Annotated in this window: 51 protein-coding genes and 1 tRNA gene (2 of these 52 only partly in view); 33 read left to right on the top strand and 19 right to left on the bottom strand. The window is 70.6% G+C overall.

Annotated features, from left to right (window positions below; translation table 11 throughout):
• The 4 genes from DEJ01_RS10840 to DEJ01_RS10825 all read left to right on the top strand — a co-directional run.
• Positions 1-812, top strand: the final stretch of a protein-coding gene (locus DEJ01_RS10840; protein ID WP_111092970.1) for a glycoside hydrolase family 127 protein. The gene continues 1,264 nt to the left of window position 1, outside the view; the window shows 812 of its 2,076 coding nt (coding positions 1,265-2,076); its start codon lies beyond the left edge, outside the window; the stop codon is at positions 810-812.
• Positions 809-2,125 carry a sugar ABC transporter substrate-binding protein gene (locus DEJ01_RS10835; RefSeq protein WP_258375685.1) on the top strand — a complete coding sequence of 439 codons (1,317 nt, stop codon included), beginning with the start codon at positions 809-811 and terminating at the stop codon, positions 2,123-2,125. The genes DEJ01_RS10840 and DEJ01_RS10835 overlap by 4 nt, the downstream gene beginning before the upstream one ends.
• Positions 2,126-2,203: 78 nt before the next feature.
• Entirely contained in the window at positions 2,204-3,172 is a 969-nt protein-coding gene (locus tag DEJ01_RS10830) for a carbohydrate ABC transporter permease (protein WP_071247863.1), read from the top strand.
• Between the two features lie 4 nt (positions 3,173-3,176).
• Positions 3,177-4,130, top strand: a complete 954-nt coding sequence (locus DEJ01_RS10825) for a carbohydrate ABC transporter permease (RefSeq protein WP_052481898.1) — start codon at positions 3,177-3,179, stop codon at positions 4,128-4,130.
• Positions 4,131-4,428: 298 nt separating this feature from the next.
• Here DEJ01_RS10825 and DEJ01_RS10820 read toward each other — a convergent pair whose 3' ends face one another.
• On the bottom strand, positions 4,429-5,478 hold the full coding sequence (locus tag DEJ01_RS10820; protein ID WP_071404246.1) for a substrate-binding domain-containing protein: 1,050 nt from the start codon (positions 5,476-5,478) through the stop codon (positions 4,429-4,431).
• Positions 5,479-5,657: 179 nt separating this feature from the next.
• Here DEJ01_RS10820 and chvE point away from each other — a divergent pair, with 179 nt between their 5' ends.
• The 3 genes from chvE (at position 5,658) to mmsB (ending at position 9,609) form a co-directional block, all read left to right on the top strand.
• The gene (gene chvE / locus DEJ01_RS10815) at positions 5,658-6,785 is read left to right on the top strand and encodes a multiple monosaccharide ABC transporter substrate-binding protein (RefSeq protein WP_111029920.1); all 1,128 of its coding nucleotides are present in this window, start codon (positions 5,658-5,660) and stop codon (positions 6,783-6,785) included.
• Positions 6,786-6,887: 102 nt separating this feature from the next.
• Positions 6,888-8,441, top strand: coding sequence for a multiple monosaccharide ABC transporter ATP-binding protein (gene mmsA, locus DEJ01_RS10810; protein ID WP_111092968.1), 1,554 nt, complete (start codon positions 6,888-6,890; stop codon positions 8,439-8,441).
• Entirely contained in the window at positions 8,428-9,609 is a 1,182-nt protein-coding gene (gene mmsB, locus DEJ01_RS10805) for a multiple monosaccharide ABC transporter permease (protein WP_027466160.1), read from the top strand. The genes mmsA and mmsB overlap by 14 nt, the downstream gene beginning before the upstream one ends.
• A 91-nt stretch (positions 9,610-9,700) precedes the next feature.
• Here the strand turns inward: mmsB and DEJ01_RS10800 are convergent, their stop codons facing one another.
• Positions 9,701-11,041: an alpha-amylase family glycosyl hydrolase gene (locus tag DEJ01_RS10800; RefSeq protein WP_258375684.1), complete on the bottom strand. Its 1,341-nt coding sequence runs from the start codon at positions 11,039-11,041 to the stop codon at positions 9,701-9,703.
• Between the two features lie 168 nt (positions 11,042-11,209).
• Between DEJ01_RS10800 and DEJ01_RS10795 the strand changes: the two genes are divergently transcribed.
• A complete protein-coding gene (locus DEJ01_RS10795; RefSeq protein WP_197068669.1) occupies positions 11,210-11,521 on the top strand; it encodes a DUF3253 domain-containing protein in 312 nt (103 codons plus the stop codon).
• Between the two features lie 140 nt (positions 11,522-11,661).
• On the opposite strand, the gene DEJ01_RS10790 is transcribed toward DEJ01_RS10795, so the two are convergent.
• The gene (locus DEJ01_RS10790) at positions 11,662-12,255 is read right to left on the bottom strand and encodes a nucleotidyltransferase domain-containing protein (RefSeq protein ID WP_111092967.1); all 594 of its coding nucleotides are present in this window, start codon (positions 12,253-12,255) and stop codon (positions 11,662-11,664) included.
• Positions 12,256-12,377: 122 nt separating this feature from the next.
• Between DEJ01_RS10790 and DEJ01_RS10785 the strand changes: the two genes are divergently transcribed.
• Complete coding sequence (locus tag DEJ01_RS10785; RefSeq protein ID WP_111038241.1) at positions 12,378-13,478, top strand: SDR family oxidoreductase; 1,101 nt, start codon at positions 12,378-12,380, stop codon at positions 13,476-13,478.
• A 15-nt stretch (positions 13,479-13,493) separates the two neighbouring features.
• On the opposite strand, the gene DEJ01_RS10780 is transcribed toward DEJ01_RS10785, so the two are convergent.
• A complete protein-coding gene (locus DEJ01_RS10780; RefSeq protein WP_111092966.1) occupies positions 13,494-14,567 on the bottom strand; it encodes a spore photoproduct lyase family protein in 1,074 nt (357 codons plus the stop codon).
• A 44-nt stretch (positions 14,568-14,611) separates the two neighbouring features.
• Between DEJ01_RS10780 and DEJ01_RS10775 the strand changes: the two genes are divergently transcribed.
• Complete coding sequence (locus DEJ01_RS10775; RefSeq protein ID WP_111092965.1) at positions 14,612-14,917, top strand: biopolymer transporter Tol; 306 nt, start codon at positions 14,612-14,614, stop codon at positions 14,915-14,917.
• A gap of 153 nt (positions 14,918-15,070) precedes the next feature.
• Here DEJ01_RS10775 and DEJ01_RS10770 read toward each other — a convergent pair whose 3' ends face one another.
• From DEJ01_RS10770 to DEJ01_RS10755, 4 genes are all read right to left on the bottom strand, one after another.
• The gene (locus tag DEJ01_RS10770; protein WP_111092964.1) at positions 15,071-16,900 is read right to left on the bottom strand and encodes a beta-galactosidase family protein; all 1,830 of its coding nucleotides are present in this window, start codon (positions 16,898-16,900) and stop codon (positions 15,071-15,073) included.
• A 121-nt stretch (positions 16,901-17,021) separates the two neighbouring features.
• Positions 17,022-18,356 carry a sugar ABC transporter substrate-binding protein gene (locus DEJ01_RS10765; RefSeq protein WP_181438428.1) on the bottom strand — a complete coding sequence of 445 codons (1,335 nt, stop codon included), beginning with the start codon at positions 18,354-18,356 and terminating at the stop codon, positions 17,022-17,024.
• A 96-nt stretch (positions 18,357-18,452) separates the two neighbouring features.
• Positions 18,453-19,424, bottom strand: a complete 972-nt coding sequence (locus DEJ01_RS10760; protein ID WP_209049394.1) for a carbohydrate ABC transporter permease — start codon at positions 19,422-19,424, stop codon at positions 18,453-18,455.
• Complete coding sequence (locus tag DEJ01_RS10755; RefSeq protein WP_071404236.1) at positions 19,421-20,365, bottom strand: carbohydrate ABC transporter permease; 945 nt, start codon at positions 20,363-20,365, stop codon at positions 19,421-19,423. Before DEJ01_RS10755 ends, DEJ01_RS10760 begins: the two co-directional genes overlap by 4 nt.
• A 196-nt stretch (positions 20,366-20,561) precedes the next feature.
• On the opposite strand from DEJ01_RS10755, the gene DEJ01_RS10750 reads away from it, so the two are divergent.
• Entirely contained in the window at positions 20,562-21,587 is a 1,026-nt protein-coding gene (locus DEJ01_RS10750; protein WP_181438279.1) for a LacI family DNA-binding transcriptional regulator, read from the top strand.
• A gap of 488 nt (positions 21,588-22,075) precedes the next feature.
• Here the strand turns inward: DEJ01_RS10750 and DEJ01_RS10745 are convergent, their stop codons facing one another.
• Positions 22,076-23,581, bottom strand: a complete 1,506-nt coding sequence (locus DEJ01_RS10745) for an alpha-N-arabinofuranosidase (RefSeq protein WP_110865198.1) — start codon at positions 23,579-23,581, stop codon at positions 22,076-22,078.
• 295 nt (positions 23,582-23,876) lie between these two features.
• Here DEJ01_RS10745 and DEJ01_RS10740 point away from each other — a divergent pair, with 295 nt between their 5' ends.
• The 3 genes from DEJ01_RS10740 (at position 23,877) to DEJ01_RS10730 (ending at position 27,201) form a co-directional block, all read left to right on the top strand.
• Entirely contained in the window at positions 23,877-25,232 is a 1,356-nt protein-coding gene (locus DEJ01_RS10740; protein WP_027466147.1) for an extracellular solute-binding protein, read from the top strand.
• 84 nt (positions 25,233-25,316) lie between these two features.
• Positions 25,317-26,288 carry a carbohydrate ABC transporter permease gene (locus tag DEJ01_RS10735; protein ID WP_027466146.1) on the top strand — a complete coding sequence of 324 codons (972 nt, stop codon included), beginning with the start codon at positions 25,317-25,319 and terminating at the stop codon, positions 26,286-26,288.
• 1 nt (position 26,289) lies between these two features.
• Entirely contained in the window at positions 26,290-27,201 is a 912-nt protein-coding gene (locus tag DEJ01_RS10730) for a carbohydrate ABC transporter permease (RefSeq protein ID WP_027466145.1), read from the top strand.
• Between the two features lie 498 nt (positions 27,202-27,699).
• Here the strand turns inward: DEJ01_RS10730 and DEJ01_RS10725 are convergent, their stop codons facing one another.
• Complete coding sequence (locus DEJ01_RS10725; RefSeq protein WP_111092962.1) at positions 27,700-28,530, bottom strand: siderophore-interacting protein; 831 nt, start codon at positions 28,528-28,530, stop codon at positions 27,700-27,702.
• 28 nt (positions 28,531-28,558) lie between these two features.
• On the opposite strand from DEJ01_RS10725, the gene DEJ01_RS10720 reads away from it, so the two are divergent.
• The 4 genes from DEJ01_RS10720 to DEJ01_RS10705 are packed head-to-tail and all read left to right on the top strand — an operon-like array spanning position 28,559 to position 32,794.
• Positions 28,559-29,662, top strand: coding sequence for an iron ABC transporter permease (locus DEJ01_RS10720; protein WP_241660429.1), 1,104 nt, complete (start codon positions 28,559-28,561; stop codon positions 29,660-29,662).
• Positions 29,659-30,816 (top strand): iron ABC transporter permease, encoded by a 1,158-nt coding sequence (locus DEJ01_RS10715; RefSeq protein WP_258375683.1) that lies wholly within the window; start codon positions 29,659-29,661, stop codon positions 30,814-30,816. The genes DEJ01_RS10720 and DEJ01_RS10715 overlap by 4 nt, the downstream gene beginning before the upstream one ends.
• Complete coding sequence (locus tag DEJ01_RS10710) at positions 30,813-31,763, top strand: ABC transporter ATP-binding protein (RefSeq protein WP_111092961.1); 951 nt, start codon at positions 30,813-30,815, stop codon at positions 31,761-31,763. The genes DEJ01_RS10715 and DEJ01_RS10710 overlap by 4 nt, the downstream gene beginning before the upstream one ends.
• An 11-nt stretch (positions 31,764-31,774) precedes the next feature.
• Positions 31,775-32,794, top strand: a complete 1,020-nt coding sequence (locus DEJ01_RS10705) for an ABC transporter substrate-binding protein (RefSeq protein ID WP_111032867.1) — start codon at positions 31,775-31,777, stop codon at positions 32,792-32,794.
• Between the two features lie 81 nt (positions 32,795-32,875).
• Here DEJ01_RS10705 and DEJ01_RS10700 read toward each other — a convergent pair whose 3' ends face one another.
• A complete protein-coding gene (locus DEJ01_RS10700) occupies positions 32,876-34,930 on the bottom strand; it encodes a transglycosylase domain-containing protein (protein WP_258375682.1) in 2,055 nt (684 codons plus the stop codon).
• Positions 34,931-35,159: 229 nt separating this feature from the next.
• Here DEJ01_RS10700 and DEJ01_RS10695 point away from each other — a divergent pair, with 229 nt between their 5' ends.
• Together DEJ01_RS10695 and DEJ01_RS10690 are read left to right on the top strand one after the other, a co-directional pair.
• Positions 35,160-35,729: a GNAT family N-acetyltransferase gene (locus tag DEJ01_RS10695; RefSeq protein WP_220038681.1), complete on the top strand. Its 570-nt coding sequence runs from the start codon at positions 35,160-35,162 to the stop codon at positions 35,727-35,729.
• 55 nt (positions 35,730-35,784) lie between these two features.
• Entirely contained in the window at positions 35,785-35,976 is a 192-nt protein-coding gene (locus DEJ01_RS10690) for a hypothetical protein (protein ID WP_111023553.1), read from the top strand.
• 30 nt (positions 35,977-36,006) lie between these two features.
• Here DEJ01_RS10690 and DEJ01_RS10685 read toward each other — a convergent pair whose 3' ends face one another.
• Positions 36,007-36,510 (bottom strand): MarR family winged helix-turn-helix transcriptional regulator, encoded by a 504-nt coding sequence (locus DEJ01_RS10685; protein ID WP_220038680.1) that lies wholly within the window; start codon positions 36,508-36,510, stop codon positions 36,007-36,009.
• Between the two features lie 94 nt (positions 36,511-36,604).
• Between DEJ01_RS10685 and DEJ01_RS10680 the strand changes: the two genes are divergently transcribed.
• Together DEJ01_RS10680 and DEJ01_RS10675 are read left to right on the top strand one after the other, a co-directional pair.
• A complete protein-coding gene (locus DEJ01_RS10680) occupies positions 36,605-37,537 on the top strand; it encodes an NADP-dependent oxidoreductase (protein ID WP_111092960.1) in 933 nt (310 codons plus the stop codon).
• A 56-nt stretch (positions 37,538-37,593) separates the two neighbouring features.
• Entirely contained in the window at positions 37,594-38,583 is a 990-nt protein-coding gene (locus DEJ01_RS10675) for an alpha/beta hydrolase (RefSeq protein WP_111092959.1), read from the top strand.
• 32 nt (positions 38,584-38,615) lie between these two features.
• Here DEJ01_RS10675 and bla read toward each other — a convergent pair whose 3' ends face one another.
• A complete protein-coding gene (gene bla / locus DEJ01_RS10670) occupies positions 38,616-39,575 on the bottom strand; it encodes a class A beta-lactamase (RefSeq protein WP_111092958.1) in 960 nt (319 codons plus the stop codon).
• A gap of 42 nt (positions 39,576-39,617) precedes the next feature.
• Between bla and DEJ01_RS10665 the strand changes: the two genes are divergently transcribed.
• A complete protein-coding gene (locus tag DEJ01_RS10665; protein ID WP_111092957.1) occupies positions 39,618-40,175 on the top strand; it encodes a GNAT family N-acetyltransferase in 558 nt (185 codons plus the stop codon).
• Between the two features lie 160 nt (positions 40,176-40,335).
• Here the strand turns inward: DEJ01_RS10665 and DEJ01_RS10660 are convergent, their stop codons facing one another.
• Entirely contained in the window at positions 40,336-41,817 is a 1,482-nt protein-coding gene (locus DEJ01_RS10660; protein ID WP_111092956.1) for a mannitol dehydrogenase family protein, read from the bottom strand.
• Positions 41,818-41,978: 161 nt separating this feature from the next.
• Between DEJ01_RS10660 and DEJ01_RS10655 the strand changes: the two genes are divergently transcribed.
• The 5 genes from DEJ01_RS10655 to DEJ01_RS10635 all read left to right on the top strand — a co-directional run bounded on the left by DEJ01_RS10655 (position 41,979) and on the right by DEJ01_RS10635 (position 47,356).
• A complete protein-coding gene (locus DEJ01_RS10655; protein WP_027466131.1) occupies positions 41,979-42,617 on the top strand; it encodes a TetR/AcrR family transcriptional regulator in 639 nt (212 codons plus the stop codon).
• A gap of 86 nt (positions 42,618-42,703) precedes the next feature.
• The gene (locus DEJ01_RS10650; RefSeq protein ID WP_071406463.1) at positions 42,704-45,355 is read left to right on the top strand and encodes an MMPL family transporter; all 2,652 of its coding nucleotides are present in this window, start codon (positions 42,704-42,706) and stop codon (positions 45,353-45,355) included.
• Positions 45,356-45,489: 134 nt separating this feature from the next.
• A complete protein-coding gene (locus DEJ01_RS10645) occupies positions 45,490-45,933 on the top strand; it encodes a MarR family winged helix-turn-helix transcriptional regulator (protein ID WP_071406464.1) in 444 nt (147 codons plus the stop codon).
• 51 nt (positions 45,934-45,984) lie between these two features.
• Positions 45,985-46,197: a hypothetical protein gene (locus DEJ01_RS10640; RefSeq protein ID WP_027466129.1), complete on the top strand. Its 213-nt coding sequence runs from the start codon at positions 45,985-45,987 to the stop codon at positions 46,195-46,197.
• Between the two features lie 37 nt (positions 46,198-46,234).
• Positions 46,235-47,356: an alkene reductase gene (locus DEJ01_RS10635; protein WP_084741445.1), complete on the top strand. Its 1,122-nt coding sequence runs from the start codon at positions 46,235-46,237 to the stop codon at positions 47,354-47,356.
• Between the two features lie 94 nt (positions 47,357-47,450).
• On the opposite strand, the gene DEJ01_RS10630 is transcribed toward DEJ01_RS10635, so the two are convergent.
• On the bottom strand, positions 47,451-48,533 hold the full coding sequence (locus tag DEJ01_RS10630) for a hypothetical protein (protein WP_111092955.1): 1,083 nt from the start codon (positions 48,531-48,533) through the stop codon (positions 47,451-47,453).
• Positions 48,534-48,614: 81 nt separating this feature from the next.
• On the opposite strand from DEJ01_RS10630, the gene DEJ01_RS10625 reads away from it, so the two are divergent.
• The 5 genes from DEJ01_RS10625 (at position 48,615) to DEJ01_RS10600 (ending at position 54,231) form a co-directional block, all read left to right on the top strand.
• Positions 48,615-50,729, top strand: coding sequence for an acyltransferase family protein (locus DEJ01_RS10625; RefSeq protein WP_181438427.1), 2,115 nt, complete (start codon positions 48,615-48,617; stop codon positions 50,727-50,729).
• A gap of 172 nt (positions 50,730-50,901) precedes the next feature.
• Positions 50,902-52,581 (top strand): glycoside hydrolase domain-containing protein, encoded by a 1,680-nt coding sequence (locus tag DEJ01_RS10615; protein WP_181438426.1) that lies wholly within the window; start codon positions 50,902-50,904, stop codon positions 52,579-52,581.
• A gap of 29 nt (positions 52,582-52,610) precedes the next feature.
• Positions 52,611-52,832, top strand: coding sequence for a hypothetical protein (locus DEJ01_RS10610; protein ID WP_071406470.1), 222 nt, complete (start codon positions 52,611-52,613; stop codon positions 52,830-52,832).
• Complete coding sequence (aroQ, locus tag DEJ01_RS10605) at positions 52,829-53,509, top strand: gamma subclass chorismate mutase AroQ (RefSeq protein ID WP_258375681.1); 681 nt, start codon at positions 52,829-52,831, stop codon at positions 53,507-53,509. The genes DEJ01_RS10610 and aroQ overlap by 4 nt, the downstream gene beginning before the upstream one ends.
• A gap of 92 nt (positions 53,510-53,601) precedes the next feature.
• Positions 53,602-54,231 carry a TetR/AcrR family transcriptional regulator gene (locus DEJ01_RS10600; RefSeq protein ID WP_111092952.1) on the top strand — a complete coding sequence of 210 codons (630 nt, stop codon included), beginning with the start codon at positions 53,602-53,604 and terminating at the stop codon, positions 54,229-54,231.
• 10 nt (positions 54,232-54,241) lie between these two features.
• Here DEJ01_RS10600 and DEJ01_RS10595 read toward each other — a convergent pair whose 3' ends face one another.
• The 4 genes from DEJ01_RS10595 to DEJ01_RS10580 all read right to left on the bottom strand — a co-directional run.
• A complete protein-coding gene (locus DEJ01_RS10595) occupies positions 54,242-55,183 on the bottom strand; it encodes an AraC family transcriptional regulator (protein ID WP_181438425.1) in 942 nt (313 codons plus the stop codon).
• Between the two features lie 145 nt (positions 55,184-55,328).
• Positions 55,329-55,401, bottom strand: a tRNA-Arg gene (locus DEJ01_RS10590).
• Positions 55,402-55,511: 110 nt separating this feature from the next.
• Positions 55,512-56,297, bottom strand: coding sequence for a dienelactone hydrolase family protein (locus tag DEJ01_RS10585; RefSeq protein WP_111092950.1), 786 nt, complete (start codon positions 56,295-56,297; stop codon positions 55,512-55,514).
• A gap of 29 nt (positions 56,298-56,326) precedes the next feature.
• Positions 56,327-57,004, bottom strand: the 3' end of a protein-coding gene (locus tag DEJ01_RS10580; RefSeq protein ID WP_111092949.1) for a glucose-6-phosphate dehydrogenase. It continues 744 nt past the right edge of the window; only the last 678 of its 1,422 coding nucleotides appear in the window; the start codon falls outside the window, past its right edge; it ends in the stop codon at positions 56,327-56,329.

Raw genomic sequence — 57,004 nt, 5'->3', positions numbered from 1 at the left:
CCTTCGCGAGCCTCGACGGCTACCTGGCGACCGCGACCGACGGCGGACTGCAGGTCCACCAGTACGCCACCGCCGACCTCGGTCCGGTGCGGGTCGAGACCGACTACCCGCACGAGGGCCGCGTCCGCGTCACGGTCACCGAGGACGGCCCGCTCGCCCTGGGTCTGCGGATCCCGACCTGGTCGGACACCACGACCGTCACGGGTCCGGACGGGTCCGCGAGCCCGACCGCAGGCACGCTGCACGTCGTCGACCGCGAGTGGTCGGCGGGCGACACCGTCGAGCTCGTCTTCGACACGACGCCGCACCGGTACGTCGCCGACACCCGCATCGACGCCGCCCGCGGGCAGGTCGCGATCGAGCGCGGCCCGCTCGTGTACGCGGTCGAGCAGGCGGACCAGCAGGGCTTCACGGTCGACGACCTGACGGTCGACGCGGACGCGCCGATCACCGAGGAGCGCCGCGACGACCTGCTCGACGGCGTCGTCACGCTGCGGATCCCGGGGCACGCCCCGGGCGAGCACGTGCAGCCCGCCTGGCCGTACCAGCGTCTGGACGCGACCCGGTCTGGGCCCACGCGTGCCGGTTCCGACGCGTCGCGGAGCCTGCGGAGCGACGTGGCGGCCGAGCACGTGGGGAGAGGCGCGGATCACGCCGGAGACGCGACCAGCGTCGACGACGTGGCCGGTCCGCAGGGCGCCACCACGGGCCTCCAGGCCGGTCGCGACGTCACCGCGATCGCCGTCCCGTACTACGCGTGGGCCAACCGTGGAGCCGCGCCGATGCGCGTCTGGCTCCCGCTGGCGCGGTGACCGGCGTGGACCGCCGAGCGTTCCTCGTCGGCGGCGTCGCCGGCGGGGCAGCCCTCGCCCTGGCCGGGTGCTCCGGCACCCTGCCGAAGGTCGTCGCGAAGCCCGCGAGCTTCGGGAAGAACGCGACCGGCACCGTGCAGGTGTGGTGCCGGTCGGCGACCCAGGCCGGCCTGACGTCGGCCGTCGCCGGGTTCAACAAGGCGAACCCGGCGCTGCAGGTCCAGCTGACGCCCGTGCCGGACGCGCAGTACGTGACCAAGCTCGCGACCGCGATCCGCGGGGGTGAGCCGCCGGACGTCGTGGACGTCGACGACATCAACTCGCAGCTGTTCATCTTCCGCGAGGCGTTCGCCGACCTGACCGACGTGGTCAAGGACCTGGACTACTTCGACGCGATCTCACCGGGGCACCTGCGCCTGCTCGAGTACCGCGACCGGTACTACGGCCTGCCCTACCTGGCCGACAACTCGCAGCTGTTCGTGAACACCGAGCTGTTCGAGCGTGCGGGCCTCGACGTCGAGGAGTCGACGAAGGACCTGTCCACGCTGCTCGACGCGGCGAAGGCCATCCGGAAGCTCGACGACGACGTCTACGGCTGGTCGATCTCCGGCAACGCCGCCGGCATCATCGGCTTCGTTACGCAGCCGCACGTCTGGGCGACCGGGGTCGACATGATGACCGGCGAGGTGGGATCCCAGCGGGCGAACATCACCGGCAACGAGGCCCTCGAACGCATGCTCGAGTTCTACCGGCAGCTGTGGAAGGACGGCGTGCTGTCGAAGGCGACGTACTCCGACGCCGGCACCACGTGGGGTGCTGACTTCCGGGCCGGCAAGGTGGGGATCTTCCCGACCTCGTACGGGGCGACCGTGCCCGCGGCCACCAAGGCGATGCGCGCGAAGATGCAGACGGTGCTCATCCCGTCGTGGGACGGCCAGCGGTCGTTCTTCGACGGCGGCGACAACATGTGCATCCCGAACGGGGCGGCGAACCCGTCCGGTGGGTGGGCGTTCATGCAGTACGCGAACGGGCTCCAGCAGCAGCAGGCACTGCCGGACGGCGGGTACTTCCCGACGCGGTCCGACGCCGCCACCCCGGAGTACCGCAAGCGGTTCCCACTGGCGTACGGCCCGCTCGACGCCATCGAGAAGGGCTACGCGCCGCAGACGCTGGCGTACAACCTGCTCAACAACCAGCCGTCGTCGCCGTACTTCGCGATGTTCCGGGAGGCCGTGTTCGGGTCGGGGAGCGCTGCCGCCATGCGGACGGCGCAGTCCGACTACCAGCGGATCCTCGACCAGGTGCAGGCCTGAGCCTGCCTGCCTGTCTTCTCCGCTCGTCCCGCTCGTCTCGCTCGTCTCGCTCTTGTTGATGCACAGAGAGGTGCACGCATGTCGACCATCTCCACCCGGCGCCCCGCCGGCCGGACCGGCCCGGGCCGTCCCACCGTGGGCCGCGGCCCGGGGCGTGGCGGCTCCGTCCGGACCCGCAACTCGCTCACCCACCCGCCGCGCACCGGCGCCGTCCTCGTCGCCCCGGCGATCCTGTTCGTCGCCGTCTTCGTGCTCGTGCCGCTCGTGTTCGCGCTCTACATCTCGTTCACGAACTGGCCCCTGATCGGCCCGTACCGGTTCATCGGGCTGCAGAACTACCTGACGCTGTTCCAGGACCCGACGTTCGTGCACGCGATCGGCTACACGCTGCTGTACACGGCCATCGTGACCCTGCCGATCCTGGCGCTCGGGTACTTCCTGGCCGTGCTCGTCCGCGCACGACGCCGTGGCAGCACGATCCTGCGGACGGTGTTCTTCCTGCCGTACGTGGTCGGGCTGACGACGCTCTCGTTCATGCTCGTGCTCGAGGCACAGCCGAACTCCGGGGCCGTCAACATGGTGCTCCGCTGGCTCGGGATCACCGACGGCAGCACCGCGTGGCTCGTGAACGGCCCGCTGGCGACGCTGCTCATCTGCGTGCTCGTGGTCTGGGCGGTGTCCGGGCTGACCATGGTGCTGCTCATGTCGGCGATGCAGGGCGTCCCCGACGAGGTCTACGAGTCGGCGCAGCTCGAGGGGGCGTCCTGGTGGCAGACCGAACGCCTCATCACGTTCCCGATGATCCGCTCCACCGTCGCACTGAGCGTCATCATCTCGGTGATCGGGTCGCTGCTGGCCTTCAACCAGTTCTACATCCTGACCCAGGGCGGGCCGGGCACCGAGACCACCACGATCGTCAACGCGATCTACAACCGCGGGTTCGTGAACCTGCAGCTCGGAGCGGCGACCGCCCAGTCGATCGCCCTCGTCGTGGTGATCGCCGCCGTGACGGTGTTCCAGTTCTGGGCACTGCGAGAGAAGGACTGACGCCATGAGCACCACGACCTCCCGTGCGGCCCTCGCGGCGCCGGACCTGTCCACCAGGACCCTGACCACCACGGGTGACGGCCGCCGTCGGCGCCACCAGCAGGGCAGCGTCCAGCATCCCCGTGACACCACCGTGAAGCGCACCCTGTACGCGATCGCCGGCATCGGTTCGGCGCTCGTGTTCGGCGTCCCGCTCATCTGGTCGATCCTGCGGGCGTTCCAGTCCGAGGCCGTCATCACGCAGGCCCCCGACCCGGCGACGTTCTTCCAGCTCGGGTGGCAGAACTTCGCCGCCGTGTTCGCCTCGTCGTCGCACCTGCTCACCGGCGTCGTGAACTCGCTCATCGTGTCGATCGCCACGGCGGTGCTGACCGCGGTCATCGCGACCATGGCCGGCTACGGCTTCGCCCGCTTCCGGTTCCGGGGATCCGGCGTCGTGTTCGGCCTGGTGCTGCTGACGATGATGGTGCCGTTCCAGGCCATCCTCACGCCGCTGTACCTCGAGATGAACGCCATGGGGCTGACGAACTCGCTGCTCGGGCTCGTGCTGTTCTACACGACCGTGAACCTGCCGTTCGGGGTGTTCGTGATGCGCAACGCGTTCGAGTCGATCCCCACCGAGCTCGAGGACTCGGCCTTCGTCGACGGGGCCTCGCGCTTCCGCGTCGTGGTGTCGGTGCTCCGCCCGCTGCTCCTGCCCGGGGCGGCGACCGCGGCGCTCTACGCGTTCCTGGCGTCGTGGACGGAGTTCCTCGGAGCCCTGACGTTCCTGACGAAGGACTCGCTGTACACGCTGCCGGTCGCGCTGCTCAACCTGCAGACCGGGGCGTACGGGCAGGTGTCGTACGGCAACCTCGTCGCCGGGTCGGTGGTGGCGATGATCCCGTGCATCGCGCTGTACGTCGGGTTGCAGAGGTTCTACGTCGCCGGGCTGTCGTCCGGGGCGTTGAAGGGCTGACGGTCGGGTCAGCTCGGGGTCGTGCACGGTCTCGCACCGTGCGCGGCCCTTCGGTCCGTGCGGGGTTGGCCGCGGCCTCGCACCGTGCGCGGCCCCTCGGCCGGTGCGGGGTTGTGCGCGGCCTCGCACCGTGCGCGGCCGCTCGGTCGGTGCGGGGTTGGCCGCTCGGTGCGGGGTTGTAGCGCCGCACCGAGCGATCAACCTCGCACCGGCCGCACAACGCCGCACCGTGCGCCGCGGGCCCGCGCACGGGAGAACCTCGCACCACCCGCACACCGCCGCACGGTGCGAGGGGGCGCTACGTGCTTCGCCGCACCACCAGCTCGGGCGCGAGCAGCGTCTCGTCGCGGGGCTCCCCCTCGACCAGGGCCCGCACGGTGTCGAGCACCCGCTCTCCCATCGCCCGGAAGTCCTGCCGCACGGTGGTCAGCGGCGGCGTGAAGTGCGCGGCCTCGGGGACGTCGTCGAACCCCACGACCGCGATGTCGTCGGGCACACGCAGCCCCTCGTCGGCGAAGGCGTGCAGCACCCCGAGCGCCATCTGGTCGTTGCCCGCGAAGACGGCGTCGACCGTCCCCACGTCGATGTGCCGGGCGGCCGCGAAGCCGCTCGCCGGGGTCCAGTCGCCCTCGAGCACGACCGGTTCGAGCCCGGCGTCCTGCATGATCCGCACGTAGGTGGCCCGGCGCACCTCGGACTCCTGGGACACGTGCGGTCCGGCGATGTGCACGATCCGGCGGTGTCCGCGGTCGAACAGGTGCTGCATGACGAGCGAGGTGCCGGCCGCCTGGTCGATGGCGACGGCGGCGACGCTCGGCGCGACCGGGGTCCGGACGGCGTCTCGTTGCACCGCGTTCGACACCACGACGGGCACCGTGACCGGCACGGTGAGCGATGCGAGGGCGTCGAGCACCCGGTTGTCGGCGGCGACCAGCACGATCGCGGCGACGTCCTGTGCGAGCAGCGTGGTGAGCGCCCCGGACAGGTCGGACGGCCGCGGCTCTTCCGGCAGGGTCGAGAGCAGCACGTGGTACCCGGCGGAGCGGGCGGCTCGTTCGAAGCCGATCGAGGTGCTCGACGGACCGTACAGCGCGTCGCCGGCGGTGATGATGCCGAGCGCCTTGCTCCGCCCACCGGCGAGCGCCCGGGCGGCGGCGCGGGGCCGGTACCCGAGCTCGGTGACGGCGTCGGTGACCTGCGTCCGGAACTGCTCGCGGACGGTCGGATCGCCGTTGATCACGCGGGAGACGGTCTGGTGGGACACGCCGGCGCGCTCGGCGACGTCGAAGATCGTCGGGGCCTTCCGGCGCTTGCCGCCCCTGCCCTCGGGGGCGGTCGTGGTGCTCACGCGCCAACCGTACCGCTCGGTCCGGCCGCCGCGGCAAGATCACGAAACGGCGGTGTTGAGTTGACACCCCGTCACGGAACCCACAAGATGTGAGCGCTCACACGAGCGCATCCCACGGGGCACAGCAGCCCCGGCACCCGACCGCGTCGAGGACGACGCGAAGGAACAGAGGTACTTCGATGATGAAGCGCAGGATCATCGCGGGCGTCGCAGCCGTCGGCATCGCGATCTCGCTGGCCGCTTGCTCGGCCGGCGGCCGTGCGTCCACCGATGGTGGCGGCAGCGGCGACAACAAGGGCGCCCTCGTCGGCGTCGCCATGCCCACCAAGGTCTCCGAGCGGTGGATCAAGGACGGCAACGCCGTCAAGAGCGACCTCGAGAAGGCCGGCTACAAGGTCGACCTCGAGTACGGCGACAACAAGGTCCAGCAGCAGGCCCAGCAGGTCAGCAACATGATCACCAAGGGCGCGAAGGTCCTGATCATCGCGTCGATCGACGGTGGCGCGCTCTCCGACCAGCTCGACGCCGCCGCCAAGGCCGGCATCAAGGTGATCTCGTACGACCGCCTGCTCACGGGCAACAAGAACGTCGACTACTACGTGTCCTTCGACAACGAGAAGGTCGGCGTCGACCAGGCGAACAGCCTGCTCACCGGCCTGGGTGTGCTCGACGCGGACGGCAAGAAGACCGGCGAGAAGGGCCCCTTCAACATCGAGGTCTTCGCCGGCTCGCTCGACGACAACAACGCCGGGTTCTTCTTCAACGGCGCCATGAAGACGCTCAAGCCGTACCTCGAGGACGGCACGCTGAAGATCCAGTCCGGCCAGGACGAGCTGTCCCAGGCCGCGACGCAGCAGTGGGACCCGGCCACGGCCAAGGCCCGCATGCAGAACCTGATCGCGAAGTCCTACTCGGGCGGCACCACGCTCGACGGCGTGCTCTCGCCGTACGACGGCATCTCGATCGGCATCATCTCGGCGCTCCAGGGCGCCGGGTACGGCACGAGCGACCGTCCGCTCCCGACGGTCACGGGCCAGGACGCCGAGGCCGCCTCGGTCAAGTCGATCATCGCCGGCCAGCAGTACTCGACGATCTACAAGGACACGCGCAAGCTCGCCAAGCAGTCCGTCACCATGGCCGAGGACCTGCTCACCGGCAAGGACCCCGAGGTCAACGACACGAAGAGCTACGACAACAAGGTCAAGGTCGTCCCGACCTTCCTGTTCCAGCCGACGGTCGTCACGAAGGACAACTACAAGGAAGTCCTCGTGGACTCCGGGTACTACACCGAAGCCGACCTGAAGTAGTCAGGCCCATCTCACGGACCGGAGGCGCGGTGCCAGCCCGCACCGCGCCTCCAGTCCGTCTCCACCAGCGCGCGCACGCGCGCACGACGGAAAGGCGTCCACATGGCGGACACCATCCTCGAGATGCGGGACATCACCAAGACGTTCCCCGGCGTCAAGGCCCTGCAGGGTGTCTCGATCGAGGTCGAGCGCGGCCAGGTCCACGCGATCTGCGGCGAGAACGGCGCGGGCAAGTCGACGCTCATGAAGGTGCTGTCGGGTGTCTACCCGGCCGGCTCCTTCGACGGCGAGATCCTGCTCGACGGCGAACCCGTGCGGTTCGCGAACATCAACGACTCCGAGGCTGCGGGCGTCGTCATCATCCACCAGGAGCTGGCGCTCAGCCCCTTCCTGTCGATCGCCGAGAACATCTTCCTCGGCAACGAGCAGTCCAAGGGCGGCTTCATCGACTGGAACAAGACGAACCTGACGGCCGCCGAGCTGCTCAAGCGCGTCGGGCTGAAGGACAATCCCGTCACCAAGGTCGTCGACCTCGGTGTCGGCAAGCAGCAGCTCGTCGAGATCGCGAAGGCGCTCTCGAAGGAGGTGAAGCTCCTCATCCTCGACGAGCCCACCGCCGCGCTGAACGACGACGACTCCGCGCACCTGCTCGAGCTCATCCGCTCGCTGCAGGCCGAGGGCATGACGGCGATCATCATCAGCCACAAGCTCAACGAGATCAAGGCGATCGCGGACAAGGTCACGATCATCCGCGACGGCAAGACCATCGAGACGCTCGACATGCGGGCCGACGACGTGTCCGAGGACCGGATCATCCGCGGGATGGTCGGCCGCGACCTGTCGAACCGGTACCCCGAGCGCGAGAACCCCGTCATCGGCGAGGAACTGCTGCGGATCGAGGACTGGACCGTCCACCACCAGCTCGACTCGTCGCGCGAGATCATCCACCAGGCCAACCTCAACGTCCGCGCCGGCGAGGTCGTCGGCATCGCCGGGCTCATGGGCGCCGGCCGCACGGAGCTCGCGATGAGCGTCTTCGGCCAGTCCTACGGCACAGGCATCAGCGGCACCGTCTACAAGCGCGGCACCCCGATCAAGACGCACACCGTCTCGCAGGCGATCGACAACGGCATCGCCTACGTCACCGAGGACCGCAAGCGGTACGGCCTGAACCTGATCGAAGACATCAAGCGGAACATCTCCGGGTCGGCACTCGGCAAGCTCGCCAACTGGGGCTTCGTCAACTCCTCGGAGGAGACCACCGTCGCGACCCAGTTCCTCAAGAGCCTCAACATCAAGGCGCCGAACGTCGACGTCGTGACCGGGAAGCTCTCCGGCGGGAACCAGCAGAAGGTCGTCCTGTCGAAGTGGATGTACGCCGACCCCGACGTGCTCATCCTCGACGAGCCGACCCGTGGCATCGACGTCGGCGCGAAGTACGAGATCTACACGATCATCAACCAGCTCGCCGACCAGGGGAAGGCGGTCATCGTGATCTCCTCCGAGCTCCCCGAACTGCTCGGCATCTGCGACCGCATCTACACCCTCTCCGAGGGCACCATCACGGCCGACGTCCCGCGCGCCGAGGCGACGCCCGAGGTCCTCATGCAGTACATGACCCAGGAACGGGAGACCCCTGTCAATGAACGCGCTTAAGTCCGCCGTCGGCTACCTCACCGGGCAGCTCCGACAGATCGGCCTGTTCATCGCGCTGATCGTCATCGTCATCTTCTTCCAGGTGACCACGAACGGCATCACGCTGGCCCCGATCAACGTCTCGAACCTGATCGTCCAGAACAGCTACATCCTCATCCTGGCCATCGGCATGGTCATGGTCATCATCGCCGGCCACATCGACCTGTCGGTCGGGTCGGTGGTCGCCTTCACCGGTGCCATGGCCGGCGTGATGATCACGCAGTGGAACATCCCGTGGCCGATCGCGGTCGTGCTCTGCCTGGTGGTCGGTGCACTCGTCGGCGCGTGGCAGGGCTTCTGGATCGCCTACTTCGGGATCCCGGCGTTCATCGTGACGCTGGCGGGCATGCTCGCGTTCCGCGGCGCAGCGCAGATCGTCCTGCAGAACCAGCAGATCTCGCCGTTCCCCGCCGGCTTCCGCTCGCTCGGCTCCGGCTTCCTGCCGTCCTTCGGCACCACCGGGTACGAACCGCTCACGATGATCCTCGGCTTCGCCGCCGCGGCCGTCATGGTGATCGCCGCGTTCCGCGGTCGCATCACGCGTCGCAAGTACCAGCTCGAGAGCGAGCCGTTCGCCTGGTTCATCGTGAAGACGGCGTTCGGCGCCGTGCTCGTGATCTACGTGGCGCTCCTGCTCGCCAGCTACAACGGCACCCCGATCGTGCTCGTCGTGCTCGGCGCCCTCGTGGTGATCTACTCGGTCGTCATGCGGAGCGCGGTGTTCGGCCGCCACATCTACGCGATCGGTGGCAACGCCCTGGCCGCGCAGCTGTCGGGTGTGAAGACGAAGCGCGTCACGTTCCTGCTCTTCGTCAACATGGGTGTCATCTCGGCCCTGGCGGGCGTGGTCTTCACCGGCCAGCTCAACCTGGCGGCACCGGGCGCGGGCAACGGCTTCGAGCTCGACGCCATCGCCGCCGTGTTCATCGGTGGCGCTGCCGTCACCGGTGGCATCGGCACCGTGCCGGGAGCCATCGTCGGTGGTCTCATCATCGGTCTGCTGAACAACGGCATGTCGATCCTCGGGGTCGGCACCGAGTTCCAGTCCCTGATCAAGGGCCTGGTGCTGCTCGCCGCCGTCGCGTTCGACGTGTTCAACAAGCGCCGGGCGGCCTCCGCGCGCAAGTAGCGTTCGCGCGTGTTCGCGCGTTCGCGTGTTCGCGTGTTCGCTTGGTGAGCAGAAACGGTCGGGTCCTCGATGGGGACCCGACCGTTTCTGCTCACGAACGCGACAGGACGGCCCAACCCCCGGCCGGGAGGCGCAGGGTCCCGTCCCCGAGATCGGCCCCGCCCGCCTCGACCTGCGTCGCGTCGGCCACGGGCACCTCGACGGGTTCGTCCGACAGGTTCAGGGCGGTCACCACGGCGGCATCCGCCGTCGCGGTCCGCAGCACCACGGCGGTGTTGGTCAGGTGCACGACGTCGGTGTGTGCGCGGTGCAGCCACGGGTTCCGGCGACGCAGGGCGATGAGCGCCTCGTACGCGTGGGTCAGGTCCGTCGGCTCCGGCACCTCGGCCGGGAACTCCGGGCGGACCGCGTCGTCGCCGCCCTCGCGTTCCTCCTTCACCCCGGTCCAGCCGTACTCGTCGCCCGCGTAGACCACCGGGGTCCCCGCCACCGTGAACAGCACCGCGGCGGCGTGCCCGGCGAACCGCTCCCCCACCGCGCTCGCGATCCGGGTGACGTCGTGGTTGCCGACGAACGTCGTCGGGGCGAAGGTGGCCAGCAGCGCGTCGTGCCGCTCGATCGCGTGCGCGAGCTCGTGGCCGTTGCGGTCCGCGATGCCGTGCCAGATCCCCTGCCACAGCTCGTACTGGGTCAGCGAGTCCATCGTCGAGTCGCGTGCGATCACCGCCGCGTCGCCGTGGATCACCTCGCCGCTGAACCAGGCGTCCGGGAACCGCTCCCGCACCCGCGGCAGCACCCGCGCCCAGAACGCCGGCGGCACCGCGTACGCCGCGTCGAGCCGCCAACCGTCGACGCCGCGGGCCAGCCAGTGCGTCATCACCCCAACCACGAGGTCCTCGGTGGCGCGACTGTCGTGGTCGAGCGCGACGAGGATGTCGTGGCCCTCGAACAGCCCGACGGGCACGGGCTGCCCCGGCTGCCACCCGGACCAGTCGATGGCGAACAGGTCGGCGGTCGGCGCCTCCGGGCCCCGGTCCGACAAGGCGGTGAAGGCCGGGTGCTCACGGCCGACGTGGTTGAACACCCCGTCCAGCAGCACCCGCACGCCCCGCTCGTGCGCCGCGGCGACCAGGGCGTCGAAGTCGGCGTCGTCGCCCAGGCGCGGGTCGACACGGAAGTGGTCGACCGTGTCGTACCCGTGGGTCGAGCTCGCGAACACCGGGCCGAGCAGCAGGCCGTTCAGACCGAGGTCGACGACGTGGTCGAGCCACCCGGTCAAGCGGTCGAGGCGGTGTTCGAGCGGACGCTCCCCCACCGGTGGCGCAGGGCGGACCTCGGCGCCGACGAAGCCGAGCGGGTAGACGTGCCACCACATCACGTGCTGCACCCAGGCCGGCTCGGACGGACGGGCGGGGGCGGTCTCGGGGTTCACCGCTCCGATGCTGCCAGGCGCACCTGGACCGTGTGCGTGGTCGCTGTGTGCCGCCCCGCCGAGCAGGACGAGGATGGGGCCATGGGACGGGCGATCAGGACGGAAGCCGATGCGTCAGCATCGGAGTCGGCACACGCCGAACGGACCTGCGCCTCGTGCGGGCGACGGATGCCGTCCTCCGCGGCGCCGGAGGCGAAGTGGTGTTCCGGAGCCTGCCGTCGACACGGCCTCGACGACACCGACCGGGCCCTCGAGCAGCGCATCGACGAACTGCTCGCGGCACGGGCGCGGACCTCGAGCATCTGCCCGTCCGAGGTCGCACGCTCACTCGACCCGGACGACTGGCGACCGCTGATGGAGCCCGCACGTCGAGCCGCCCGCCGCATGGTCGCGCGCGGCGAGGTCGAGATCACCCAGGGCGGGTCCGTCGTCGACCCCTCGACCGCCAAGGGCCCGATCCGCATCCGCCGTCCGCGGTGATCCGGGTCGCGGTGATCCGGGTCGCGGCGCGCCTGTTTCAGGTGTGCTCGTGAACCGTTCGGATGAGCCGTTCGAGCGCGGTCACCAGCGCCCGTGTCTTCTCCTTGCGGCCCTGTCGACGGCGCGCACGCGGGCGCCCATCAGATGTACGTCCTGATCTCCTCGCCGAAGACTGTTCGGGCTTCTTCTCGCCACGACCCGACGAGCGGGTCTCCCTCGGCCACGAACCGACGGAGATCAGCGCGGGTCACGTCGAAGACCTGGCACTCGTTGCCGGTCCACCGCCGGACGAGGTCACCGAGGCGGACGACGACGTCGGTGTCGACGGTCTGCTCGAAGACGACGAGGAGGTCCAGGTCGGACGCCGGCGTCGCGGTGCCCCGCGCGACTGACCCGAAGATCGAGACCGAGAGGACCCCGGCCTCCGCCGACTCGACGTAGGCGCCGATCCGACGTTCGAGTTCGTCGCCTGCTTCGAGGCCGAGTTCCACCGCTGGCCAGAGCAGGTGTTCCCGGTTGACCCGGTAGGCAGAGTGCTGGAGACCACGCTCGACCTGAACGAGCCCTGCTGCCTCGAGCTTGTCGAGCGCGCGTTTGATGCCGGTGTGCTGCGCAGCGCCCGCGACCCGCGCCACCTGGCGTCCGGTCAAGCCGGAATCGGTCCGGGCGAGGACGCGGAGCGCGTCGGCCTGCGTGGCCCCCAGCAGTGTGGCGAGTGGTTTCACGAGTTGCATGTTGATGCCTCCGCAAGAAGTGTACCGATCAGCGGTACATGTGGTGCGTTTTTGTGCACACTGAGCGCGCGACGGGACGCGGGGAGGGAACACGTGTCGTCCAACGTCGGTTGCATCGAAGGATGACTGCAACCGGATCGACCGAACAGACCTCTGCCCGCCGCGAAGCCCTGGTCGTCGGAGCCAGTGGCATCACCGGTTCCGCCCTGGTGCGCCACCTGCTCGACCTGGGCTGGGACGTGACGGCGCTCTCCCGCCGACCGCTCGCTGAACAGGGCGTCCGGACCGTCGCAGCCGACCTGCGCGACCCCGAGAGCCTGGCGGCCGCACTCGCCGACGAGCACCCGACCCACGTCTTCTTCACCGCCTGGCAGCGGCAGGACACCGAGGCGGAGAACATCCGCGTGAACGGCGGCATGGTCCGCGACCTGCTCGCGGCGCTGTCGCACGCTCCGCTCGAGCACGTCGCCCTGGTCACCGGCCTGAAGCACTACCTCGGCCCGTTCGAGGCGTACGCCGCCGGCGAGATGCCTGACACCCCCTTCCACGAGGAGGAACCGCGCCTCGACACCCCGAACTTCTACTACGCGCAAGAGGACGAGCTCTTCGCCGCAGCCGAGCGCCAGGGGTTCACCTGGTCCGTGCACCGCTCGCACACCGTGATCGGGCACGCGGTCGGCAACGCCATGAACATGGGCCTCACACTCGCCGTCCAGGCCACGCTGGCGAAGGAACTCGACCTGGACTTCGTGTTCCCGGGCAGCGAGGCGCAGTGGAACGGCCTGACGGACATGACCGACGCCGGCATCCTCGCCGAGCACATGGTGTGGGCATCGACGTCACCCGAGGGTGCCGACGAGCCGTTCAACATCGTCAACGGTGACGTCTTCCGGTGGCGCTGGATGTGGCCGCGCCTGGCCGCGCACCTCGGTGTCGACCCAACGCGCGTCGTGGGCTACGAGGACGCTCCGCGACCGCTCGAGGAGCAGATGGCGCCGTACGAGTCCGAGTGGGCCGGCATCGCCGAGCGCCACGGTCTCGCCGAGGCCGACATCACCCGGCTCGCCTCGTGGTGGCACACCGACGCCGACCTCGGTCGTGCGATGGAGGTCGTCACCGACATGGGGAAGAGCCGCGACGCCGGGTTCACGGCGTTCCGCCGGACCGAGCAGGCCTTCGCGGACCTGTTCGCCCGGTACCGGGCCGACCGCCTCATCCCCTGATCCGTCGGGGGCCGGTCAGAAGGCGTACCGGATCCGGCAGGACGGCAGGTGCTCGGCCACGAGTTCGCGGAAGCGCTCGACGAGCTGCCCCTTCATGCCGGACCGGTAGCGCACGTTCACGGCACCGTTCTGGGACACCTTCTGCTCCTGCAGGTCCGGACGCCACAGCAGGTCCTCGGCCTTGGGGTGCCACCCGAGGTTGACCTCGTGCAGGGGCTGGTTGTGGGTCAGGAAGATCACCTCGGCCGCGAGCTGCGCCTTGGCGCCCGGGGACAGCACGTCGTCGACCTGCCGGAGCAGCTCGGCCCAGTCCGACTCCCACGTCGGCGTGAGGATGACCGGTGAGAAGTTCAGGTGGACCTCGTAGCCGGCGTCGACGAAGTCGTTCGCCGCGGCGATCCGCTCGGCGATCGGGCTCGTACGGATGTCGGTGACCTTCGCGGTCTCGTGCGGCATCAGTGAGAAGCGGATCCGGGTCCGGCCCATCGGGTCCCAGTCGAGCAGGTCGCGGTTGACGTACTTCGTGGCGAACGAGGCCTTGGCCGTCGGCGTCATCCGGAACAGGTCACAGAGGTCGCGGACGTTGTCGCTGATCATCGCGTCGACCGAGCAGTCGCTGTTCTCGCCGATGTCGTAGACCCAGGACTCCGGGTCGCACTGGTTTGGTTCGGTCTTCGGCCCCTGCTTGGCGATGTTCCGCGCCACGTGCTTGGTGATCTGGTCGATGTTCGCGAACACGGTGACCGGGTTGCTGTAGCCCTTGCGCCGCGGCACGTAGCAGTAGGCGCACGCCATCGCGCAGCCGTTCGCGGTGGACGGTGCGATGAAGTCGGCGGAGCGACCGTTCGGCCGGGTCACCAGCGACTTCTTCACGCCGAGCACGAGCGCCTCGGTCTTGATCCGCACCCAGCGCTGGACGTTCCGTTCGTCGCCGTGCACCTCGGGGATGTTCCAGTGCGACTCGACCGGGACGATCTCGGCGTCCGGCCAGCGCCCGACGATCTCCTGCCCACGCTGCAGTTCGAGGGCGGCCGGCTCGGCGTAGATGCGTCGGACGTCGAGCATCGGGCGGACGCGTTCGTGGCTCATCGGCTCCTGTCTACCCGGCACCACCGACGGTGCAGACTCGGACCATGACCGCCGAACCCGACGACCACTTCTTCGTCGTGGACGGCCGACGCTGGCGCCGCACCGACCCCGCCCTGCCCGAGGAACTCGCCGCCGCGCTCCGCTCCCACCTGGGACACGGGCGCAACGCCGTGAAGACCGCGAAGCGCGCGGGCGACGACGAGGCCCTGGCGGCGGCGCGGCACCGGAACGGCCTGGCCAAGCACGGGCTGGGCGAACGTGGCCCCGAGTGGTGGACCCGCCACGAGGCCGACCGGATCGCCGATGCCGAGCGCGCCCTCGCCGACCTGGACGCTCTCGACCGCGACTGATCCTTCCCACAACGCCCGCGATGGAAAGCAGAATCGGGCGTACCTGGTTGAAACTTCCGACCAGGGACGCCCGGTTCGACCAGGTACGCCCGATTCGACCAGGTACGCCCGATTCGACCAGGGACGCCCGATTCGACCAGGCTGCGCGCCCGGCTAGGCCTCGGTGTGACCCAGGTCCGGCTCGACGAGCAGGCACGCGGTGCGGGACGCAGCGGCGTGCAGTTCGAGCACGACGAGCTCGTTGCGACCGTGGCGGAGCACCGGCCCCGGGATCGCCAGGGTCTGCTGCGGGCCTCGCGACCAGTACCGACCGAGGCAGAACCCGTTGACCCAGGCGACACCCTTCCGGAACCCGTCGAGCGACAGGTACCGGTCGTCCACGGTGTCGAGGTCGAACGAGCCAGCTGCGAACGTCGGCCCGGCGAGCACCTCGCCGCCGGTCGGAGCGACCTCGGACAGCGCGGTCACGGCGGCCGGTGCGATGGGGTCGAGGGCGAGCGGTGACGCCGTCCACCGGGCGACCGGGACGCCGTCGATCGAGACGCCGCCGATCAGGCCCTTCGGCTCGCCGATGCGGATGCCGTAGTCGACGCGGCCCTGGTCCTCGACGAGGAGCTCGAGCGTGCCGGTCACCGGCGGCAGGGCGATGGCGCGGTCGTGGTGCTCGCGCTCCAGGACCCCGACCACGACACCGTCGGCGGACACGATCGCTCGGTCGCGCACCTCGGTACCGACGGTCAGCACCCCTCCGGCGGGCAGGTCGACCTCGGCGCGGTAGGCGACGAAGCCGCTCGCGGCTCCGAGGGCGTCGAAGGTCGGCGGCTCGTCGTGCGCGGACCACGCCGTGAGCGTGGGCAGCAGGGAACGGAGCGACGCGACGCGGTCCAGACGGACGGCGAGGTCCGTGGCGGGGGTGATCCGGGCCTCCAGGCCGTCGCCGGACGCGGCCACGGGACCGAGGCGACCCGATCCACCACGCTCCATCGTCGCGGGCAGCGGCGGGACGGGCGCGTAGCGCGCGATCACCGAGCGGAAGGCGTGGAACTTCTCCGTCGGTCGGCCGGCCTCGTCGAGCGGGGCGTCGTAGTCGTACGACGTCGCGATCGGGCGGTAGACGCCCTTGTCGTTCGCGCCGTTCGTGAAGCCGAAGTTCGTGCCGCCGTGGAACATGTAGATGTTCACCGAGCCGCCGGCCGCGAGCAGGACGTCGAGGTCCTCGGCACTGGCGGACGCCGGCGTGGTGTGGTGGTGCTCGCCCCAGCTGTCGAACCAGCCGTCCCAGAACTCCGAGCACATCAGGGGCCCGGTGGGCTGTGCCTGCCGCAGGCGCTCGAGCCGGGCGGCGGAGCGTGAGCCGAACGAACCGGTCTTGTGCAGCGAGGGCAGGGAGCCGTCCTCGAGCATCGTGCCCATCGGCTGGTCGACGCTCGTGAAGGGGACGGTCAGCCCGATGTCGCGGTGCATCTGCTCGAGTGCGCGCAGGTACTCGGAGTCGGAGCCGTAGGCGCCGTACTCGTTCTCGACCTGCACCAGGACGATGGGCCCGCCCTGGTCGATCTGCCGCGGGACCAGCACGGGGGCCAGGTGCTGCAGGTACGTCTCGACCGCTGCGAGGAAACCGGGCTCGTTGCGCCGGACGCCCACGGAGCCGTCGGCGAACAACCAGTACGGCAGACCGCCGTTCGTCCACTCGGCACAGATGTAGGGGCCGGGGCGGACGATGGCGTGCATGCCCTCGGCGGCGACGAGGTCGAGGAAGCGGCCGAGGTCCAGGCCACCCGACAGGTCGAAGACCCCGGGCGACGGCGCGTGCGCGTTCCAGGCGACGTAGGTCTCGATGGTGTTGAGGCCCATCAGCTTCGCCTTGCGGATCCGGTCGGCCCACAGGTCGGGGTGCACGCGGAAGTAGTGGATCGCGCCGGAGAGGACCCGGTGCGGCTCGCCGTCGAGCAGGAAGTCGGTGTCGCCGATGGCGAAGCGCATGGTGTGGTTCTTTCGTTGCCGGCCGGGCCGGGCGTCGAGCCGGGCCGGACGTGGAGCCGGGCCGGGCGTGGAGCGGGGCCGTGCGGACGTGTCCGCACGGCCCCGCGGGGATGCTGTCGAACTACTTCGACGAGACCGTGAAGCCCTGGTCCTTGCCGTACTTGGCGAGGGCCTTCTGCCAGGCCTCGAGGCCGGCGTTGAGCGAGGTGCCGTTCTCGTACGCCTGACCGACGGTGTCGGCGTAGACGCTGTTCGCGTACACCTGGTAGGGCAGGTAGGTGAAGTCGTTGTCCGAGGACTTCGACGCGTCGACGAGCACCTTGTTGATCTGCTGACCGCCGAAGTACTCCGGCTTCTCGTCGAGGAACGCCGACGAGTCGAGGTCAGCGGTGGTCGACGGGAAGCCGCCGGACTCCATGAAGACCTTCGTGGACTCCTTCGAGGAGTTCAGCCACTTGAGGAAGCCCGCGGCGAGGGCCGGGTTCTTCGACTGCTTCATGACGACCTGGGCGCTGCCGCCGTTGTTCGCGGTCTGGGCGGTGCCACCGTCGTAGGTCGGCATCGGGGCGACGCGCCAGTCACCCGAGGCCTGGGCGACGCCGGACTCCAGGTTGCCGGGCATCCAGGCGCCGGTGATCATCGTGGCGATCTCACCGTTGCCGAGCTGCTTGTACCAGTCGTCGGTCCAGCCGACCGTCTTCGACAGCAGGCCCTGCTCGACGAGCTCGTTCCAGGTGCTCGTCCACTTCTTGGTGCCCTCGTCCTGCAGGTTGATGGTCACCTTGTCACCGTCGGTGGTGAAGGGGGTGCCACCGGCCTGGGCGATCATGCTCGTGGTGAAGCCGGCGTCGCCGGAGTCCGCCGCGATGTAGGCCTTCGGGTCCGCCTCGTGCAGCTTCTTGGCCGCGGTGACGTACTCGTCCCACGTCTTCGGCACGGCGATGTCGTGCTTGTCGAAGACCTTCTTGTTGTAGAACAGCGCCATGGGGCCGGAGTCCTGCGGCAGGCCGTAGACCTTGCCGTCGATCGACACCGAGCTCCAGGTGCTCTTCGCGAAGTCCTTCTCGAGCGAGTCGAAGCCGTAGCTCGACAGGTCGAGCAGCGACTCGGACAGGGCGAACTGCGGCAGGGCGTAGTACTCGACCTGGGCGACGTCGGGGGCGCCCGAGCCGGCCTTGATCGTGTTCTGCAGCTTCGTGTACTGGTCGGCACCGGTGCCGGCGTTGACGAGCTTGACCTTCACCTTGGGGTACTGCTTCTCGAACGCGGCGACCTGGGCCTTCGCCGACGGGGTCCACGACCAGTAGGTCAGGGTGCCACCGTCCTTCAGGGCCTTGTCGATGTCGTCGGCCGATCCGCCGGAGCCGGAGCCGCCGGAGGCGCACGCGGCGAGGGCGATCGCGGCGGTGACGCCGATGGCGAGGGCGCTGAGCCCGCGCCGGAGACGCTTGTTCATGGGAGTGCCTTTCACTTCTTCGTGGAGGGGGTGGTGCTGCTGTGTGCCGGACCGGAGGGCAGGGGCGGGGTCGCCACGGGCCTCCCGTCCGAGGGATCAGGCCTTGACCGACCCGGCCGCGAGGCCGGACTGCCAGAAGCGCTGGAGGAAGAGGAACGCGACCACGATCGGGATGATCGTGAGGAGCGATCCCGTGACGACGAGGTTGTAGATCGGCTGCGCGCCGGACCCGGTGGCCTGCGCGTTCCACTGGTTCAGGCCGACCGTCAGCGGGTACCACTTCGGGTCGCTCAGCATGATGAGCGGCAGGAAGTAGTTGTTCCAGGTGGCGACGACCGCGAACAGCAGGACGGTGACGACACCGGGCGCGAGCAGGCGGAGCGCGATGGTGAAGAAGATCCGGAACTCACCGGCGCCGTCCATGCGGGCGGCCTCGAGCAGTTCTGCCGGGATCGCGTCGACCGCGTAGGTCCAGATCAGGTACATGCCGAACGGGCTGATCAGCGAGGGCAGGATGATCGCCCACGGGGTGTTGGTGAGGCCGACCTGCGAGAACAGCAGGAACGTCGGGACCGCCAGGGCCGTGCCGGGGACCGCGATGGCGCCGAGGACGACGGCGAAGACCGCGCGGCGACCGGGGAACTGGAACTTCGCCATGCCGTAGCCCGCGACGGTGGCGAGCAGGGTGGCCCCGCCGGCTCCGACGACCACGTAGAGCAGCGTGTTGCCGAACCACTGCAGGAAGATGCCGTCGTTGTACGTCACCGTGTCGACGATGTTCTGCCAGAGGTTGAAGTCCCCGCCGAACCACAGACCGAACGTCGAGAGCAGCGACGCCTGCGTCTTCGTGCTGTTCACGAGCAGGTAGAACAGCGGCGCGAACGAGTACACGACGAAGACCACCATGACCGCGGTGAGCAGGCCGGAACGCTTCGGCTTGCGTCCGCCTTCCGCGGTGCGGAGCTGCCGGGAGGCGCGGATCGAGCGGGTGCGCGGCGCACGCTGCGTCGTGGTCGCCTCGGTCACCGTGGCCGCTGCGGGCCCGGCGGGGTGCTGGATGGTGCTCATCGGTTCTCCTCGCGGGTGCCGCGGACCTGGACGACGTAGGCGATCACCGCGGTGATCACGCCCATCACGATCGCGACCGTGGCGGAGTAGTTGAACTGCTGACCGCTGAAGGACAGCGAGTAGGCGTACATGTTCGGGGTGAAGGCGCTGCCGATGACGTTCGGGGCGAGCGTCTTGAGCAGGTTCGGCTCGTTGAAGAGCTGGAAGCTGCCGATGATCGAGAAGATCGTGGCGATGACCATCGGGCCGCGGAGCGCCGGGAGCTTGATCGAGAAGACCGTGCGCATCGGGCCGGCACCGTCGAGCTCGGCCGCCTCGTACAGCTCACCGGGGACGGTGCGGAGTGCGGCGTAGAAGATCAGCATGTTGTAGCCGAGGAACTCCCACGTGACCACGTTGCCGATCGACGTCAGGACCCAGCTCGGGCTGAACGGCTGCAGCAGGTCGATGCCGAGCGCGTCGTTCGCGGCACCCGTCAGACCGAACTGGTTGCCGTAGATGAAGCCCCAGATCAGGGCGGCGACGACACCGGGGACGGCGTAGGGCAGGAACACCGCGATGCGGAAGAAGCTCGTTCCCCACAGTCGGGCGCTGTCCAGGGCGAGGGCGGCGACGAGCGCGAGGCCGAGCATGATCGGCACCTGGACGACCAGGAAGATCGCGACCCGGCCGAACCCGGACCAGAACTTGGCGTCCTGGAAGAGCTGCACGTAGTTGGCGAACCAGACGAACTGGTTGCCGCCGATGAGCTGGTCGCGGAACAGGCTGAGCCAGAGCGCGTAGCCGATCGGCACGATGAGCATCAGGACCAGGACGACGACGAACGGGCCGACGAACAGCCATCCGGTGAGCCGTCCCCGCGGCTTGGGGCGGCGGCCGGCCGGGCGCTCGGCGGTGGGGCGCGGTGCTGCCTCACCGGGGCGCGCTGCGAGCGTGCTCATGTGACTCCTTCGTCTGCTGCGTTCGGGTGGTCGATGTCGGCGGCTCGGCCCGGGCCGGATCAGGGTGTCCGGGCGGTCACCGATGTTGACGTCAACATCGAACGACGCGACGATAGCATGGCAACGTCAACATGCGCTAGCGTCCGGGGAGGCCGACCGTTCGGCCCCTCGATCCGGAAGGAGCGCCAGCGTGACGATGGAGTCCCCCGCCGGCACCCGCCGCGCCCCCTCGATGGCCGCCGTGGCCGACGCCGCCGGGGTGTCGATGCAGACGGTCTCGCGCGTCGCCCGGGGCTTCGACAACGTCAGCCCGGAGACCCGCGACCGCGTCCAGCGCGCGATGGAGTCCCTCGGCTACCGGCCCAACCGTGCCGCCCGTGCCCTGCGCTCCGGCCGCTTCCGCACCATCGGCGTGATCATGTTCACGCTCGCGTCCTTCGGCAACATGCGCACGCTCGAGGCGATCGCCGACGCCGCCGGGGTCGCCGACTTCACGATCACCCTGCTGCCCATGGCCTCGCGCACCGAGGCGGGCGTCCGTTCCGCGTTCTCGCGCCTGCACGAACAGGCCGTCGACGGCGTCGTGATCATCATCGAGTCGCACATCATCGACACCGCCGAGGTCGTGCTGCCCGACGGCGTGCCCATGGTCATCATCGACTCCACGGGCAGCACCGACCACCCCGCGATCGACACCGACCAGGCCGACGGCGCCCGGCAGGCCACGCAGCACCTGCTCGACCTCGGGCACGAGACCGTCTGGCACGTCGCCGGTCCGGAGTCGTCGTACTCGGCAGCCCGTCGCCTCGCCGCGTGGCAGGACACCCTGACGCGCGCCGGTCGACCGGTGCCCCCGGTGTTCCGCGGCGGCTGGACGACCGAGCACGGCTACGAGGCCGGGCTCGAGATCGCCGCACGCCCGGAGATCACCGCGGTGTTCGCCGCGAACGACCAGACCGCCCTCGGGGTCCTGCGCGCCGCACACGAGTCCGGACGCCCGGTGCCGTCGTCGCTCAGCGTGGTGGGGTTCGACGACTCCCCCGAGTCCGACTCGTTCTGGCCGCCGCTCACCACCGTGCACCAGTCCTTCGACGAGGTCGGCCGCCGCGCGGTCGCGAATCTGCTCGCCCAGATCGACGGCGAGCGGGTCAGCGTCGCGGCCGACCTGGTGCCGGTGCGGCTCGTCGAGCGTGCGAGCACGGCGCCGCCGCCGGCGCGCTGACGCGGCGCGCGTTTCGCGCTCACCGACACCTCACGCGTGCACGCCCCCGTGAACTGTCGCCCAGCCCGTGGACTCGCGCCCGCGCCGGACAGGACGCCCGGTGCCAGGCCGCCACGCGCCTCCCGGCCGCCGCCGCGACGCCACGGCACCTCCCCTTCCGCGAAAGCGACAGAACCGCGCCGAACGTCCGTGGAGAACTGTCGGTTTCGCGGACCTGACCCGGCTAACTGCCGACCACCTGTCGCTTTGGCAACCACATGCCGGACGGGAGGCCCGGTGCCAGGCCGCCACGGGCCTCCCGGCCGCCGCGCGGGTCACGTCACGGGCCAGCGACAGTCCACGCGCCCGTCACCCCGCGAACTGTCGCCCAGCACGTGAACTCGCGCCGCCCGCCGCGCCCCCGCAACGAGCAGAGGACGTCGGGCGCGAGCGCCCGACGTCCTCTGTGCTCACTCGACGCCCGCCGTGGCGTGCGCCGAGGCGCCTTGTCAGCCGATCGAGACGGCGGTCCAGGAGACCGGCGGGAGCTCGATCGTGACGGTGTCGCCCTCGCGGCGGACCGACTCGTTCGTGCGGAGCCCCACGCGCGAGGTGTTCTCCAGGTCGTTCACGGCGTGCAGGTCGTCGTCCCAGACACCTTCGGCGTGGACGTCACCCGTCGCACCGATGCCGGCCAGGTCGATCGTCACCGTGGTCGGCTCGGACGGGTGGCGGTTGATCAGGAAGACCGCGGCCTTGCCGTCCTCGGACACGGTGGCGGCGGAGTCCACGACCGGGACCTCGCCGTGCTTGCCGCCGTCGACCGTGTCACCAGAGGCCTTGACCTGCAGCGAGGTGCCCTGCGCCAGGCGCGAGGTGACCGAGAACGGGAAGAAGGTCGTCTGGCGCCAGGCCGGGCCACCGGGCTCGGTCATGATCGGGCCGATCACGTTGACGAGCTGGGCGAGCGAGGCCGAGGCGACGCGGTCGGCGTGGCGGAGCAGCGAGATGAGCAGGCCACCCACGACGACGGCATCGGCGACGGTGTAGACGTCCTCGAGCAGTCGCGGGGCGACGGGCCACTCGTCGAGCGTGAAGGTCTTGGCCTTCGCTTCCCACTTCTTGATCGACCAGACGTTCCACTCGTCGAACGAGATGTCGATGCGCTTGTCGGACTTCTTCTGCGCCTGGACGTGGTCGGCGGCCGTGGTGACCGTCTTGATGAAGTGGTCCATGTTGGCGCCCGAGGCGAGGAACGACGGCAGGTCGTCGTCCTCCTCGTAGTAGGCGTGCGCGGAGATGTAGTCGACGTCGTCGTAGGTGTGCTCGAGGACGGTGCGCTCCCACTCGCCGAACGTCGGCATCGACGCCCCGGAGGAACCGCAGGCGACGAGCTCGAGGTCGGGCTGGATCTGCCGCATGGCCTTGGCGGTCATGGCGGCGAGCTTGCCGTAGTCGTCGGCGTTCTTGTGGCCGAGCTGCCACGGGCCGTCCATCTCGTTGCCGAGGCACCACATCTTGATGGCGAAGGGTTCCTGGCGACCGTTCGAACGACGGTATTCGGACAGTGCGGTCCCGGCGTCGATGTTCGCGTACTCGAGGAGCTCGATGGCCTCCTGCGTGCCGCGGGTGCCGAGGTTCACGGCGAGCATGAGCTCCGAGCCGACCTGGTCGAGCCAGTGCTGGAACTCGTGCAGGCCGACCTCGTTGGTCTCGGTCGAGTGCCAGGCCAGGTCGAGGCGGCGGGGGCGCTGCTCGACGGGGCCGACGCCGTCCTCCCACTTGTACCCGGAGACGAAGTTGCCACCGGGGTAGCGGATGGCGGAGACGCCGAGTTCCTTGACGAGTTCGACGACGTCCTTGCGGAAGCCGTGCTCGTCGGCGGTCTCGTGGGTGGGCTCGTGGATGCCGTCGTAGACGTGGCGGCCGAGGTGCTCGACGAACCCGCCGAACAGGCGACGTCGCACCGGCCCCACGGTGAACGCGGCGTCGAGGACGAGGTGTGTGCGGGGCATGGATCTCCTTCGATCGTGGCAGTGCGGTTCGTGCGGGGAGCGGGTGGGGCCACGGACGGGAACCGAAGCGGGCCGTCACGAAAGTGAGCGCTCACCTGACGGAAACGCTACCGGGTTCCACGCCGTCGCGAAAGGGGTGGCGGATGCCGGGAGCGAGCGCTAATGTGAGCGCTCACGGAGCACCGGAAGGTCGTTCCGTGTCCGGAGCAGCAGTGCTCCGGGTCCGGAGCAGCGATGCTCCGGCGGGAGCACCGACCCTGTTCCCGAGCCCGGCCCATCCCGATGGAGTGATGCCATGCCGATCCCACCCGCAACACCCGCGTCGCGCCTCTCGCGCCGGGGCTTCCTCGCCGCCGGCGCAGCGGCCGCGACGGTCCTGCCGCTCGCCGCCTGCTCGAGCCCCCTCGCCGCCGGCCTCGCCGGTAGCGCACTCAACCCCGAGACCCTCGTCTTCTGGAACCTCTTCGGCGGCGGCGACGGCGTCCGCATGCAGGCCATGGAGGACGGCTACGCGAAGCAGCACGGCGGCTCGAGCGCGCTGCAGGGCACCACGTTCGCGTGGGGCAACCCGTACTACTCGAAGCTGACACTGGCGACCGTCGGGAACAAGCCGCCGGACGTCGCGGTCGCGCACCTGACCCGCGCGAAGCCGCTCTGGGACGGTGACCTGCTCGACCCGATCACGTCCGACGACCTGGCGAGCGTCGGCCTGAGCGCCGCCGACTTCAACCAGAAGGCCTGGGCGGCGCAGAAGACCGACGGCAACAACATCGCGGTCCCGCTCGACACCCACCCCTTCGTCCTCTTCTACAACGTCGACGTCTGCAAGAAGGCCGGCCTGATCGACGGCGACGGCAACCTCGTCGACCTCAACGGCATGGACAACTTCGAGAAGGCCCTCGCCGCGGTCGCCAAGGTCACCGGCGGCACGGCGCTCAACGTCGCGAACGTGGTGCCGGAGACGGCCACCCCGTGGCGCTTCTTCTGGACCATGTACAACCAGCTGAAGGACGCCACCCCGTTCATCAGCGACGGCGGGTCGAAGCTCACCGTCAACGAGGACGCCTACAACGAGGTCACGAGCCGCACCCAGAAGTGGGTGAAGGAGGGCTGGCTGAACAAGGCGCTCGACTACGCCACCGCGCAGTCGCTCATGTTCGACGGCAAGGCCGGCTTCTTCATGCAGGGCGAGTGGGAGATCAGCACCGCGCAGTCGATCAAGGGCCTGAACTTCGGCATGGCGCCGATCCCCCAGCTCTACGACAAGCCGGCGACGCAGGCGGACTCGCACACGTTCGTCCTGCCGAAGAAGGCCCGCACGCCGGAGCAGCGCAAGCAGCACATGCTCTTCATCAAGCAGATGCTCGAGCAGAGCCTGACGTGGGCCGAGGGCGGGCACGTGCCGGCCTACATCCCGACGTTCGACAGCGCGGCGTACAAGAAGCTCACGCCCCAGTCGAACTACGCGGCCGCAGCCGAGACCGCCGTGTTCGACGATGCCGCCTGGTACGGCGGTTCGGGTTCGACGTTCGAGGGCACGGTGGGCGCCCAGCTCGCCCTCGTGCAGCAGGGCAGCTCGTCCCCCGCGCAGGCCCTCAGCGCCATCAAGTCGCAGCTCGCGACGTACCTCAACACCCCGAGCCCCCTGTGACCCGGCACGCAACCACCCGGGCGGACCACGCCGGGCAGACGACCCCCGCGATCGCCGTGAACACCGCGCGAAAGGCACGATGACGTGACCACAGCACCTGTCCTCGACCGGCCGACCGACGCGGCCACCGCGCCGCGTCTCCGCCGGAACCGCTCCTACGGCTCCAGCGTGAACCGCGGCCAGGGCCGCAGCGGCTGGCTGTTCCTCGCCCCGTTCGGCCTGTTCTACGTGGCCTTCCTGCTCGGCCCGACGGTCTGGATGATCGTCACGAGCTTCTTCAACACCTCGACCGTCCGCACCGGGCTCGGCAGCTTCGCCGGGTTCGCGAACTACGCCGAGATGCTCGGGCGCAGCGACTTCTGGTCCTCGCTCTGGCACACGCTGCAGTTCACGCTGTACACGACCCCGCCGCTCGTCATCCTGGCGTTCGTGTTCGCCGTGCTGACGAACCGGATGAACCGCGGGCAGTGGTTCTTCCGTCTGGCGTTCTTCCTGCCGTTCATCCTGCCGTCGGCGACGATCTCGCTGATCTGGGTGTTCATCTTCACGCCGAGCACCGGTCTGTGGGCGAGCCTGCAGTCGGCGATCGGCATGACGCCCGGCTCCGGCATGCTGTCGAGCCCGAACACGGCCATGATCGGTGTCGCGATCGCCACCGTGTGGTGGACCCTCGGCTTCAACTTCGTGCTCTACCTGGCCGGTCTGCAGGAGATCCCGCGCGAACTGTACGAAGCAGCCGCCGTCGACGGTGCGTCGAACTGGCAGCAGATCAAGTCGATCACGCTCCCCCTGCTCGGCCGCACGACGACGCTGGTCGTCCTGCTGCAGATCATCGCGAGCCTGAAGATCTTCGACCAGGTCTACCTGATGACGAACGGCGGGCCGGGCATCTCGACCCAGGTCTCGCTGCAGCTCATCACCGGCGTCGGCTTCACCGACAACCGGCTCGGTGCCGCATCGGCCGCGTCGGTCCTCTTGTTCATCGTGATCGTGGCGATCGCGGTCATCCGGCAGCTCGTCGAGCGCGCTGCCGCCAAGCGAGAGATCGGGGCCTGACATGACCGCCACCGAGAGCATCACCACCGGCCGCAAGCTCCGCACCGGGGTCTCGTCCGCCGCTCCGACGAGCGCCGCGAAGATCGGCGTCAGCGGTCGCGGCTTCACGATCGCGTCGGGGATCGTCCTGACGATCTTCGCGATCATCTGGCTCATCCCGAGCGTGTTCGCCCTGAAGACGTCGCTGTCCGACAACGGCGTCGCCGCACTCGGCGCGAACGCGATCCTGTCGAACTGGAACCCGACGCTGCACTCGTACTCGTCGCTGTTCCAGGCCGGCGACATCTGGAACTGGTACCTCGCCAGCGCCATCACGAGCGTCGTCACGGCGGCACTGACCGTGCTGTTCGCGTCGATGGCGGCGTTCGCGCTGTCGCGGCTGGTGTTCCGCGGCCGCAACATCGCGTTCCTGCTCATCATCCTCGGGATCATGATCCCCACCCAGGTGCTGATCATCCCGATCTTCCAGGAGCTCAACGCGGTCGGCCTGCTCAACACCTACTGGTCGGTGATCTTCCCGCAGGTGCCCGCCGTGATCGCGGTGTTCATCTTCAAGCAGTTCTTCGATGGCATCCCGAAGGAGCTGGAAGAGGCGGCGCGCATCGACGGCGCCGGCATCTGGAAGGTCTACTGGTCGGTCATCCTGCCGCTGTCGCGTCCGGTGATCGCGGCCGTGACGATCCTGACCTTCGTCGGGGTGTGGAACAACCTGCTGCTGCCGCTGTTCGTGCTGTCCAACCCGGACCTCATGACGATCCCGGTCGGGCTCGCCACGGTCCAGGGCAGCTTCGGGCAGCGCTACGCCGACATCCAGGCCGGTGCGATCCTCGCGGCGTTGCCGCTGATCATCCTCTACCTGATCTTCCAGCGGCAGATCGTGGAGGGCGTGACGGGCTCGGGCCTCAAGGGCTGACGCCACCCCACCACGGACGGGAGGCCCGGTGCCAGCTGGCACCGGGCCTCCCGTCCGTCCGTTGGTCGCGTCACGGGCGCGGCGCGGCTGGTGCTTTCGGGCGTACCTGGCAGAACCGGGCGTACCCGGTCGAACCGGGCGTACCTGGTCAGAAGTTCCTTGGTGGTATGCCCGAAAGCACCAGGCATCGCGCGCGCCAGGGGAAGAACCGGGCGTACCTGGCGAGACCGGGCGTACCTGTGCAGAGCGGGCATACCTGGCGGAACCGGGCGTGCCTGGTCGGAAGTTCCGTGGTGGTACGCCCGAAAGCACCAGGCATCGTGGGCGCCAAGGGAAGGACCGGGCGCACCTGGCCGAACCGGGCATACCTGACGGGATCGGGCATACCCGGTCGGAAGTTCCGTGGTGGTACGCCCGGAAGCACCAGGCATCGCGCGCGCAAGGGGAAGGATCGGGCGTACCTGGCGGGAACGGGCATGCCTGGCAGGCACGCGCGGGTCAGGCGGGGACGGAGACCTTCGTCTCGTGCTTCCAGAACCCGGAGAACGTGATGCGCGACTTCGGCAGGCCCGCACGGTGCAGGTGGCGGCGGCCCTCTGTAGCGAGGCGCGACTCCCCCACGACGAACGCGTAGCCCTGGTCGTCGGACGGCACGTGCCGCTGCAGTTCGGCGAGGGCCCCGCTGCCGGGGACGGCGCCGGGCTGCCGGACGATCCACGTCACCTGCACGCCGGTGGGGGCGTCGAGGTCGCGGATGTCCGCGGGGGTCGGGACCTCCTGGATGATGCGGCCGACGGTGTCGCGCGGCAACGAGGCGGCGATGCCGACGACGCCGGGCAGGCCGGTCTCCTCGGCGGCGACGATGACCTCGCTGGTGCCGGCGGGGACGTCGAAGATGCAGCCCTGGTCGAGCATCGCGAGCTCTTCGCCGGGGCGGGCGGAGCAGGCCCAGATCGCGGCACGGCCCTCGAGCTGACCGCGGTGGTCCAGGTGCACGACGAAGTCGATGTCGAGCTCGGCGGTGCCGTCGGCGAGCAGGCGGTAGGCGGCGACTGTGTAGTTCGCGCAGTGGGGGCGGATGTCCTCGGGGATGCCGAGGAACGTCGGCCACCACTTCTTGCCGTCCAGGTCGGGCATCCGGAAGGCGTCCTGGTCGGGGCGTCGGACGAACAGGCGGAACCAGTGGTCGAAACCGAGGTAGCCGAACTCGTGCAGGTCGTCGCCTGTGACGGTGACGCGCTGCATCGAGGGGGTCACCCGCTGGGTCCGGAGGACACGGGCGCGGAAGAGCCGGGGGTTCGTCGGCAGGAGCCGCGGGGTCTTCGCCATGAGGCAAGGCTAACCTAAGATGACTTCCGTGCCAGCCCCCAATCCCGTTCTGGCTTCCGGTCCGGAGGCCCCCGAACCCGTCGCGTCCAGCGCCCGAGACGGCGACGCGTCCCGCGCCCTCGGTGTGCACCGGACCGCGATGCGGCGACGGACCGCGGTCATCATCGGCCTCGTCGTCGCCCTGGTGCTCGTCGCCGTGGCGAGCATGCTGCTCGGCAGCAACCGCATCGGTGTCGCAGAGGTGTGGGCGGGGCTCACCCGCTCGGGGTCGAGCACCGACGAGGCGATCGTGTGGGGCTCTCGCATCCCGCGCACGCTCATCGGTGCTGCGGTCGGGGCGGCCCTCGGCATCGCCGGGCTGCTCATGCAGGGACACACCCGAAACCCACTCGCCGACCCCGGCCTGTTCGGGGTCTCCTCGGGTGCGGGACTCGCGGTGGTGCTCGGCGTCTACGTGTTCGGGGTGACGAGCACGAGCGCGACCGTGTGGTTCGCGCTGGTCGGGGCCCTGGTCGCCAGCGTCGTCGTCTTCTCGGTGACGATCGCCGGCAGCGGCACCGCCAGTCCGGTGCCGCTCGCCCTCGCCGGGGCCGCGGTGTCGGCGCTGCTCGCCGCCCTGACCTCCTTCGTCGTGCTGACCGACCAGGCCTCGCTCGACGCGTACCGGCTCTGGGTCGTCGGGTCCCTCGCGGCACGGCAGCTCGACATCCTCGGCGCGGTGTGGCCGTTCCTGGCCGCCGGGCTCGTGCTCGCGGTGCTGAACGTCCGCGCCCTCGACGCCCTGGGGCTCGGGTCCGAGCTGGCGAAGGGGCTCGGCGAGAACGTGCTCGTCGCCCGGCTCGTCGGCCTGGGCGGGATCACGCTGCTCGCCGCCGGGGCGACCGCTGCTGCCGGCCCGATCGGCTTCGTCGGCCTGACGGTGCCGCACGTCGCCCGCGCGCTCGTCGGCACCGGACACCGCTGGACCCTGCCGGTCTCCGGTCTGGTCGGCGCAGCCCTCGTGCTGCTCGCCGACGTCATCGGTCGCCTGATCGGCGGGTTCTCCGAGGTCGAGGTCGGCATCGTGCTCGCCGTCATCGGTGGCCCCGTGTTCGTCGCCGTGGCCCGTCGCCGATCGCTGGTGTCGCTGTGAGCGGGGCAGCGGTGCGCAGCACCGGCAGCACGCCCGGCAGCGCGCCCAGCAGCACGCCCGAGACCACCACGCCGGGCACGCCCGCCCCCGCTCCCCGCACCCCCGGCCGCGCCGGCATCCGCATCGGCCCCGTCGGCCTCGCCTGGCGCCCCCGGGTGTTCTGGTACACGGTCGGATCGATCGCCACCGTCCTGGTGCTCATCGTCCTCGGCACGGCGGTCGGCTCGACGTGGATCGCACCCGGGGTCGTCATCCGGTCCCTGCTCGGCCTGGAGTCCGGGCCGGACGCCTTCATCATCACCACCCTGCGCCTGCCCCGCGTCCTCACCGGCGCACTCGTCGGCCTGACGCTCGGGGTCGCCGGCGCGCTCACCCAGACCTTCACCCGCAACCCCCTCGGCACCCCGGACATCATCGGTGTCACCGCGGGCGCGAGCGTCGGTGCGGTCGCGGCCATCGTGCTCGGCGGCGGGACGTACTCGGTCTCGTCCCTGGTGCTCGGTGGCGGGATCCCGGTGGCCGCGACGATCGGCGCCCTGGTCGCGGCGGTCCTGGTGTACGGCCTGGGCTGGCGCGGCGGCGTGCAGAGCTACCGGCTCGTGCTGGTCGGCATCGGCGTGAGCGCGACCCTCGACGCGGTGACGAGCTACCTGCTCGTCCGCGCGAAGATCACCGTCGCCACCGCGGCGTCGCAGTGGCTCGTCGGCAGCCTGTCGAGCACCTCGTGGGAGAGCGTCTGGCCGCTGCTCGTGGTGGCGGTCGTCGCGGTGCCGATCGCGCTCGCGACGAGTGCGGCCCTCGGCATCGGGCAGCTCGGCGACGAGGTCGCGACGGGCGTCGGACTCGGCGTCCAGCGGCACCGGCTGCTCGTCATCGCGCTCGCGGTCGTGCTGACCGCCGCCGCCGTGGCAGCCGCGGGACCGGTCGGCTTCGTCGCGTTCGTCGTCCCGCAGGTCGGGCTCCGGCTCGCCGGCACGAACCGGCCGCCGCTGCTGCTCGCCGGTGCCCTCGGCGCCGTGCTCGTGCTCGCCGCCGACCTGCTGTCCCGTTCCGCGTTCCCGTGGCAGGTGCCGGTCGGCATCATCACCACCGTGATCGGGGCGCCGTACCTGATCTGGCTCCTCGTCCGTCACCGCAAGGAGATGTCCCGATGACAGCACCACACCAGCACCAGCACGACACCCCCGTCCTCGAAGCCACGGGCCTGTCCGTCGGCTACGACCGGCACCCCGTGCTGCGCGACCTGGACCTGCGCATCGAACGCGGCACCGTCACGACGTTCCTCGGCGCGAACGGCTGCGGCAAGTCGACCCTGCTCAAGGCGTTCGGCCGCGTGCTCAAGCCGCAGGCCGGCGAGGTCCTGCTCGACGGCACCCCGATCCGCAGGGAGCCGAACCGCCAGGTCGCCCGCAAGCTCGCGATCCTGCCGCAGTCCCCCGTCGCCCCCGCGGGCACCAGCGTGCTCGACCTGGTGATGCGCGGCCGGAACCCGCACCAGTCGTGGGCGAAGCCGTGGACCGCCGAGGACGCCGCCGTCGCCGAAGAGGCCATCGCCGCCACCGGCCTGACCGAGGTCGCCCACCGCGACGTCACGAGCCTGTCCGGCGGGCAGCGCCAGCGCGCCTGGATCGCCATGGTCGTCGCGCAGCAGGCACAGACGCTCCTGCTCGACGAGCCGACGACCTACCTCGACCTCGCGCACCAGCTCGAGGTCCTGCGGCTCGTCCGGCGGCTGAACCGCGAGCAGGGGTCGACGATCGTCATGGTGCTGCACGACCTGTCGCTCGCGGCGCGGTACTCCGACCGGCTCGTGGTGCTGCACGACGGCGGGGTCGTGGCCGACGGCACCCCCCACGACGTCCTCACCCCGGCACTGCTCGAGCAGGCGTTCGGCCTGCACGCCCGGGTGTTCCCCGACCCGGTGACCGGTGCACCGATGATCGTGCCCGAGGCGGACGAGCACGATCCCGTCCCGAGTGCCCCGAGCGAGCACCCCGTCCCGAGCGCCCCGACGGAGCACACGGCCCCGGGCGCCCGGACGGAGCACACGGTCCCGACGAAAACCGAAGACGTGCTGGCGAGTACCGCGAACTTAGGTTAGCCTCTCCTAACGTGAAGACCTCCCGACGTGGCCACCTGCGCGCCGCCCTCCTGACCTCCGTGACCGTCTCGGCACTCCTCCTGACCGGCTGCTCGAGCACCGGCAACTCGAACGACTCCGACTCCGACGGCGGCACCGCCGCGTCGAAGGCATGGTCGTACGAGGACGCCACGGGCGCCACCGTGAAGGTCGACCACACGCCGAAGCGCGTCGTCGTGCTGAACGACATCGCCCTGTCGTTCATCGAGTACGGCCTGAAGCCCGTCGGCACCTTCGGGCAGCTGACGATGGCGAAGGACGCCCGGTTCAAGGGTCTCGACACCGACGGCATCACGCAGCTCGGCACCGCCTACGGCGACATCGACCTCGAGCAGCTCGCCGCGCTCAAGCCCGACCTCGTCGTCACCTCGGTCTACCCGACCGACGCCAAGGGCACGCTCGACACGAAGCAGCCCGGCTACGGCTTCAAGGACAAGGCGCAGGAGAAGCAGATCGAGGCCATCGCGCCGGTCGTCCAGGTGAAGTGGGGCGGCAAGGGCGAGGACGTCATCGAGAAGATCGCCGAACTGTCCGAGTCCCTCGGTGCGAAGGAGTCGACGGTCGACGCCGCCGAGGAGCGCTTCGACACCGCGGCCGACGAGCTCGAGAAGGTCTCGAAGGAGAAGGACCTGTCGGTCGTCTCGATGTACGCCGACGGTGACGGCGCGTACGTCACCCGCCCGACCGACGAGCCGTCGCTGCAGATGTACGCGTCGTACGGGGTCGACTTCGTCAACCCGAAGCCCGAGGGCTTCTACTGGGGCATCTACTCGTGGGAGAACGCCGGCCAGATCACCGGTGACGTGCTGCTGCTGTCGCAGCAGGGCTACCAGGTCGCCGACCTCGAGAAGCAGCCGACCTTCGCCGACAACGCCGCGCTCGAGGCGGGCCAGGTCCACAGCTGGACGTTCCCGGCCCTCGATTACGCGTCGCAGGCCGACTACATGACCAAGCTCGCGGGCTGGCTCGAGGACAGCAAGAAGCTGTCGTAGGACGCAACCGAGAACCGGCCTGGAGGCGCGGTGCCAGCTGGCACCGCGCCTCCAGGCCGTTGGTGGTTGCGTTCCGGGCCGTCAGCCGACCGGCAGCGCCGCGTTCACCGCGGTCTGCGCGTCGCGCCAGACGGCCGCGCGCGACCCCGCGTAGGTGCCGCCCTGACCGTTGGAGAACGACCGCAGGTTGTGCTTCGCGCCGTCCGTGTTGCCCTGCCAGTAGGCGGTGACGGCACGCGAGGTCCCGCCCACCAGCCACACCTGGTCGGCCGCGTCCGTGGTGCCGGTCTTGCCGAACAGGGTCGCGCCGTCGGGGGTCTGCCCACCGCTCGCCGTGCCGCCGCGGAACGCGCCCTGCATGACGTCGAACGCGGTGGCCGCGGTCTGCGGCGACACCGCCTGCGTGCACGTGCGGGGTTGTCCGCCGAGTTCCTCGCCGTCGGGGGCGATGACCTGGTCGATCACCACGGGCGCGCAGAACCGCCCGCCGTTCGCGATGCCGGCGTAGGCCGACGCCATCGTGAGCGGGGCGATGCTCTCGGTGCCGAGCAGGGACCCCGGGTTCCAGGGCAGCTCGCCACCGGTCGCCAGGTGCACCCCCAGCCGCTCGGCCACGTCGCGGATGTCGCACAGGTCGAGCTGTTCGGCCATCGACTGGTACGCCGCGTTCACGGACTGCGCCGTCGCGGACCGGACCGAGTACGGACCACGCTGCCCGGGTGAGTCGTTCTTCGGCTGCCAGAACGCCGAGGCGGGTCCACCGCAGGCGGTCCACTCGCTGTGCGGGTGCGGTGTGCCGTTGACGACGGTGTCCGGGCTGCGGCCGGCCTCGATCCACGCCAGCAGGGTGAACATCTTGTAGGTCGACCCGGTCTGGAACCCCGTCGAGCTGCCGTCCGCCTGGTCGGTGGCGTAGTTCAGCGAGGTCGCGGTGCGGGGCGCGTCGGACGACCGGTCGTGGTCGGTGTTCTGTGCCATCGTCAGCACACGGCCCGTCCCGGCCTCGACCGTGTTGAACGTGGCCCCCAGCGCCAGCCGCGTCTCGGTCTTCGGGTCGTACCGGTCGAGCAGCCGCTTCTGTTCCGCGTTCAGGTCGAGGTCGAGCGTGGTCTGGATCCGGTACCCGCCGGTGCGCCAGGCGTCCGCCCGCTGCTGCTTCGTCGCGCCGAGCTGCGGGAGCCGCTGGGCGATGGTCTCCGCGTGGTCGCAGAAGAACTCCGCGCCCACCTCGACCGCCTCGCACCCCTGCTGCGGGGCCGTCAGGTGGACGGAGTCGGCGACGCGGGACAGCCGAGCCGTGCGGTAATCCTCGGTCGACAGGTGCCCCTGCTCGTGCATCGACCGCAGGATCACGTTCCGCCGCGCGGCGTTGTCGCGGTGGTGGTCCGGCGTCGACAGGTCCCGTCGCTCCGGCCACTGCACGATCGCGATGAGGGACGCTGCCTCGGCCGGGGTCAGGTCGGTCGCCGACTTGCCGTAGTAGTGCTGCGCCGCCGACTGCACCCCGTAGGTCTGGTCGCCGAAGTAGGCGATGTTCAGGTAGGCGGCCAGGATCTGCTGCTTCGTGTACTGCTTCGCCAGGCTGATCGCGAGCTTCATCTCGGCGAGCTTGCGCTGCGGTGTCCGCCGGGTCGCGTCCTCGTACGCGGCCTCGCGCTCCTCAGCGGTGGGCAGTTCGCTCGCCTGCTGGATCTTGATGTTCCGCACGAGCTGCATCGTCAGGGTCGAGCCACCCGACCCGCCCTCGGTCCCGGACGTGGCGACGCTCACGAGTGACCGGACGACGGACGTCGCGTCGACACCGCCGGTCTCGTGGAACCGCTTGTCCTCGCCGTCCACCGCTGCGTGCTCCAGGTGGTCGCTGATCTGCTCGAGCGTGAGCTCCTGCCGGTCCTGGTCCCACACGTTCGCCAGGTGCACCGGCTCGCCACCGCGGTACGCCCAGATCTGGTTCCGCTGCGGCAGCTGCCCGATCTCGATGTCCTCCGGCAGCGACTCGAACACCCCGATCGCCGAGGTCGTGCCGACGCCGGCGACCGCGATCACCGGCGTCACCCCGACGCTCACCAGCAACCCGGCGAGCACACTGCCACCCACGAAGCCCAGCGCGGCTCCCCCTGCACGTCGCATCGTCATGTCGTCCGTTCCCCCTCGGTCGCACCGTCATCGGCGCGGTCCGGAGAGGCTCGCAGTCCTGCTCGGGCGGTCGCCGTGACTTCCCCGCGGAACACCGTCGTGTCCGCTGGGAAAGTGCCGGTGCGATCCGCTCCCCGCTGCCGCGCGGCCTGACCACCGGTCGCGCGCCGTTCGGAGCACCACGGTCGCGGTGGTGGCGGGATCGCCAGGACCGGAGGATCATCGGCCCATGGAGTACTCGACGGCGATGCTCACCGAGGAGACGTGGCCCGACTTCGCCGCGCTCGTGACCCGCAGCAACGGTGTGTGGGGCGGGTGCTGGTGCATCGGTTTCCACCCGGACGGCCCACGCGGGACGCCCGACCCGACGGTGTCCCACCAGGAGGCGAAGCACCGCCACGTGCGGAACGGCACGAACCACCAGGTGCTCGTCTACGCCGACGGCACGGCGGTCGGGTGGTGCCAGTTCGGCCGGCCGATCGAGCTGCCGACGATCCTGAACCCCGGCGCGTACGCCCGCGACGCCTCGACGCCGCCGGACTGGCGGATCGGCTGCGTGTTCGTCGAGTCCCGACACCGCGGTCAGGGGGTCGCACGCGCTGCGGTCACGACCGCACTCGACCAGATCCGGCGGGCCGGCGGCGGGACGGTCGAGGCCTACCCGGAGCAGACGGTCGAGCGGAAGCCGCAGCGCGGTGCCTACCTGCACACCGGGCCGGAAGAACTGTTCACGCAGTTCGGGTTCGTGCGCGACCGCCGCATCGCCAAGTGGCGGTGGGTGATGCGCACGACGGTGTGACCGGCGTACCCGCTCGACGCCGCGCTGCCAGGCCGGCGCGCGTACCGTGGGAACCGTGACACGCACCGCTCCGGTACGACCGCACCGCCTCGCCCTCATCGGCGCCGCCGTGGCCCTGGTGATCGGGGTCGGACTGCTCTTCACCCCCTGGGACGGACCGGTCATCGTGCTCGCCTGGGCGCTCATCGTCGCCGCGGTCGTCCTCGGCGCCATCACGCTGTTCCTGGTGCGGGCGCCCCGCAGCTAGGCCGCGCACACCCGCCGGCGCGACCGTCGGTCAGCCGCGCCGCCGCGCGCCCGCGGAGCGTGGCGGGTTCGCGCGCAGGTGCTCCGCCGCTCCCCCGAGGATCCGCGCGAGGTCGTCGACGTCCGCGTCCGACATCGACGCGAACAGCAGGGTGTGCAGCGCCTCGATGTGTCCGGGGAAGACCGCGGTGAGGACGTCACGACCGGCCCGGGTGATCGTCACGACCGTGCTGCGTTCGTCGTCCGGCGAGGGCCCGCGGGTGACCAGCCCGCGCTGCTCGAGCAGTTGCGCCTGGTACGTCAACCCGCTGCGGCTGTAGACGACCCCGTCGGCGAGGTCGGTCATGCGCTGCTGCCCGCCCGGAGCGTCACCGAGCCGGGCGAGCAGCTGGAACTGCACGTAGCTCAGGCCGCCGACGTCGCGCAGCTGCCGCTCGACCGCGTGGCGCAGCAGGCTGCTCACCTCGGTGAAGGCGAAGTACGCCCCGAGCTGCGTCGGGGTCAGGGAGTTCGGCGCATCGGTCACGAGATCCATCCTACCCGTTGCTTCGAGTTCGAAGCAGTGCTAACGTCATCGTCAGTTGCTTCGAACTCGAAGCACACGAGCAACACCGACGAAGGGCACGATCATGCAGGCAGTACGGTTCCACGAGGTCGGCGGTCCCGAGGTGCTCCGCACCGAGGACGTCGCGCAGCCCACCCCGGGTGCCGGGCAGGTGCGACTCCGCGTCGCCGCCTCGGCGTTCAACGCGGCGGACAACGGGATGCGGGGCGGGTTCCTGCCGATCCCGGTCCAGCTGCCGCACGTTCCCGGCTACGACGTGTCCGGCACCGTCGACGCACTCGGCGACGGCGTCGAGGGGATCGCGATCGGGGACGCAGTCGTCGCGTTCCTGCCGATGGAGCTCGACGGCGGGGCGGCCGAGTACGTCATCGCCCCGGCGGACGCGGTGGTCGCCGCACCGACGAGCATCCCGCTGGCCGACGCGGCGGCGCTGCCCTCCGTGGCGCTCACCGCGTGGCAGGCACTGTTCGACGACGGGCGGCTCGAGGCAGGCCAACGCCTGCTGGTCGTGGGAGCCGGCGGCGTGGTGGGCAAGTACGCGATCCAGCTCGCCGTCCGCGCCGGGGTCCACGTGATCGCGACGGCGAGCCCGCGCAGCATCGAGGCCGTCCGGGCAGCCGGCGCCCACGAGGTCATCGACCACACCACGACCGACGTCCGTGCCGCCGTGACGGAGCCGGTCGACGTGCTGCTCAACCTCGCCCCGATCGACCCGCAGGACTTCGCGGCACTCGTCGACGTCGTGCGTGACGGCGGCGCGGTCGTCAGCACCACGGCGTTCATGGCCACGCCGGACGACGAGTCCCGCGGGGTCCGGGCGGCGACGGTGTTCGTCCTGCGCAACCGCGAACGCCTGGCGGAGCTGGTGTCCCTGGTCGACGCCGGGGCGCTCACGGTCGAGGTCACCCGGCGCATCCCGCTGACCGAACTGCCGTCCCTGCACGCCGAGGCGGCCGCGGGACGGATCAGCGGCAAGGTCGTGGTCCTGGTCGGGTGACGGCCGCACACCCCCGCACCAGAACCACCCGCAGCAGCGCCGGATACGCTCGGCGCATGACGGACCAGGGGTGGCACGAGGACGTGCTCGGAGCACCGTACGAGCGGCTCGAACTGCCGCTCGGCACCGACTCCGAGGGACCCGTCGTCGCCACCCTGGTCCGCCGCCGGCACACCCCGACGGACCTGCTGCTGCACGGTCGCGGCCCCCTGCACGGGGTCGACGTGCTCTACGTGCACGGCTGGTCGGACTACTTCTTCCAGGTGGAGCTCGCCGAACGCCTCGAACGGCTCGGCGCCCGGTTCCACGCGCTGGACCTGCGGAAGTACGGTCGGAGCCTGCGCCCGTACCAGACCCCGGGCATGGTCGACGACCTGGCCGTGTACGACGAGGACATCGCCGCGGCGCTCGACGCGATCTCGGCCGAGCACCCCGGCTCGGACCGCCGCCGACTCGTCCCGATGGGCCACTCCACCGGCGGCCTGACCCTGTCACTCTGGGTCGCCCGGCACCCGGAGCTCGTGCACGGCCTCGTGCTGAACAGCCCGTGGCTCGAGTTCCAGGCCACCGCGGTCGGCCGGGCCATCGTCGCACCGGTCATCAAGCTCGGTGCCCGTCGGAACCCCCTCGCGCCGATGCCCGCCGTCGACCCCGGCTTCTACACCCGCACCGTCTCGGCCGAGGGCGAGGGGTCGTGGACCTACGAGCAGAAGTGGCGGCCGGAGCGCGGCTTCCCCCTGCACCCCGGGTGGCTCGCCGCGGTGTTCGACGGCCAGGCACAGGTCGAGAAGGGCCTCGGGATCGCGGTCCCGATCCTGGTGATGCTGAGCGACAAGAGCATGCTCCAGCCGCGGTGGGACCCGGGCATGGCGCGGGCCGACGTCGCCCTGAACGTCGACACGGTGGCGCACCGCTCGCTCTCCCTCGGCGAGGAGGTCACGGTCCGCCGACTCGAAGGCGCCCTGCACGACGTCGTGCTGTCCGCGCCGGGGGTGCGGGAACGGGCGTACGACGCCATCGGGCGCTGGGCGACCACCCTCCGCTAGTCCCGCGACGACAGTCCCGCGACGCTGGCGACTCAGTCGGACAGCCCGGCAACCGCGGTGCGGGTCGCCGCGGCGACGAGCGCGTCCGACGGCTCCGCACCGGGATCGGCCCGGCTCGTCATCACCACGAGCACGACGGGGTCGCGCCCCGGCGGCGTCACGACCGCGATGTCGTTCCGGACCCCGTAGGACGCCGTGCCGGTCTTGTCGGCCACCCGCCACGACGGGTCCACCCCGGCACGGATCGTCGCGTCCCCGGTCGTGTTGCCGAGCATCGCCTCGCGCAGCACCCGACGGTCGGCAGCGTCGAGGGCGTCTCCGAGCAGCACGGTCCGGAGGTCCGCAGCGAACCGCTCCGGCGTCGTCGTGTCCCGTCGGTCACCCGGGATCGCCTGGTTCAGGTCGGGTTCGACCCGGTCGACGCTCGTCGTCCGGTCCCCGATGCCGCGCAGCCACCGCTCGACCGCGTGCGGCCCGCCGAGCCGTTCCACCAGCAGGTTCGCCGCGGTGTTGTCGCTGGAGCGGAGCGCCGCGTCGACGAGCTCGCGCACCGTCATCCCGGTGTCGACGTGCTCGCGCGTCACGGGCGCGTACTCGAGCAGGTCGCCTCGGTCGTAGTGCACGACGGTCGCCAGGTCGGCGTCGGACGAGGCGTCGAGGACCGCGGCCGCGATGAACACCTTGATCGTCGACGCGAACGCGAACCGCTCCCCCGCACGGTGCACGATCGTCCGACCGTCCCCGGTGTCGACGGCGACGACCCCGAGCCGTACGTCGTCCCGCCGCTCCAGCGCCGCGAAGGCCCGCGCGGTGGCGGGGTCGGTCGCCGGGTCGGTCGCCGTCGCCGCTGCCGACGCAGAAGCCGAAGCTGACGCGGACGCGGACGACGCCGGCCCGGTCGTCGCACCACCCGGCGCACCGGAACACCCCACGAGCCCGGCCAGCACCAGCGCCGTCAGGGCCGCAGCCGTCGTCGTCGTCCCACCTCGCACGCCCCGAGCCTGCCCGACGACCGTGCAACTACCCTGAGCGGCATGCCAGCTCCCGCCGTCCGCCTCACCCGCCTGGACCCCACCGGCACCGACCGCCAGGAGTTGCTCGCGTTCCTGACGTCCGAGGAGTTCCCGTTCCACGTCCGACGCCGCATCAGCGCGGCCGACGCCGCGAGCGCCGTCGACTCCGGCGCCTACCGCGACGACGACCACGACACCTCCTGGCTCGACCACGACGACCTCGGGCGGATCGGACTGGTCCGCCTCGAGGACCTGGCCGACCCCGTCCCCCTGTTCGACCTGCGCCTGGCCGGTCGCTTCCGGGGCCGCGGCCTCGGGGTTCCCGCCCTGCGCGCGGTGACCGACCACGTGTTCACGACGATGCCCGCGATCACGCGCTTCGAGGGCCAGACCCGCGAGGACAACACCGCCATGCGCCGGGTCTTCGTCCGTGCCGGGTGGGTGCAGGAGGCCCACTACCGCGAGGCGTGGCCCGTCGACGGCGGCCCGGCCGTCGGGTCGGTCGGTTACGGCGTGCTGCGCCGCGACTGGGAGACGGGCGAGAGCACCCCGGTGCCGTGGGACGACGTCGCGCTGTGAGCGGCTGACGGTTCTGGTTCACGATCCTCGGGGTTCGTGAACCGGAACCGTCATCGCGCGGACACGAACCGCCGTCCCGCGCCCGTCTCGTGGGCAGCAGGCGGACGGGAGGCCCGTGGCGGCGCCGCCACGGGCCTCCCGTCCGTTCGTCGGTCGCGTCTCAGGACCGTGACAGGCGCTCCACGGTGGCGTGCGCGCCGTCCGCGATGAGCCCGTCCAGGGCGTCGCGGTACGCGGCGACGAACCGTTCGTCGTCGACCAGGTCGCCGAAGACCTGGCGGTTCGCGATGAAGGCGAGGCGGTCGTCGCGCTGGGTCAGGGCGATGCGGTGCAGGGGCTCGGCGAGCCGGTCGACGATCTCGATGGGTTCACCGGACTCGTCGGTGCCCTCGTCGTAACGGGCCCACGACGCGACGATGCCGGCGGACAGCGTGACGGGCCGACCGGCCGCCAGGTTCTCGCGCACGACGGGGAGCAGCCACTTCGGGATCCGGTCGCTCGACTCGGCGCAGAGCCGGGCGAGGGTGTCGCGCACCTCGGGGTTCTGGAAGCGCTCGATCAGGGTCGACTTGTAGTCCTCCAGGTCGATGCCGGGCACCGGGTGCAGCGTCGGCGTGCTCTCGTCGTCCATGTAGCGGCGCAGGAAGGTCGCGATCGCCGGGTCCAGCGTGGCCTCGTGCGCGTAGCGGTACCCGGACAGGTAGCCGAAGTAGCAGAGCCCCTGGTGGCTGGCGTTGAGGAGTCGGAGCTTCATGAGTTCGTACGGCTCGACGTCGTCGACGAGCTGGACGTCGGCGTCCTCGTAGGGCGGCCGGCCGACGGGGTGGTCGTCCTCGAGCACCCACTGGAAGAACGGTTCGGCGACGACGGGCCAGGCGTCGTCGACGCCGAGCTCGTCGCGGACCCAGGCGCGGTCCTCGTCGGCGGTCACCGGGGTGATGCGGTCGACCATCGAGTTCGGGAACGCCACGTGCTCGTCCATCCAGTCCGCGAAGGCCGGGTCCTGCAACCGGGCGTAGGCGGTGAACATCGACCGTGCGACGTGCCCGTTGCCCTGGATGTTGTCGCAGGACATCACGGTGAACGGGTCGAGGCCGCGGTCCCGTCGGCGGCGCAGTGCCTCGACCACCAGGCCGAACACCGTGCGGGGCGGGCCGTCGCCGCGCAGGTCGGCCGCGACGCCGGGCTCGTCGGCGACGAACTCGCCGGTGACGTGGTCGAAGTTGTAGCCGCCCTCGGTGATGGTCAGGCTGACGATCCTGGTGTCCGGGTGCGCCATCTTCTCGACGACCGCGTCCGGGTCGTCGACGGCGAGCAGGTACTCGACGATGCTGCCGACGACGCGTGACTCACGGGTGCCGTCCGGGTGCTTGAGGACGAGCGTGTACAGGCCGCCCTGCTCGGCCATCGCGGTCGCCATCCGACGGTCCTGCTCGAGCACGCCGACGCCGCAGATGCCGTACTCGCGGGCCTCGCCTCGCTGCAGGAGCCGGTCGATCACCATCGCCTGGTGCGCGCGGTGGAACCCGCCGACGCCGAAGTGGACGATGCCGGCGGTGATGCCGTCGCGGTCGTAGGTGGGCACGGCGACACCGCTCGCGGCGATCTCGTCGAGGGTCTCCGGGGACAGGCGGACGGGCATCGGTACTCCTTCGTACGGCAGCGGTTCGTCCGGCCAGTCTGGCACCCGACACCTCCGACTGAACAGCGGTGCAGCACAGACGTTCTGCACCGGGGGACGAACCTGGGGATGCACTCAACCTCGTTGCACCGAGTGCATCGATGCACCTAGTGTTCGATCTCGTGACCATCGCGACCGACCGCCGTGCTGCCCTCAAGGCGAAGCACCGTGCGGCGATCCTGCAGGCCGCTCGCGACCTGATCGACGAGCGCGGCGGCCGCGACTTCAGCGTGGACGACCTCGCTGCCCGGGCAGACATCGCCCGGCGCACCGTGTTCAACCACTTCGCCTCGCTCGACGAGGTCCTGCTGGCCGTGTGCGAGCAGGAGCTGTCCGTCATCATCGACCGGTTCCTCGCCGACATGGCGCGGACCCCGGTGGGCGACGGCAGCCGGGCGTCGATGTTCGACGAGCTCGAGTCCGCCGCCCGCGGTGCCGACCTGGCTCCGGCGATCGCCAGCATGTACCGAATCCTCGGCGACCCCGGCAAGGACGACCCGAAGGCCGCGGTCCTGACCCAGACGGCGTTCTCGCGGGTGACCGAACGACTCCGGCACGAGGTCGCCCGGCGCTACCCGGCCGCCGACCCCCTGGACGCCGCGCTGCTCGTCGAGTCGCTCATGAGCGGCATCGTCGTCATCGCGGAGCACTGGCTGGCGACGTCCGGCCCCGAGCTCGACCAGCCGGCGCTCGACGCCTGGGACGACCTGCTCGCACGACTCGTGCACAGCGTCCGCAGCGGCTACATGGCCGACGACTGACACCGCTCCACCTCCTCATCCCCCAGGGGTCCACCGGCGCACCCCGCACCACCAGCACCTGACACGAAAGGACCGCAGGCAACCGCATGGCCGGTCTCCTCTACCGTCTCGGACGGTTCTCCGCACGACGCCACTGGCTCGTGATCATCACCTGGGTCGTGATCATGGCCGTCGCGGGCGTCACGTACACGCTCTTCGCCGGGACGATCTCGTCGTCGATCACGATCCCGAACACCAAGACCAGTCAGGTGCAGGACCAGCTCGCCGACAAGTTCCCGTCGGCGAACGGCGGCAACGGCACGATCGTCTTCGAGACGAAGGACGGCAAGGCGTTCTCGTCGTCGCAGCAGTCCGAGATCGACGACTTCCTGACCAGCCTCGAGAAGCTCGACGGCGTCAAGGGCACGACGAGCGGCTTCGACACCCAGCAGCAGCTCGACGACCAGCGGCAGAAGATCGTCGACGGCCGTGACCAGATCGAGTCCGGTCGCGCGAAGATCGAGACCGGCCAGGACCAGCTCGACGCCCAGAAGGCGCAGCTCGAGTCCGGCAAGCAGAAGATCGAGGACGCCCAGGCGCAGCTCGACGCGCAGAAGGCCCAGGCACAGGCGGCCGGTGGCGCAGCCGTCCCCGCCGCACAGGCGCAGGCAGCGGCCGCCCAGCTCCAGCAGGCGCAGGCGCAGATCGACGCCCAGCAGGCCCAGATCGACGCCGGTGAGCAGCAGATCGCCGACGCCCAGAAGACGATCGACACGAACAAGCAGAAGCTCGACGACAACGAGCAGGAGCTCGAACAGGGCTCGGACCTGCTCGACCTGTCGAAGGACATCCGCTTCGTGTCGGACAACGGCAGCGCCGCGATCGGCACCGTGCAGTTCACGACGTCGACCTACGAGGTCCCCGCGGACACGAAGACCGCCATCGCGGACGACGCCGAGTCGGCCGACATCCAGGGCGTCAACGTGTACGTCTCGAACGACATCGCACAGGGCGTGCCGTCGATCCTCGGCCCGGGTGAGATCGGCGGTGTCATCATCGCCGCGATCGTGCTGCTCCTGATGCTCCGCACGGTCATCGGCGCCGCGGTCCCGCTCGTCAGCGCCGTGCTCGGCGTCGGCGTCGCCTCGCTCACCGCCCTGTCGTTCTCGAGCGTCGTCGAGTTCATCTCGGTCACGCCGGTCCTGGGGGTGATGCTGGGCCTGGCGGTCGGCATCGACTACTCGCTGTTCATCCTGAACCGGCACCGGACCCAGCTGAAGCAGGGCATGCAGGTGCACGAGTCGATCGGGCTCGCGAACGGCACCTCGGGCAACGCCGTGGTGTTCGCCGGTGCGACGGTCATCGTCGCGCTGCTCGCGCTGAACATCACCGGCATCCCGTTCCTCGGCCTGATGGGCACGGTCGGCGCGGTCGCGGTGCTCTTCGCGATCCTCATCGCGACGTCCTTCACCCCGGCCCTGCTGTCGCTCATCGGCATGCGGATCCTGCGGAAGAAGGAGCGCGCGAAGATCGGCAACACCGACTCCACGCGGATCCCGAACAAGCCGATGTCGAGTTGGCGCGCGGTCATCACGCTCGTCCTCGGCGTCGCGGTGCTCGGCACCATCGCCCTGCCCGCGACCCAGATGCGCCTCGGCCTGCCGAGCGGTTCGTCCGAGGCCGTCGAGTCGAGCCAGTACAAGGCCTACAAGACGCTCGAGAAGGAGTTCGGCGCCGGGCAGAACGGCCCGCTGCTCGTCGTGGCGACCCTGCCGGAGTCGATCAGCAAGAGCGACGTCACCGCGACCGAGGTCACCATCGGCCAGGCCATCGCGAAGAACGACGACGTGCAGGCCGTGCTGCCCATCGGCGCCTCGAAGGACCGTGACATCGTCGCGTTCCAGGTGAAGCCCGCCGGCGGCCCGGACAGCGTCTCCACCGAGAACGTCGTGAAGGACCTGCGCGAGCAGACCGTCTCCACCGACGACGGCAAGGTCACCCTCGGCGTCGCCGGCAACGCGTCGGCGAACATCGACGTGTCCGAGAAGCTCTCGAACGTGCTGCCGCTCTACCTCGTGGTGGTCGTCGGACTGTCACTGATCATCCTGATCATCGTGTTCCGGTCGTTCCTCGTGCCGATCACCGCCACCGCCGGGTTCATCCTGTCCGTGCTGGCGTCGTTCGGCGGGCTGACCGCGATCTACCAGTTCGGCTGGCTCGGCTCGGTCTTCGGTGTGCACGACCCGGCACCGATCCTGAGCTTCCTGCCCATCATCGAGATCGGCATCCTGTTCGGTCTGGCGATGGACTACCAGCTGTTCCTGGTGTCCGGCATGCGTGAGGCCTACGCCCACGGCGCGAGCGCGAAGGTGGCCGTCCAGCGCGGTCTGCACGCGGGTCGCGCGGTGGTCACGGCGGCGGCGATCATCATGATCTCGGTGTTCGCGGGCTTCATCTTCTCGGACTCGTCCACCATCAAGCCGATCGGCTTCGGGCTGGCGTTCGGTGTGCTGATCGACGCCTTCGTCGTCCGCATGCTGCTCATCCCGTCGGCGATGCACCTGCTCGGCAAGAGCGCCTGGTGGTTCCCGAAGTGGCTCGACCGCATCGTGCCGGACGTCGACGTGGAGGGCGCGAAGCTCGAGCGCACCCACCCGGTCGCCGGCCACGAGGACACGCACACCGGCACCCACGCGCTCCCCGTGGAGCCGGACGCGAACGCGCACGACTCGGGCCACCCGCCCGCGCACCGCGCGTAGTCGAGGCACCAGCGCCACCACCCTGGAGGCCCGGTGCCGGTCCACGAGACCGGCACCGGGCCTCCAGGCCGTTGCGCCCACCGCCCCGGGTCGCGACAACACCACTTCGTGCACGAACGAAGTACCCTGAGGGCATGACCCAGACCGCACCGGACCCGCTCGCGCTCGACCGGCAGCTCTGCTTCGCGCTCGCGGCGACGAGCCGCAGCGTCATCGGGCTGTACCGCGACCTGCTCGAGCCGATGGGCCTGACCCACCCGCAGTACCTCGTGATGCTCGCCCTGTGGGAGCGGGACCCGCGGTCGGTGCGCGAGATCGCCGGGGAGCTGCGGCTCGACTCCGCCACGCTGAGCCCACTGCTCAAGCGGCTGGAGGCCTCCGGCTACGTCCGCCGCACCCGCAGCGCCGCCGACGAACGCCAACTCGAGGTGTCCCTGACGACCGCCGGGCACGCCCTGCGCGACCGAGCCGAGGCGGTCCCGCTCGCCGTCGCCGACCGGCTCGGGTGGCCACTCGCCCGACTCGAGTCCCTGAAGGACGAGCTGACGGAGCTGCTGGAGCGCGTCGACCAGGTGTGATCCGCGGCCATCAGTGCCATAATGGTTCGTGCACGAACGAAAGGATGCACCGTGGGACGCTTCGGCCAGTGGTACGAACGGTGGAACACGACGCTCATCAACAAGATGGGCCCCTCGCAGATCGGCGCCGGTCGCCCCGAGGGCATCGACGACCGGACGATCGACCGGGGCTGCCCCCTGTGCGGCAAGCCCCTCTCGCAGCACCAGGTGATCCGGCCAGAGGGCCAGGTGCGCTCGTCGACGCTGGTGTGCCCACGCGACTGACCGCACTGCCTGAAGAAGTGCTCCGAGGCGGAATTGCATGGGACAACTCGTCGTTCGCCCTGACGTGAAGCTCTTCGAACCCGCCTCCATCGGCGCCCTGTCCCTGTCGAACCGCGTCGTCATGGCCCCGCTCACGCGCACCCGCGCCGGCGAGCACGGCGTCCCGAACGACCTGCTGGTCGAGCACTACCGGCAGCGCGCCGGCCTCGGCATGATCATCACCGAGGGCACCTGGCCCGTGCAGGAGGGCCGCTCCTACCCCGGGCAGCCCGGCATCGAGACCGAGGACCAGATCGCCGGCTGGCGCCGCGTGACCGACGCCGTGCACGCCGCCGGCGGCACGATCGTCATGCAGCTCATGCACGGTGGCCGCGTCTCGCACACCGACATCTCGCAGACCCCGCGCATCGTCGCCCCGTCCGCCATCGCCGCCCCCGGGCAGACGCACCTGGCCGACGGCTCGAAGGCCGACATGCCCGTCCCGCACGAGCTGACCACCGCCGAGGTGCAGGAGGCCGTGCAGGGCTTCGTGCAGGCCGCCCGCAACGCGATCGCCGCCGGACTCGACGGGGTCGAGGTCCACGGCGCCAACGGCTACCTGGTGCACGAGTTCATGTCGCCGGTGTCGAACACCCGCACCGACCAGTACGGCGGCTCCCCCGAGAACCGCGCGCGCTTCGCGATCGAGGTCACCACCGCCATCGCCGAGGCCATCGGCGCCGACCGCACCGGCATCCGCCTGTCGCCCGAGCACGGGATCCAGGGCGTCATCGAGGACGACGCCGACGACGTGCGCGCCACCTACACCGCCGTCGCCGAGGGCCTCGCGCCGCTCGGCCTCGCCTTCGTCGACGTCCTGCACGCCGAGCCGACCGGTGACCTGGTGCAGCACGTCCGCCGTACCGCTGGCGCGCCGTTCATCGTGAACTCGGGCTTCTCGTCGCTCACCACCCGCGACGAGGCCATCGCGATCGTCGACGGCGACCACGCCGACGCCGTCGCCGTGGGCCGCGCCGCGATCGCCAACCCGGACCTCGCGCACCGCTGGGAGCACGACGCCGAGCTCAACGAGCCGCGTCCGGAGCTCTTCTACGGCGCGACCGCCGAGGGCTACACCGACTACCCGTCGCTGGCCGAGGCGCGCGCGACCGTCGCGTAGTCGAGGCACCGACAGGTCAAACGGGAGGCCCGTGGCGACACCGCCACGGGCCTCCCGTCCGTACCGGGGCCACGTCGCAGGCGTGCGCCGACGGTCAGTGGTCGAGGACCGAGAGCGAACCGACCACCGCGACGGCCAACGGTCCGCTGTAGGACACGCAGACGACGCCCATCCACACGGCCCCCGCCCACGTCGCTCGCAGACGGCTCTTCCGCCGGTCGCGGAGCACCAGGCGACGCCCCGCGGCCGCGATCGCGTCTGCGTGCCCGTCCTCGAGCAGCGAACGGTCGTCCTGGTACCGGGAGGCGGCGCGCACGACACGGGGCACGACCTCGCCCAGGACTGCCTCGACCTGCATCCACGGCGCAGGGCGCGACCAGTCCGCGGTCCCCGGCGCCGAGAAGACCAGCCGGTCGTCGACCATCTCGACGTTCCAGCCGGCCGCGTGGTCGACGAGCGCCGCCATCACGTCAGGGGTGAGGACGTACAGCGCGTCCTGGCCGTAGTCCTCCGGCGCCCACACCCGGAAGTGCCGGTCGAAGTCGCCCTCCAGTGACATCCGCTGCCGGTGACGGAGGACCACCGGCAGGTCGCTGCGACGACCGTCGTTCGCCGTGGCGTCGAGGAGCAGGTGCGGCAACGTGCCGGGCAGCCGGACGGTCAGGTACGTCCAGTCCCGCGAGACCATCCAGCGCCGCAGGACGCAGCCGAACTCGACGTCCGGGACGCCGTCGACGTGCACGGGGGCGGTGCCGAACCGGGGGTGGACGCGGATGCCGGAGTAGCGCGGGGTGATCATCGAGTCGAGCGGCTTCGGACGGACCGGACGCACCGGGTACCCACTGGCCTCCCCCGTCAGCACTGCCCGAGCCTCGTCCGGACGCAGGGTCCGAGGTCGTTCGCCCCGGACCAGGAGCACGACGAGCCCGACCACGCCGGCGACGAGCACCACGAACCAGGCCGCCCAGCGGACGACGTCCCCGACACCCGCGCCGTTGTGGACGAGCCCGGTGCCCCAGACCACGAGCGCGGACGCGAGCCACGCGAGCGGGACCTCGATCGCCAGGAGCAGCGCGTTCCACCACCACGGGGCCTGTCGCGGGCGGCGCATCCGCGGTCGTCGCGCCGCCTCCGCCGCGAACTCGTCGTCGGACGCGGTCAACCAGCGCAGGTCCATCGGCCCCCCTCTGGAGAAGGATCGTAGCGTCCGCGTCGAGAACGCCCGGCGGAGCCGTCCACGTCTCCTAGGATCGACGCAGTGAGTACAGCAACGCCGGGCGAGCGGGGCCCCGCGCACCGAGCGCGCGACACCACGCGGTGGGACATCCAGGGCCTCCGCGCGTTCGCCGTCCTCGCGGTCGTCGTCTACCACCTGTGGCCGGGCGCCCTGCACGGCGGGTTCGTCGGCGTCGACGTCTTCTTCGTGATCTCCGGCTTCCTGATCACCGGGCTGCTGCTGCGGGAACAGCTCGCGACGGGCACGATCCGGCTCGGACGGTTCTGGTCGCGCCGGGCCAAACGCCTGCTGCCGGCCGCGTTCCTCACCATCGTCGTCACGGGCATCGCGGTGCTCGTCGCCGTGCCGAGCGCGCTGTGGGGACAGTACGGGCGTGAGCTGATCGCCTCGACGGTGTACCTGCAGAACTGGGAGCTCGCGGCGAACGCCGTCGACTACCTGGCGTCGGCCGACGCCCCCTCACCGTTCCAGCACTTCTGGTCGCTGTCGGTCGAGGAGCAGTTCTACATCCTCCTGCCGCTCCTGCTGCTCGGCGTCGGGGCACTCGCACGCCGTCGGTTCACGCCGCTGGCGACCGCGCGGCTGCTGCTCGGCAGCGTCGTCGTGCTGTCCCTCGTGTGGAGCATCGTGCAGACCGCCACCGACCCCGGCGTCGCCTACTTCTCCACCGGCACCCGCGCGTGGGAGTTCGCACTCGGCGGTCTCGTCGCCACCGTGCACCTGCCCGAGGTCCGCACCGACGTCGCCCGACGGGTCCGCCTGGTCGCCACCGGCATCGGCGTCGTGGCCCTCGCACTGTCCCTCGTCGTGATCACCCCGGAGACGGCGTTCCCCGGGATCGCGGCGCTGCTGCCGGTCGTCGGTGCGGCACTGGTGCTGCTGTTCGGTGCGGGGACCGAGTTCGAGGACGTCGGTGCGCTGCGGCCCGTCGCCTTCTTCGGTCGGATCTCGTACGCGCTCTACCTCTGGCACTGGCCCCTCGTCGTCATCCTGCCGATCATGCTGGGCCGTCCGCTCGACTGGGCGACGAGCTCGGCGGTGCTGCTCGTCGCGATCGGACTGGCCACCGCGACGACCATCTGGTTCGAGGAACCCGTCCGGTTCTCGACGTGGCTGCGGGACCTGCAGCCCCGGGGCGTCGTCTCGCTCGCAGTCATCTGCAGCTTCACCGTCGTCACGCTCGGGGCCGCCACCCTGACCGCCGTCTACGTGCAGGAGGTCAACGCGACCACGGTCACGAAGCAGGTCACCGCGGAGCAGGAGGACGACGACGAGTCCTGCTTCGGTGCCGCCGCGCGCATCGGGTTCGCCGACCCCTGCGTCGACCCCGAGCTCGCCGACGTCCGTGTGCCCGCTCCGGCCGTGGCCAAGGACGACGACGACAACCGCGCCGAGTGCTGGAGCGGCACGTTCCGGCCCTGCGTCCTCGGCAAGACCACCGGCTGGTCGAAGCACCTCATCGTCATCGGCGACTCGCACAGCAACGCACTGCTCGGTGCGTACGAGAAGATCGCCGACGACAACGGCTGGCGGATCGACCTGGCCGGCGCCGGCGGGTGTTACCTCACCACCGCGCAGCAGGACTCGCTGAGCCCCTCGTCGATGCGGGGCTGCAACTCGTGGAAGCACGCCGCCATCGACTACGTCCGCGAGCACCGCGACGCCGACGCCCTGGTCGTCACCCACTCCACCACGCAGATGCCGGTCAGCCTGCCGCCCGGACCGGCCCGCGACAAGGCCACCCGCAACGGCCTGGTCGACGCGTGGGAGCAGGCGGCCGGTGACGAGCTGCCCGTCATCGCGGTCCGTGACAACCCGGTACCCCGCCCCGACGTCGTCGCCTGCCTGAGCACGATGTCCGGGCCGACGACGGACGCCTGCGACCGGTCGCGCGCCGAAGCACTCGGCCTGACGGACTCGTCGGTCGAGGCCGTCGCCGCGTTCCGGGCGGCCGGGGGCAAGGCAGCCTCGATCGACCTGAGCCGCTACTACTGCACCGACACCACGTGCCCGGCAGTCGTCGGAGGCGTCCTGGTCTACCGGGACAGCACGCACATCACGGCGACGTGGGCGTCGTCGCTCGAGCCGTACCTGGAGCGTGCGCTGCGGGACCGGTTGGCGGCGTTCGCGCGTTGAGCCGGACCCCCCGGAACGGGCGGACTGAGCGCTTCATCAGACGATCGTCTGCCGAATTGCAGGACCGTCCCAAGTTGAGGGACGAAGTTGCTCGGACCATGCCGCGGCCATCAGCATCGCACAGCGCGATCGACGGCCAGCGGACGCTCGAGGCAACTGAAGGGGCACCCCCGTGCACATCTCGCGCCGAACTGCGCTCATCGGCATCACCGCCACCGTCCCGCTCGTCACGACCGCGCTCGCGGCCCCGGCCGACGCCGCCACCCCGTCCGGCGCGGCCGGCTCCACCGCGTCGACCGGTTCCTCCGGCTCGACCGCTTCGTCCGGCTCCGCCGACTCGGGCGTGCTCGCTGTGCAGCGCTGGCTCAACACGACCTTCGGGCACCTGCACGGGTGGGTGCACGTGGACGAGGACGGGCTGACCGGCAGCGGCACCGTGCTCGGGATCGTGCAGGCCACCCAGTCGCTGCTCGGCATCTCCCCCGTGGTCGCGACGTTCGGGCCGACGACCCGTCGGAAGCTCGAGCAGCACGGCGACGTCGGGGCCGAGACGGGCGACGACGCCGCGACCTGGCGCCGGCTGGTCCAGGCCGGACTGGTCTGCAAGGGCGCCTCGACCGTCACGCTCACCGGTGAGTACGACGCGGCCACCGTCGCGGCCGTGCAGGCGCTCCGGTCCGACCTGGGTGCCGAGCCCGGAGCACTCCCGCTCTCGGCGCACCTGTTCGGCGCACTCCTGACCGTCGACCCCGTGCGCCTCGCCTCCGGCGGGTCCCGAGCGGTGCGCGCGGTGCAGCAGTACCTCAACCGCACCTACGCCGAGGCGACCGGCGGCGCGTACGGGAGCACGAGCGGACTCGTCGACACGAGCACGTACTCGGCGGCGATCCGCGCGGTGCAGGTCGCGGTGGGCGTCACGGTCGACGGCGCCTGGGGCCCGGGGACGGCTGCTGCGCTCCGTGCCGCGGGCCCGAGCGTCGTCGGGGTCGGGGCCACCGGCGCCTGGGTGCTGCTCGTCAAGGCGCTCCTGGTGCTGAACGGCGAGCGCGTCGTGTTCAGCAGTGCCTACTCGGCGGCGGACGCCGCGGTGGTCCGTGCGTTCCAGCAGTTCCAGGCGTTCCCGCCGGCCGAGCAGACCGGGACGTGCGACGCCGGCACCTGGGCGGCCCTGGCCGCGAGCACGGGTGACCCCGACCGTGCGACGACCGGTGCCGACACCGCGGTGCGCCTCGACGACGCCCGCGCGGCCGCCGTCCGGGCGTCCGGTGCCACCAGCGTCGGCCGGTACCTCACCAACCACCAGCGTTCCGGAGCGCTCGACAAGGCCCTCACCCCCGACGAACTCCGCGTGATGGCGAGCGCCGGGCTCGGGCTGTGGCCGATCTTCGAGGAGGGCGGGTTCGCTGCCTCGTGGTTCACGGAGGAACAGGGTGTCCGCGACGCCCACCGCGCCCACGACGCGGCCCGGGGGCTCGGGATCCCGAAGCAGACCACCGTCTACTTCGCCGCCGACTTCGACGCGACCTCGGCGCAGGACGAGTCACTCGTGGTGCCGTACTTCCGAGGCGTCGCCGCCGGCCTGCGGGACCGCGGGAACCTGTACAAGGCGGGCGTCTACGGCTCCCGCGCCACGTGCACCGCCGTGAGCAGCGCCGGACTCGCGCACTTCTCGTTCGTCGCCGGGATGTCGCCGGCTTGGGCGGGCAACCAGCTCGAGCCACTGCCGGGCAACTGGTCGCTCAACCAGATCCAGAACCGCACGGTCGGGTCGGGCAACGGGTCCACCGAGATCGACGCGGTGGTGGACTCCGGGCGCGACCCGGGCGTCCCCGCGGCGCTGCTGGCCGACTGACCGGCTGCTGACCGGGATCGAGCACCGCTGTGACCACCACGACCCCGCGTGACGACGAGCCGCACGCCGTGTTCCCGCACCGTGCCACCTACGTCTTCTCGAACTTCGAGGAGGCGATCTCGATGGACTGCTACTGCGACGAGGGCGCCGACCACTTCGGCGTCTACCCGTTCTACGACGAGGTCATCAAACCGATCATCGACGATCTGACCCGACGCGTCCGGCGCCGGTTCGGGAAGGAAACCCCGTGAACACCACACACCCCACCACCCCGACCACCGCCCGGCACCGCACCCGCCGGACCGCCGCGACGGCCCTGGCCGTCGGGCTGCTCGCGGCGGGCATCGCCGTGCCGACCTCGGCGGCGAACGCCGATCCCCTGCCCACGTCCGCCGAACCGACGGGTTCCACGATGACCATCTCCCACGACGGTTCCCGTCCCACGGCGTCGACGGCGGAGCTCGACACCATCGGTACGCTCATCCTCCGACGGCTCGAGCTCGCCGACCCGGTGGCGGAGTCGAAGTGGCTCAGCGGCAAGCCGGTCGCCGACCCGGTGCGCGAACAGGCCGTCGTCGACGAAGCGGTGACCCTGGCGGAGCAGCAGGGCGTCGACCCCGTGCTGGTGACCCGGGTCATCCGCGCACAGATCGCCGCGAGCAAGGTCGTCCAGCGCGGCCTCATCAACCACTGGACGCACAACCCGTGGACCGCACCCACGACGGCACCGGACCTGACGACCATCCGCCCCCAGCTCGACGCCATCGACACCGACCTCGTGGCCGCGCTCGGCCAGGCCCAGACCGTCGCCCAGGACCACCGGTGCGCACACCTGGTGGACGCGGAGCGGAAGCACCTCGACGTCGGACTCGACTCGCTGCACCGGAAGGGGATCGACGTGGCCTGGCACACGTTCTGCGCCGCCTGACGCGGGCAGGGGACGGGTCGTCATCGTGAGCGGCCCTAGGATGTGGTGTTCACTGATCGCTCAGCTCCGGGCGAGGAAGGACACCGCGCCAGATGAACCAGCGGCAGCTCGCCATGGAGGCCTCTCGACGAGCCATCATCGATGCCGCGGGGCAGCAGTTCGCCGCCTTCGGCTACGAGGCGACCACGTTCTCCCGTGTCGCCGAGGCGATGGGGAAGCCGAAGTCGGCGATCGGGTACCACCTGTTCCCGTCGAAGAAGGACCTGGCGACGGCGGTCATCGAACTGCAGCAGCAGCGCTGGCGTGCACTCTTCGACGCACTCCCCGCGCAGCCGGGCATCGAGCGACTGACGGTGTTCCTCCTGACCACCGGGATGGACGTCCGCCGGGGCTCGGTCGCGGGCGGCGCGGTCCGGCTCCTGCACGAACTCGGCAAGGCCGGCGTGCCGGTACCGCGCGGCTTCGACTGGTTCGAGATGACGCGGGGCGAACTCGTCAGCGCCGGGGTCGCGGCGGCGGACGTCGACGCGGCCGCGGTCCAGCCGTCCGTCCTGCTGCTCCTCAACACGACACTGGGCATGGTGGACGGTTCGACGCAGCTGACCGACGACGAGCTCATGGCGCAGCTCAAGGCGCTGTGGGCACCGCTCTTCACCTCGTTCGGCATCGCCGGTGCATCCGAGGTCATCGAGGCGGCCCAGCCGTACTCCCCCGGGTCCTGACCCGGGTCGTTCAGTCGCCCTGCCGCGGGACCTCGTCGCGGAGCGTCCGGCTCGGCGACCGCCCGTAGGCCTCGCGGTAGGCGGCGGAGAACCGCGTCGCGTTGCTGAACCCCCACCGCAACCCGATGGACGCGACCGTCGCTCCGGCGTCCGGATCCGCCACCAGCAACTCGAGGTGTGCCTCGGCCAGCCGCACCCGCCGGACGTATGCTGCCGGGCTCACCCCGAGCTCGCGCTGGAACGCGGACTGCAGCCCGCGGGACGACACCCGGGCGGCCGTGGCGATGTCGGGGACCGAGATCGGTTCGGTGAGGTGATCGTCGATGTACTGCACGGCGCGGCGCACGACCCCGCCGGCGGCCGCCGAGGTCGGGACGATCGCGTCCGGCTCGATGTGCACCGGGAACACCTGGAACGCCGCTGCGGCGACGTGGCGGAACACCTCGGCGCGCACCAGGTCGTTCCCGAAGGCCCGCTCATCGCTCGTGACCGCGTGCGCGTGCCCGATGACACTCGCCCAGTAGTCCGCCAGTTCCGGACGAGGCGCCCGGCCGTCGACGACGAGCCGCCCTCGCTCCGCGCCCTGCTGCTGCAACCCGACCCCCAGCAGGACCGACACCGGCAGGCTGACGACGCTGAAGTCCACGTCGAGGGTGTCGTTGTGGACCATGCCGAGGCCGTGCAACGACCCGTTCGGCACCCCACCCGTCCCGCGCGGGGCGAAGTCGCCGCTGTGCACCTGGACCGACACCAGCGTGTCCGCGATCTCGGCGGTCGTCTCCATCGAGCCGCCGAAGTGGTGCCGTTCGACGGTCATCACGCCGTCGCCGCGCACGTGCTGTTCGTACCGGAAGAGCGGGCCGACGTCACGGATCTCCGGGCGGTCGTACAGCGCCCCCAGGGCCGTTGCGGCCACCTCGGCATCACGGGTCGCGAAGTCGATGGACAGCACAGGCACCTCGTTCTCCGATCGGACGGACCGACGCACCATCGTCACCCCGTCGACCGGGGAACGCCTGCGAAGACGCGCCGCTGCCGGTCAACGACGAAGGGCCCCGGTGGAATCCACCGGGGCCCTTCTTCGTTCTGCTTGCCTGTGCGCTCGAAGGGACTCGAACCCCCAACCTTCTGATCCGTAGTCAGATGCTCTATCCATTGAGCTACGAGCGCGTGGCCTTGCGGCCGTGGAAGACTCTACAACAGGTGCGGCCCGGGCGCCAATCGAGGCGCTCCGGCCCCCGTGCTCGGCGTGTCGCGAGTGGTCTCCGACGGCCGCACCGTCACAGCGCCGCGGGCTCCTCGTCGAACACCTCGGCCAGGAACACCCGGAGCGCCTGCCACGATCGGCGGTCGGCACGCTCCTGGTACTGCGCGCCGTGGTCCGGGGCGTCGGTGCCCGGCACGGCGAACGCGTGCATCGCGCCCGAGTACGTCACGACCTGCCAGTCGACGTCCGGCGCCGCCCGCATCTCCTCCTGCCACGCGTGCACGGCGTCGTCCGGCACGACGGGGTCGGCACCCCCGGTGAGGACGAGCAGCTTCGCCCGGATGTCCGCGGCGTCCGAGGGGTCGTGGGCGATGAGGCCACCGTGGAACGCCACGGCACCGACCAGGTCGGCCCCGGTCCGTGCGAGCTCGAGTGCGGTGGAGCCGCCGAAGCAGTACCCCATCACGACGACGCGGGTGGGGTCGACGTCCGGGTCGGCGAGCAGTCGCTCGAGCCCGGCGGTTGCGCGGGCCCGCAGCAGGGGCAGGTCCTGGTAGAAACCGCCGGCGACCTGGGCCGCCGTGTCGTCGCCCGGGCGGACACCGGCGCCGTAGATGTCCGCGCCGAACGCGACGTAGCCGAGCCGGGCGAGCATCGTCACTCGGGCCTCGACGTGCTCGTTCACGCCGTGCCAGTCGTGCACGACGAGGACGGCCGGACGACGACCCGCGATCGCGGCGTCCTTCGCGAGCACACCGAGCAGTTCGGTGCCCTCGTGGTCGTAGGGGACGTCGTCGACACGGATGTCGGCGCCGGCGGGTTCGGGAACGGTCTGCAGGACGTCGTCGGTGGTGTTCACGTCGCCCGACGCTACGCCGCCACTCGGGCTCAGGCCTCGATGTTGTCCCAGCCGCCGGGGCCGACGGACCCGGCGGCGTACTCGTCGAGGGGTGCCTTGCCGGCCTTCCACGCGTCGAGGAACGGCCCGACGACCTTCCAGCCCTGCACGGCGCTGTCGCCGCGCACCGACAGCGTGGCGTCGCCCTCGAGCACGCCGGCCAGCACCTCGCCGTAGGCACTCAGGCGCCCGGGGTTGAACGTCACCTCGAGGCTCGTGTGGTCGATCGTGTACGGGTCACCGGCGCCGTTGACGTTGAGCTCGAGCTGCATCTCGTCCGGGGCGATCCAGATGCGCAGCCGGTCGGGCAACTCGGTGCCGGTGAGTCCCTCGGGCACGTGCGGGGAGTCCTTGAACGTGATGACGATCTCGCGGCGCTGTGCGGCGAGCGCCTTGCCGGACCGCAGGGTGAAGGGGACGCCTGCCCAGCGCCAGTTCGCGATCTCGAGGGTGAGCTGGGCGAGGGTCTCGGTGCCGAGCGACGGGTCCACGCCGTCCTCGTCGACGTACGACGGCAGCTGGCGGTCCCCGACGGTGCCGGCGGTGTACCGGGCGCGCTTGCCCGCGGTGACGACGTCGCCGCCCCACGGTCGGACGGCCCGCAGCACGAGCTCCTTCTGGGTGCGCAGGTCGTCGGCCTTGATCGAGGCGGGGGCCTCCATCGCGAC

The sequence above is a fragment of the Curtobacterium sp. MCLR17_040 genome (assembly GCF_003234735.1).
Taxonomy (GTDB): Bacteria; Actinomycetota; Actinomycetes; order Actinomycetales; family Microbacteriaceae; genus Curtobacterium; species Curtobacterium flaccumfaciens.
Note: the sequence above shows the minus strand (reverse complement) of the source record. Positions and strands in the feature narration are given on the sequence as shown.

What these genes read in the sequence shown, in the direction of transcription:
- mmsA (WP_111092968.1), top strand. Translation starts at nt 6,888, where the DNA reads ATGGCGGACACCATCCTCGAGATGCGGGACATCACCAAGACGTTCCCC.
- DEJ01_RS10755 (WP_071404236.1), bottom strand. Translation starts at nt 20,365, where the DNA reads ATGAGCACGCTCGCAGCGCGCCCCGGTGAGGCAGCACCGCGCCCCACC.
- DEJ01_RS10675 (WP_111092959.1), top strand. Translation starts at nt 37,594, where the DNA reads ATGACGGACCAGGGGTGGCACGAGGACGTGCTCGGAGCACCGTACGAG.
- DEJ01_RS10680 (WP_111092960.1), top strand. Translation starts at nt 36,605, where the DNA reads ATGCAGGCAGTACGGTTCCACGAGGTCGGCGGTCCCGAGGTGCTCCGC.
- DEJ01_RS10750 (WP_181438279.1), top strand. Translation starts at nt 20,562, where the DNA reads ATGGAGTCCCCCGCCGGCACCCGCCGCGCCCCCTCGATGGCCGCCGTG.
- DEJ01_RS10630 (WP_111092955.1), bottom strand. Translation starts at nt 48,533, where the DNA reads ATGGACCTGCGCTGGTTGACCGCGTCCGACGACGAGTTCGCGGCGGAG.
- DEJ01_RS10695 (WP_220038681.1), top strand. Translation starts at nt 35,160, where the DNA reads ATGGAGTACTCGACGGCGATGCTCACCGAGGAGACGTGGCCCGACTTC.
- DEJ01_RS10740 (WP_027466147.1), top strand. Translation starts at nt 23,877, where the DNA reads ATGCCGATCCCACCCGCAACACCCGCGTCGCGCCTCTCGCGCCGGGGC.
- DEJ01_RS10780 (WP_111092966.1), bottom strand. Translation starts at nt 14,567, where the DNA reads ATGAGCCACGAACGCGTCCGCCCGATGCTCGACGTCCGACGCATCTAC.
- DEJ01_RS10745 (WP_110865198.1), bottom strand. Translation starts at nt 23,581, where the DNA reads ATGCCCCGCACACACCTCGTCCTCGACGCCGCGTTCACCGTGGGGCCG.
- DEJ01_RS10825 (WP_052481898.1), top strand. Translation starts at nt 3,177, where the DNA reads ATGAGCACCACGACCTCCCGTGCGGCCCTCGCGGCGCCGGACCTGTCC.
- DEJ01_RS10775 (WP_111092965.1), top strand. Translation starts at nt 14,612, where the DNA reads ATGACCGCCGAACCCGACGACCACTTCTTCGTCGTGGACGGCCGACGC.
- DEJ01_RS10830 (WP_071247863.1), top strand. Translation starts at nt 2,204, where the DNA reads ATGTCGACCATCTCCACCCGGCGCCCCGCCGGCCGGACCGGCCCGGGC.
- DEJ01_RS10660 (WP_111092956.1), bottom strand. Translation starts at nt 41,817, where the DNA reads ATGCCCGTCCGCCTGTCCCCGGAGACCCTCGACGAGATCGCCGCGAGC.
- DEJ01_RS10765 (WP_181438428.1), bottom strand. Translation starts at nt 18,356, where the DNA reads ATGAACAAGCGTCTCCGGCGCGGGCTCAGCGCCCTCGCCATCGGCGTC.
- DEJ01_RS10725 (WP_111092962.1), bottom strand. Translation starts at nt 28,530, where the DNA reads ATGGCGAAGACCCCGCGGCTCCTGCCGACGAACCCCCGGCTCTTCCGC.
- DEJ01_RS10770 (WP_111092964.1), bottom strand. Translation starts at nt 16,900, where the DNA reads ATGCGCTTCGCCATCGGCGACACCGACTTCCTGCTCGACGGCGAGCCG.
- DEJ01_RS10760 (WP_209049394.1), bottom strand. Translation starts at nt 19,424, where the DNA reads ATGAGCACCATCCAGCACCCCGCCGGGCCCGCAGCGGCCACGGTGACC.
- DEJ01_RS10795 (WP_197068669.1), top strand. Translation starts at nt 11,210, where the DNA reads ATGCCGTCCTCCGCGGCGCCGGAGGCGAAGTGGTGTTCCGGAGCCTGC.
- DEJ01_RS10645 (WP_071406464.1), top strand. Translation starts at nt 45,490, where the DNA reads ATGACCCAGACCGCACCGGACCCGCTCGCGCTCGACCGGCAGCTCTGC.
- DEJ01_RS10685 (WP_220038680.1), bottom strand. Translation starts at nt 36,510, where the DNA reads ATGGATCTCGTGACCGATGCGCCGAACTCCCTGACCCCGACGCAGCTC.
- DEJ01_RS10665 (WP_111092957.1), top strand. Translation starts at nt 39,618, where the DNA reads ATGCCAGCTCCCGCCGTCCGCCTCACCCGCCTGGACCCCACCGGCACC.
- DEJ01_RS10600 (WP_111092952.1), top strand. Translation starts at nt 53,602, where the DNA reads ATGAACCAGCGGCAGCTCGCCATGGAGGCCTCTCGACGAGCCATCATC.
- DEJ01_RS10650 (WP_071406463.1), top strand. Translation starts at nt 42,704, where the DNA reads ATGGCCGGTCTCCTCTACCGTCTCGGACGGTTCTCCGCACGACGCCAC.
- mmsB (WP_027466160.1), top strand. Translation starts at nt 8,428, where the DNA reads ATGAACGCGCTTAAGTCCGCCGTCGGCTACCTCACCGGGCAGCTCCGA.
- DEJ01_RS10785 (WP_111038241.1), top strand. Translation starts at nt 12,378, where the DNA reads ATGACTGCAACCGGATCGACCGAACAGACCTCTGCCCGCCGCGAAGCC.
- chvE (WP_111029920.1), top strand. Translation starts at nt 5,658, where the DNA reads ATGATGAAGCGCAGGATCATCGCGGGCGTCGCAGCCGTCGGCATCGCG.
- DEJ01_RS10790 (WP_111092967.1), bottom strand. Translation starts at nt 12,255, where the DNA reads ATGCAACTCGTGAAACCACTCGCCACACTGCTGGGGGCCACGCAGGCC.
- DEJ01_RS10710 (WP_111092961.1), top strand. Translation starts at nt 30,813, where the DNA reads ATGACAGCACCACACCAGCACCAGCACGACACCCCCGTCCTCGAAGCC.
- DEJ01_RS10730 (WP_027466145.1), top strand. Translation starts at nt 26,290, where the DNA reads ATGACCGCCACCGAGAGCATCACCACCGGCCGCAAGCTCCGCACCGGG.
- DEJ01_RS10700 (WP_258375682.1), bottom strand. Translation starts at nt 34,930, where the DNA reads ATGACGATGCGACGTGCAGGGGGAGCCGCGCTGGGCTTCGTGGGTGGC.
- DEJ01_RS10635 (WP_084741445.1), top strand. Translation starts at nt 46,235, where the DNA reads ATGGGACAACTCGTCGTTCGCCCTGACGTGAAGCTCTTCGAACCCGCC.